This is a genomic window from Streptomyces sp. NPDC048338 (genome assembly GCF_043201055.1).
GTDB lineage: Bacteria > Actinomycetota > Actinomycetes > Streptomycetales > Streptomycetaceae > Streptomyces.
In genome coordinates, this window is record NZ_JBICYQ010000001.1 from 229,957 (window position 1) to 285,924 (window position 55,968).

At 73.6% G+C, this 55,968-nt stretch carries 49 protein-coding genes (2 of these 49 cut by a window edge); 23 read left to right on the plus strand and 26 right to left on the minus strand.

Annotated elements, in window-relative coordinates; translation table 11 throughout:
• A protein-coding gene (locus ACGFZF_RS01080) for a 5'-nucleotidase C-terminal domain-containing protein (protein WP_393550349.1) crosses the window boundary here: on the plus strand, positions 1–1,501 show its 3' portion. It extends 296 nt beyond the left edge of the window; the window shows 1,501 of its 1,797 coding nt (coding positions 297–1,797); the start codon falls outside the window, past its left edge; the stop codon is at positions 1,499–1,501.
• Positions 1,502–1,548: 47 nt separating this feature from the next.
• On the opposite strand, the gene ACGFZF_RS01085 is transcribed toward ACGFZF_RS01080, so the two are convergent.
• From ACGFZF_RS01085 to ACGFZF_RS01110, 6 genes are all read right to left on the minus strand, one after another.
• On the minus strand, positions 1,549–2,967 hold the full coding sequence (locus tag ACGFZF_RS01085) for a lysine N(6)-hydroxylase/L-ornithine N(5)-oxygenase family protein (protein ID WP_393550351.1): 1,419 nt from the start codon (positions 2,965–2,967) through the stop codon (positions 1,549–1,551).
• A complete protein-coding gene (locus ACGFZF_RS01090) occupies positions 2,964–4,352 on the minus strand; it encodes a pyridoxal phosphate-dependent decarboxylase family protein (protein WP_393550353.1) in 1,389 nt (462 codons plus the stop codon). Before ACGFZF_RS01090 ends, ACGFZF_RS01085 begins: the two co-directional genes overlap by 4 nt.
• Before the next feature lie 268 nt (positions 4,353–4,620).
• Positions 4,621–7,116, minus strand: a complete 2,496-nt coding sequence (gene pepN / locus ACGFZF_RS01095; RefSeq protein ID WP_393550355.1) for an aminopeptidase N — start codon at positions 7,114–7,116, stop codon at positions 4,621–4,623.
• 54 nt (positions 7,117–7,170) lie between these two features.
• Complete coding sequence (locus ACGFZF_RS01100; protein ID WP_393550357.1) at positions 7,171–8,160, minus strand: asparaginase; 990 nt, start codon at positions 8,158–8,160, stop codon at positions 7,171–7,173.
• Positions 8,160–8,465, minus strand: coding sequence for a chorismate mutase (locus ACGFZF_RS01105; RefSeq protein WP_356603414.1), 306 nt, complete (start codon positions 8,463–8,465; stop codon positions 8,160–8,162). Before ACGFZF_RS01105 ends, ACGFZF_RS01100 begins: the two co-directional genes overlap by 1 nt.
• Positions 8,466–8,476: 11 nt before the next feature.
• Entirely contained in the window at positions 8,477–9,364 is an 888-nt protein-coding gene (locus tag ACGFZF_RS01110) for an AraC family transcriptional regulator (protein ID WP_356603464.1), read from the minus strand.
• 95 nt (positions 9,365–9,459) lie between these two features.
• Between ACGFZF_RS01110 and ACGFZF_RS01115 the strand changes: the two genes are divergently transcribed.
• Positions 9,460–11,214, plus strand: coding sequence for a beta-galactosidase family protein (locus tag ACGFZF_RS01115; RefSeq protein ID WP_393550360.1), 1,755 nt, complete (start codon positions 9,460–9,462; stop codon positions 11,212–11,214).
• A gap of 119 nt (positions 11,215–11,333) precedes the next feature.
• On the opposite strand, the gene ACGFZF_RS01120 is transcribed toward ACGFZF_RS01115, so the two are convergent.
• The gene (locus ACGFZF_RS01120; protein WP_147977526.1) at positions 11,334–12,131 is read right to left on the minus strand and encodes a trypsin-like serine protease; all 798 of its coding nucleotides are present in this window, start codon (positions 12,129–12,131) and stop codon (positions 11,334–11,336) included.
• 143 nt (positions 12,132–12,274) lie between these two features.
• On the opposite strand from ACGFZF_RS01120, the gene ACGFZF_RS01125 reads away from it, so the two are divergent.
• Together ACGFZF_RS01125 and ACGFZF_RS01130 are read left to right on the plus strand one after the other, a co-directional pair.
• Positions 12,275–13,162 (plus strand): hypothetical protein, encoded by an 888-nt coding sequence (locus ACGFZF_RS01125; RefSeq protein WP_393550362.1) that lies wholly within the window; start codon positions 12,275–12,277, stop codon positions 13,160–13,162.
• 140 nt (positions 13,163–13,302) lie between these two features.
• Positions 13,303–14,880 (plus strand): ankyrin repeat domain-containing protein, encoded by a 1,578-nt coding sequence (locus tag ACGFZF_RS01130; protein ID WP_393550364.1) that lies wholly within the window; start codon positions 13,303–13,305, stop codon positions 14,878–14,880.
• Between the two features lie 90 nt (positions 14,881–14,970).
• Here ACGFZF_RS01130 and ACGFZF_RS01135 read toward each other — a convergent pair whose 3' ends face one another.
• Positions 14,971–16,359, minus strand: a complete 1,389-nt coding sequence (locus ACGFZF_RS01135) for an MFS transporter (protein ID WP_393550366.1) — start codon at positions 16,357–16,359, stop codon at positions 14,971–14,973.
• A 111-nt stretch (positions 16,360–16,470) separates the two neighbouring features.
• Here ACGFZF_RS01135 and ACGFZF_RS01140 point away from each other — a divergent pair, with 111 nt between their 5' ends.
• Positions 16,471–16,959: a MarR family transcriptional regulator gene (locus tag ACGFZF_RS01140; protein ID WP_393550368.1), complete on the plus strand. Its 489-nt coding sequence runs from the start codon at positions 16,471–16,473 to the stop codon at positions 16,957–16,959.
• 98 nt (positions 16,960–17,057) lie between these two features.
• Here the strand turns inward: ACGFZF_RS01140 and ACGFZF_RS01145 are convergent, their stop codons facing one another.
• Both ACGFZF_RS01145 and ACGFZF_RS01150 read right to left on the minus strand, forming a co-directional pair.
• Positions 17,058–17,942, minus strand: coding sequence for an SDR family oxidoreductase (locus tag ACGFZF_RS01145; protein WP_393550370.1), 885 nt, complete (start codon positions 17,940–17,942; stop codon positions 17,058–17,060).
• A 1-nt stretch (position 17,943) separates the two neighbouring features.
• The gene (locus ACGFZF_RS01150) at positions 17,944–18,708 is read right to left on the minus strand and encodes an SDR family oxidoreductase (protein ID WP_393550372.1); all 765 of its coding nucleotides are present in this window, start codon (positions 18,706–18,708) and stop codon (positions 17,944–17,946) included.
• A gap of 67 nt (positions 18,709–18,775) precedes the next feature.
• Here ACGFZF_RS01150 and ACGFZF_RS01155 point away from each other — a divergent pair, with 67 nt between their 5' ends.
• The 5 genes from ACGFZF_RS01155 to ACGFZF_RS01175 are packed head-to-tail and all read left to right on the plus strand — an operon-like array spanning position 18,776 to position 23,207.
• Positions 18,776–19,531, plus strand: a complete 756-nt coding sequence (locus tag ACGFZF_RS01155; protein WP_393550374.1) for an enoyl-CoA hydratase family protein — start codon at positions 18,776–18,778, stop codon at positions 19,529–19,531.
• Positions 19,532–19,554: 23 nt separating this feature from the next.
• Complete coding sequence (locus ACGFZF_RS01160) at positions 19,555–20,388, plus strand: CoA transferase subunit A (protein WP_393550993.1); 834 nt, start codon at positions 19,555–19,557, stop codon at positions 20,386–20,388.
• Positions 20,385–21,206, plus strand: coding sequence for a CoA-transferase subunit beta (locus ACGFZF_RS01165; protein ID WP_393550376.1), 822 nt, complete (start codon positions 20,385–20,387; stop codon positions 21,204–21,206). The genes ACGFZF_RS01160 and ACGFZF_RS01165 overlap by 4 nt, the downstream gene beginning before the upstream one ends.
• Positions 21,203–22,264 (plus strand): NAD(P)H-dependent flavin oxidoreductase, encoded by a 1,062-nt coding sequence (locus ACGFZF_RS01170; RefSeq protein WP_393550378.1) that lies wholly within the window; start codon positions 21,203–21,205, stop codon positions 22,262–22,264. The genes ACGFZF_RS01165 and ACGFZF_RS01170 overlap by 4 nt, the downstream gene beginning before the upstream one ends.
• Before the next feature lie 46 nt (positions 22,265–22,310).
• Entirely contained in the window at positions 22,311–23,207 is an 897-nt protein-coding gene (locus ACGFZF_RS01175) for a tyrosine-protein phosphatase (protein WP_393550380.1), read from the plus strand.
• A gap of 83 nt (positions 23,208–23,290) precedes the next feature.
• Here ACGFZF_RS01175 and ACGFZF_RS01180 read toward each other — a convergent pair whose 3' ends face one another.
• The 6 genes from ACGFZF_RS01180 to ACGFZF_RS01205 form a co-directional block, all read right to left on the minus strand.
• Entirely contained in the window at positions 23,291–25,018 is a 1,728-nt protein-coding gene (locus tag ACGFZF_RS01180; RefSeq protein WP_393550382.1) for a DEAD/DEAH box helicase, read from the minus strand.
• A 91-nt stretch (positions 25,019–25,109) separates the two neighbouring features.
• The gene (locus ACGFZF_RS01185; protein ID WP_005318814.1) at positions 25,110–25,313 is read right to left on the minus strand and encodes a cold-shock protein; all 204 of its coding nucleotides are present in this window, start codon (positions 25,311–25,313) and stop codon (positions 25,110–25,112) included.
• Between the two features lie 178 nt (positions 25,314–25,491).
• A complete protein-coding gene (locus tag ACGFZF_RS01190; protein WP_393550385.1) occupies positions 25,492–26,649 on the minus strand; it encodes an acetyl-CoA C-acetyltransferase in 1,158 nt (385 codons plus the stop codon).
• 19 nt (positions 26,650–26,668) lie between these two features.
• Positions 26,669–27,283: a TetR/AcrR family transcriptional regulator gene (locus ACGFZF_RS01195; protein WP_393550387.1), complete on the minus strand. Its 615-nt coding sequence runs from the start codon at positions 27,281–27,283 to the stop codon at positions 26,669–26,671.
• Between the two features lie 270 nt (positions 27,284–27,553).
• A complete protein-coding gene (locus tag ACGFZF_RS01200; RefSeq protein ID WP_393550389.1) occupies positions 27,554–28,348 on the minus strand; it encodes an SDR family oxidoreductase in 795 nt (264 codons plus the stop codon).
• A complete protein-coding gene (locus tag ACGFZF_RS01205; RefSeq protein WP_393550392.1) occupies positions 28,345–29,493 on the minus strand; it encodes an acyl-CoA dehydrogenase family protein in 1,149 nt (382 codons plus the stop codon). The genes ACGFZF_RS01200 and ACGFZF_RS01205 overlap by 4 nt, the downstream gene beginning before the upstream one ends.
• Before the next feature lie 50 nt (positions 29,494–29,543).
• Between ACGFZF_RS01205 and ACGFZF_RS01210 the strand changes: the two genes are divergently transcribed.
• From ACGFZF_RS01210 to ACGFZF_RS01220, 3 genes are read left to right on the plus strand one after another with little or no spacing between them, the layout of a single operon-like run.
• Positions 29,544–30,686 (plus strand): acyl-CoA dehydrogenase family protein, encoded by a 1,143-nt coding sequence (locus ACGFZF_RS01210; RefSeq protein WP_393550394.1) that lies wholly within the window; start codon positions 29,544–29,546, stop codon positions 30,684–30,686.
• Positions 30,686–31,771, plus strand: coding sequence for an acyl-CoA dehydrogenase family protein (locus ACGFZF_RS01215; protein ID WP_393550396.1), 1,086 nt, complete (start codon positions 30,686–30,688; stop codon positions 31,769–31,771). The genes ACGFZF_RS01210 and ACGFZF_RS01215 overlap by 1 nt, the downstream gene beginning before the upstream one ends.
• 36 nt (positions 31,772–31,807) lie before the next feature.
• Positions 31,808–31,981, plus strand: coding sequence for a hypothetical protein (locus ACGFZF_RS01220; RefSeq protein WP_393550399.1), 174 nt, complete (start codon positions 31,808–31,810; stop codon positions 31,979–31,981).
• Positions 31,982–32,177: 196 nt separating this feature from the next.
• Here the strand turns inward: ACGFZF_RS01220 and ACGFZF_RS01225 are convergent, their stop codons facing one another.
• Genes ACGFZF_RS01225 through ACGFZF_RS01235 form a run of 3 tightly spaced genes read right to left on the minus strand, consistent with a single transcriptional unit; the run spans position 32,178 to position 33,871 of the window.
• A complete protein-coding gene (locus ACGFZF_RS01225; RefSeq protein ID WP_393550401.1) occupies positions 32,178–32,690 on the minus strand; it encodes a pyridoxamine 5'-phosphate oxidase family protein in 513 nt (170 codons plus the stop codon).
• A 41-nt stretch (positions 32,691–32,731) separates the two neighbouring features.
• Positions 32,732–33,106, minus strand: a complete 375-nt coding sequence (locus ACGFZF_RS01230) for a VOC family protein (protein WP_393550403.1) — start codon at positions 33,104–33,106, stop codon at positions 32,732–32,734.
• A gap of 45 nt (positions 33,107–33,151) precedes the next feature.
• Positions 33,152–33,871 (minus strand): vWA domain-containing protein, encoded by a 720-nt coding sequence (locus ACGFZF_RS01235; RefSeq protein WP_393550405.1) that lies wholly within the window; start codon positions 33,869–33,871, stop codon positions 33,152–33,154.
• 152 nt (positions 33,872–34,023) lie between these two features.
• Here ACGFZF_RS01235 and ACGFZF_RS01240 point away from each other — a divergent pair, with 152 nt between their 5' ends.
• The 3 genes from ACGFZF_RS01240 to ACGFZF_RS01250 all read left to right on the plus strand — a co-directional run bounded on the left by ACGFZF_RS01240 (position 34,024) and on the right by ACGFZF_RS01250 (position 36,093).
• Positions 34,024–34,359 carry a hypothetical protein gene (locus ACGFZF_RS01240; RefSeq protein ID WP_393550407.1) on the plus strand — a complete coding sequence of 112 codons (336 nt, stop codon included), beginning with the start codon at positions 34,024–34,026 and terminating at the stop codon, positions 34,357–34,359.
• Positions 34,356–34,808 carry a hypothetical protein gene (locus ACGFZF_RS01245; RefSeq protein WP_393550409.1) on the plus strand — a complete coding sequence of 151 codons (453 nt, stop codon included), beginning with the start codon at positions 34,356–34,358 and terminating at the stop codon, positions 34,806–34,808. Before ACGFZF_RS01240 ends, ACGFZF_RS01245 begins: the two co-directional genes overlap by 4 nt.
• Before the next feature lie 94 nt (positions 34,809–34,902).
• The gene (locus ACGFZF_RS01250) at positions 34,903–36,093 is read left to right on the plus strand and encodes an SLC13 family permease (RefSeq protein WP_393550411.1); all 1,191 of its coding nucleotides are present in this window, start codon (positions 34,903–34,905) and stop codon (positions 36,091–36,093) included.
• Between the two features lie 179 nt (positions 36,094–36,272).
• On the opposite strand, the gene ACGFZF_RS01255 is transcribed toward ACGFZF_RS01250, so the two are convergent.
• From ACGFZF_RS01255 to ACGFZF_RS01265, 3 genes are all read right to left on the minus strand, one after another.
• Positions 36,273–37,733, minus strand: coding sequence for a glutamate synthase subunit beta (locus tag ACGFZF_RS01255; RefSeq protein WP_393550413.1), 1,461 nt, complete (start codon positions 37,731–37,733; stop codon positions 36,273–36,275).
• Positions 37,726–42,285: a glutamate synthase large subunit gene (gene gltB / locus ACGFZF_RS01260; RefSeq protein WP_393550415.1), complete on the minus strand. Its 4,560-nt coding sequence runs from the start codon at positions 42,283–42,285 to the stop codon at positions 37,726–37,728. Before gltB ends, ACGFZF_RS01255 begins: the two co-directional genes overlap by 8 nt.
• A gap of 712 nt (positions 42,286–42,997) precedes the next feature.
• Positions 42,998–43,726: a VIT1/CCC1 transporter family protein gene (locus ACGFZF_RS01265; protein WP_356609727.1), complete on the minus strand. Its 729-nt coding sequence runs from the start codon at positions 43,724–43,726 to the stop codon at positions 42,998–43,000.
• A 283-nt stretch (positions 43,727–44,009) separates the two neighbouring features.
• Here ACGFZF_RS01265 and ACGFZF_RS01270 point away from each other — a divergent pair, with 283 nt between their 5' ends.
• From ACGFZF_RS01270 to ACGFZF_RS01300, 7 genes are read left to right on the plus strand one after another with little or no spacing between them, the layout of a single operon-like run.
• Positions 44,010–45,032: an ADP-ribosylglycohydrolase family protein gene (locus ACGFZF_RS01270; RefSeq protein WP_393550417.1), complete on the plus strand. Its 1,023-nt coding sequence runs from the start codon at positions 44,010–44,012 to the stop codon at positions 45,030–45,032.
• Positions 44,921–46,363: an ADP-ribosylglycohydrolase family protein gene (locus tag ACGFZF_RS01275; protein WP_393550419.1), complete on the plus strand. Its 1,443-nt coding sequence runs from the start codon at positions 44,921–44,923 to the stop codon at positions 46,361–46,363. The genes ACGFZF_RS01270 and ACGFZF_RS01275 overlap by 112 nt, the downstream gene beginning before the upstream one ends.
• Positions 46,344–47,495 (plus strand): ADP-ribosylglycohydrolase family protein, encoded by a 1,152-nt coding sequence (locus ACGFZF_RS01280; protein ID WP_356609721.1) that lies wholly within the window; start codon positions 46,344–46,346, stop codon positions 47,493–47,495. Before ACGFZF_RS01275 ends, ACGFZF_RS01280 begins: the two co-directional genes overlap by 20 nt.
• On the plus strand, positions 47,492–48,937 hold the full coding sequence (locus ACGFZF_RS01285; protein WP_393550422.1) for an ADP-ribosylglycohydrolase family protein: 1,446 nt from the start codon (positions 47,492–47,494) through the stop codon (positions 48,935–48,937). The genes ACGFZF_RS01280 and ACGFZF_RS01285 overlap by 4 nt, the downstream gene beginning before the upstream one ends.
• Positions 48,934–49,854 (plus strand): ribokinase, encoded by a 921-nt coding sequence (rbsK, locus tag ACGFZF_RS01290; RefSeq protein WP_393550424.1) that lies wholly within the window; start codon positions 48,934–48,936, stop codon positions 49,852–49,854. The genes ACGFZF_RS01285 and rbsK overlap by 4 nt, the downstream gene beginning before the upstream one ends.
• Entirely contained in the window at positions 49,851–51,059 is a 1,209-nt protein-coding gene (locus ACGFZF_RS01295) for a CaiB/BaiF CoA transferase family protein (protein WP_393550426.1), read from the plus strand. The genes rbsK and ACGFZF_RS01295 overlap by 4 nt, the downstream gene beginning before the upstream one ends.
• On the plus strand, positions 51,056–51,850 hold the full coding sequence (locus tag ACGFZF_RS01300) for an HpcH/HpaI aldolase/citrate lyase family protein (RefSeq protein WP_393550428.1): 795 nt from the start codon (positions 51,056–51,058) through the stop codon (positions 51,848–51,850). Before ACGFZF_RS01295 ends, ACGFZF_RS01300 begins: the two co-directional genes overlap by 4 nt.
• A 90-nt stretch (positions 51,851–51,940) precedes the next feature.
• On the opposite strand, the gene lgt is transcribed toward ACGFZF_RS01300, so the two are convergent.
• The 4 genes from lgt to trpB form a co-directional block, all read right to left on the minus strand.
• Positions 51,941–52,942 (minus strand): prolipoprotein diacylglyceryl transferase, encoded by a 1,002-nt coding sequence (lgt, locus tag ACGFZF_RS01305; RefSeq protein WP_393550430.1) that lies wholly within the window; start codon positions 52,940–52,942, stop codon positions 51,941–51,943.
• Positions 52,943–53,026: 84 nt separating this feature from the next.
• Positions 53,027–53,848: a DsbA family protein gene (locus tag ACGFZF_RS01310; RefSeq protein ID WP_393550432.1), complete on the minus strand. Its 822-nt coding sequence runs from the start codon at positions 53,846–53,848 to the stop codon at positions 53,027–53,029.
• A gap of 64 nt (positions 53,849–53,912) precedes the next feature.
• Positions 53,913–54,737 (minus strand): tryptophan synthase subunit alpha, encoded by an 825-nt coding sequence (gene trpA / locus ACGFZF_RS01315; protein ID WP_393550434.1) that lies wholly within the window; start codon positions 54,735–54,737, stop codon positions 53,913–53,915.
• Positions 54,734–55,968, minus strand: partial view of a tryptophan synthase subunit beta gene (gene trpB, locus ACGFZF_RS01320; protein ID WP_393550436.1) — the 3' portion only. The gene runs 4 nt beyond the window's last position; the window shows 1,235 of its 1,239 coding nt (coding positions 5–1,239); the start codon falls outside the window, past its right edge; the stop codon is at positions 54,734–54,736. The genes trpA and trpB overlap by 4 nt, the downstream gene beginning before the upstream one ends.

Here is a 55,968-nt window from a genome sequence, read left to right on the forward strand (position 1 = left end):
CGACGCGGGTGACACGATCCAGGGCACCCAGCTGTCGTACTACTACGCCAAGGTCGACCCGATCACGCGCAAGGGCGGGCCGGTCCACCCGATGGCGCAGGCCATGAACGCCATCGGCTACGACGCCGCGGCCCTGGGCAACCACGAGTTCAACTACGGCATCCCGGTGCTGCGCAAGTTCGAGGAGCAGTGCGACTTCCCGCTGCTGGGGGCCAACGCGCTGGACGCGAAGACGCTCCGGCCGGCGTTCCCGCCGTACAGCATGCACCGTCTGTGCACCCCGCACGGCCGGGATGTGAAGGTGGCGATACTCGGCCTGACCAACCCCGGTATCGCGATCTGGGACAAGGCCAACGTCACCGGGAAGATGGTGTTCCCGGGGCTGGAGGAGCAGGCGGCGAAGTGGGTGCCGAAGCTGCGTTCGATGGGTGCGGACGTGGTCGTGGTGTCGGCGCACTCCGGTTCCAGCGGGACGTCCTCGTACGGTGACCAGCTCCCGCACATCGAGAACGCGGCCGGGCTCGTGGCCGAGCAGGTGCCGGGCATCGACGCGATCCTCGTCGGGCACGCGCACACCGAGATCCCGGAGTACCGGGTGAAGAACAAGGAGACCGGCAAGGACGTCGTGCTGTCCGAGCCGCTGAAGTGGGGGCAGCGGCTGACGCTGTTCGACTTCGACCTGGTGTGGGAGAAGGGCCGCTGGACGGTCGAGAAGGTGGCGGCGCAGGTCCTGAACTCCAACACGGTGGCGGAGGACCCGGAGATCACGGGGCTGCTGGCGGACGAGCACAAGAAGGTCGTCGCGTACGTCAACCAGGTCATCGGCGCGTCGACCGCTGCCATGGCCACGGTCGAGGCTCCGTGGAAGGACGAGCCGATCATCGACCTGATCAACCACGTCCAGGCGGAGACGGTGAAGGAGGCGCTGGCGGGTGGCGCGTACGCCGGGCTGCCGGTGCTGTCCCAGGCGTCGTGCTTCTCCCGTACGGCGGCCATCCCGGCCGGTCAGGTGACGATCCGGGACGCGGCGGGGCTGTACGTCTTCGAGAACACCCTGGAGGCGCGTCTGATGACGGGCGCCCAGGTGAAGGACTACCTGGAGTTCTCGGCGCGCTACTACGTCCGGACGCCGGCCGGCGCGCCGGTGGACACGGCGAAGCTGACGAACGCCGACGGCACGCCGGACTACAACTACGACGCCGTGTACGGGGTGACGTACGAGATCGACATCGCGAAGCCGGCGGGTTCGCGGATCGTGAACCTGTCCTTCGGCGGGAAGCCGATCGACCCGGCGGCGGAGTTCGTGCTGGCGGTGAACAACTACCGGGCGAGTGGTGGCGGCGCGTTCCCGCATGTGGCGAACGCGAAGCAGCTGTGGGCGAACTCGGACGAGATCCGCAACACGATCATCCAGTGGGTGAAGGCGAAGGGGACGGTCGACCCGGGCCAGTTCGCCTCGGTGGACTGGAAGCTGACCCGGGACGGTGTGCCGGTCTTCTAGGGAGTCTTGCCGATCGGCGGGCGCGGCGCGGTGCGGCGCGCCCCCGGTCAGTTCTGTGTGAGAGGCGTCAGCGCCTGGCCCTGGGCCGGGATGCGTGGCGCCTCTCGCCGTTCGAGGCCGAAGCTGGTGAAGGCGGTGCGGCGCGGGAGCGGGTAGGGGTCCTTGCCGGTGAGGGAGTTGAGGATGGTCGCGCTGCGCCAGGCGGCGAGTCCGAGGTCGGGGGCGCCGACTCCGTGGGTGTGCTTCTCGGCGTTCTGTACGTAGACGGAGCCGGTGACGGAGTCGTCGAGGACGAGCCGGTACTGCTCGTCGATCCTGGCGCGTCCGGCCGAGTCGTGGCGCAGGTAGGGGTCGAGTCCGGCGAGCATGCGGTCGACGGGGCGTTCGCGGTAGCCGGTGGCGAGGACGACGGCGTCGGTGGTGAGGCGGGAGCGGGCGGACTGGTGCAGGTGCTCGAGGTGGAGTTCGACCTTGGTGGTGGCGACGCGGCCGGCGGTGCGGACCCGGACGCCGGGGGTGAGGACGGCGTCGGGCCAGCCGCCGTCGAGGGTGCGGCGGTAGAGCTCGTCGTGGATGGCGGCGATGGTCTCGGCGTCGATGCCCTTGTGGAGCTGCCACTGGCGGGGGACGAGTTCGTTGCGGACGGGCTCGGGGAGGGCGTGGAAGTAGCGGGTGTAGTCGGGGGTGAAGTGTTCGAGGCCGAGCTTGGAGTACTCCATGGGTGCGAAGGCCTCGGTGCGGGTGATCCAGTGGATCTTCTCGGCGCCGGCGGGGCGGGCGCGCAGCAGGTCGAGGAAGATCTCGGCGCCGGACTGGCCGGAGCCGATGACGGTGACGTGTTCGGCGGCGAGGAGCCGGGTGCGGTGGTCGAGGTAGTCGGCCGAGTGGATGACGGGGACGCCGGGTGCGTCGGCGAGGGGCTTGAGGGGTTCGGGGACGTAGGGCTGGGTGCCGACGCCGAGGGCGATGTGCCGGGTGTAGGCGCGGCCGAGCGCCTCGGCCTCGCCGTCGCCGTCGAGTTGGGTGAAGTCGACTTCGAAGAGGGCGCGTTCGGGGTTCCAGCGGACGGCGTCGACCTGGTGTCCGAAGTGGAGGCCGGGGAGCTGGCCGCTGACCCAGCGGCAGTAGGCGTCGTACTCGGCGCGCTGGATGTGGAACTTCTCGGCGAAGTAGAAGGGGAAGAGCCGGTCGCGGGAGCGGAGGTAGCTGAGGAACGACCAGGGGCTGGCGGGGTCGGCGAGGGTGACCAGGTCGGCGAGGAAGGGGACCTGGAGGGTGGCTCCTTCGATGAGGAGGCCGGGGTGCCAGTGGAAGGCGGGGTTCTGCTCGAAGAAGGTGGTCGCGAGGCCGTCGGGGATGCCGTGGGCGAGGGCGGCGAGGGAGAGGTTGAACGGGCCGATGCCGATGCCCACCAGGTCGTAGGGCCGGTCGAGGTCGTGCTGCGGGTGGGGGGTGCTGCCGGTCATCGGTCGGTGCTGCCTTCCACGAGGGTGAGGATCTGTTCCAGGTCGCCGGAGGTGGCGTGCGGGTTGAGGAGGGTGGCCTTGAGCCAGAGCCGGCCGTCCTCGTGGGCCCGGCCGAGGACGGCGCGGCCTTCGGTGAGGAGGGTGCGGCGGATGGCGGCGACCGTGTCGTCGTCGGCGTCCCGGGGCCGGAACAGGACGGTGGTCAGGGTGGGGCGCTCGTAGAGCTCCAGGCCGGGTGTCTTGTCGACGAGGTCGGCGAGTTCCCTGGCCAGGGCGCAGCAGGTGTCGACGAGGTCGCCGAGGCCGGTGCGGCCGAGGCTGCGGAGGGTGACGGCGATCTTGAGGATGTCGGGGCGTCGGGTGGTGCGCAGGGAGCGGCCGAGGAGGCTGGGGAGGCCGGCTTCGGTGTCGTCTTCGGCGTTGAGGTAGTCGGCGGTGTGGCTCAGTGCGGCCAGGTCGGCGGTGTCGCGGACGGCGAGGAGTCCGGCGGCGGCCGGCTGCCAGCCGAGTTTGTGCAGGTCGAGGGCGACGGACCGGGCGCGGTCGAGGCCGGCGAGCAGGGGGCGGTGGGTGGCGCTGAAGAGGGCGGCGCCGCCGTAGGCCGCGTCGACGTGGAGTTCTGCGCCGTGGGCTTCGCAGAGGTCGGCGATCTGGGGCAGGGGGTCGATGCGGCCGGTGTCGGTGGTGCCGGCGGTCGCGGCGACGAGGAGGGGGCCGTGGAGGTCGGTGAGGGCCTCGTCGAGGGCGACGGGGTCGATGGTGCCGTTGGGGGTGGGGACGGTGACGGGCTCGGGCAGGCCGAGGAGCCAGGCGGCGCGGTGGAAGGAGTGGTGGGCGGCCGCGCCGACGACGGTCTGGACGGATCCGTGGCGTTCCCGGGCGAGGAGCAGCGCGAGCTGGTTGGACTCGGTGCCGCCGGTGGTGACGAGGGCGTCGGGGTGCGGGGCGCGGGGGTAGACCTCGGCGGCGAGGGCGCGGGTGACGAGGTCTTCGAGGGCGGAGGCGGCGGGTGCCTGGTCCCAGGAGTCCATGGAGGGGTTGAGCGCGGAGGCGGCGAGGTCGGCGGCGACGGCCAGGGCCAGGGGCGGGGTGTGGAGGTGGGCGGCGCAGAGCGGGTCAGCGGGGTCGGCGGCGCCTTCGGCGAGGGCGGTGACGAGGGTGCGGAGGGCGGCCTCGGGGGTGGTGCCGGTGTCGGGGAGGGCTTCTCCGAGTGTGTCGCGGATCCGGGCGGCGAGCGTGTCGGGGCCGCCGGCGGGGATCGGGCCGCCGCGGGTCGCGGCTCCGTCGTGGAGCGCTGCGAGGACGGTGGAGAGGAGGGGGCGCAGGGCTTCGGGGCCGGATTCGCCTCCGGCGAGGGCCGGGGGTGGGACGGGCGGAGTGGGCACGGCACACATGGGCCCACACTGGCGGGGGTTTTCGGGGTTTGTCCGGTGAGCACGGGTGTGTAACCCGAACGAGGGACATGGCCTGGACAAGGCCGTGTCCCTCGTGGTGGGGCGCGGGGCGTGGGTGAGGTGGCCGGGGGCGAGGCGCACCGGCCGGCGGTGCGGTCACGCGTCCGCCGGTCCCCGGTGCGCCGTCGTACGGTCCCGGTGACCGGGTCCCGCGGCCCCGATCACCCCCGTCGTACGGGCCCGCGGCGCCCGGCCGCGGTCACTCGTTGGTGCGGACCCGCAGCGCCCGGCGGAGGTCGTCGAGCTGGTCGGCGAGCTTGCGGTGCAGCGCGGGCGTCATCGTGTCCTCCCGGAGGTGGGTCTCGCCCAGGGCCAGGGCGGCGTCGTCGATGGTGTGGGCGGGGAAGGCGCGGGAGCCCGCCGCCTCGGACATGGCGGCGCCGCGCCGGTCGCCGAGCGCGACGGCGGCCGGGTAGAAACGGGGGACGTACTCCCCCACCAGCTCGGCCTGTTCGGGCTGCCAGAAGCCCTGGGCGGTGGCGGCGAAGAGGTAGTTGGACAGGTCGTCGGAGTCGAAGAGCCGGGACCACGCGGCCGCCTTGGCCTCCGGGGTCGGCAGGGCCGCGCGGCACCGGGCCGCGCCCTGCTGTCCGGTGGCGCTGGGGTCGCGGGCCAGCTCCGCGTCGATGGTGGCCTCGTCGAGGGCGCCGAGGACGGCGAGCCGGGCGAGGACGAGCCAGCGCAGCTCGGGGTCGATCTCGGGGCCGCCGGGGACGGTTCCGTCGGCGAGCCAGGCGGCGATGGTGTCGGGCTGGGTGGCGCTGCCGATGAAGGTACGGACGGCGGTCAGGCGCAGTCCGGGTGCCTCGCCGTCCTCGGTGCGGCGGATGAGGTCGCGGGCGAGGGAGGTGAGCAGGGCCAGGGCGGCGGGCCGCTCGTCGGCGGGGAGGTAGCGGTCGGCGATCTGGACGCGGGCGAAGGCGAGGACGCCCTGCACGATCGCGAGGTCGGTCTCCTCGGGGAGGTGGGTGTGGGCGGCCTCCAGGTAGGCCTCGGGGGCGAGTTCGCCGTCGCGGACCATGTCGCGCAGGGTGTTCCAGAGCAGCGCCCGGGTGAGGTCGTCGGGGACGCCGGAGAGGGTGCGGCGCACGGTCTCCAGGGAGGTCTGGTCCAGCCGCACCTTGGCGTAGCTGAGGTCGCCGTCGTTGAGGACGACGAGGGCGGGGCGGGGGCCGGGGAGCTGGACGGGGGTGGTGTGGGGGATGTCGATCTCGAGGCGTTCGCGCAGGACGAGCCGCTTGCTGTCGAGGAGGTCGCGGTCGTAGACGCCGACGGCGACGCGGTGCGGGCGGCTGCCGTCGCGGCGCACGGTGAGGGTGGTGTGGTGGGCGTCGCCGCCGAGTTCGGGGGTGAGGGCGTCGATGCCGGTGGTGCGGAGCCACTGCTCGGCCCAGCCGTGGACGTCGCGGTCGGTGGCGGAGGCGAGGTTGTCGATGAAGTCGGCGAGGGTGGCGTTGCCGAACCGGTGGCGCTCGAAGTGGGTGTTGATGCCGGCGAGGAAGTCCTTCTCGCCCATCCAGGTCACCAGCTGGCGCAGGGCGGCGGCGCCCTTGGCGTAGGAGATGCCGTCGAAGTTGAGCAGGGCGGAGGCGGTGTCGGGGACGGCCTCGGGGTCGGGGGCGACGGCGTGGGTGGAGGGCCGCTGGTCGGCGTCGGAGCCCCAGGCCTTGCGTCCGATGCCGAACTCGGTCCAGGTGTCGGGGAAGAGGTCGGAACACGCTTCGTTGACGGTCTGGTAGCCCATGTACTCGGCGAAGGACTCGTTCAGCCAGATGTCGTCCCACCAGCGCAGGGTGACGAGGTCGCCGAACCACATGTGGGCCATCTCGTGGGCGATGACGTTGGCGCGGGTCTGCCGTTCGGTGACGGTGACGGCGGAGCGGAAGACGTACTCCTCGCGGAAGGTGACGAGGCCGGGGTTCTCCATCGCGCCGGCATTGAACTCGGGGACGAAGGCCTGGTCGTAGGAGTCGAAGGGGTAGGGCTCCGTGAACTTCTCGTGGTAGCGGGCGAAGCAGGCCTTGGTGACGGCGAGGATCTCGTCGGCGTCGGCGTCGAGGTGGGGGGCGAGGGAGCGGCGGCAGTGCAGGCCGAAGGGGAGGCCGGCGTGCTCGGTGCGCAGGGAGTGCCAGGGGCCGGCGGCGACGCAGACGAAGTACGTGGAGAGCAGGGGGGTGGTGGCGGCCGTCCAGCGGCCGTCGGGGCCCTGGGCGGTGATGCCGTTGGACAGGACGGTCCAGCCCTGGGGGGCCTGGACGGAGATGTCGAAGACGGCCTTGAGGTCGGGCTGGTCGAAGGCGGCGAAGACCCGCTGGACGTCTTCCATGAAGAGCTGGGTGTAGACGTAGGACTCGCCGTCGGCGGGGTCGGTGAAGCGGTGCATGCCCTCGCCGGTGCGCGAGTACCGCATGGTGGCCGCGATCTCCAGCGTGTGCTCGCCCTCGGCGAGGTCCAGGGGGAGCCGGTTGCCGTCGAGGGCGGCGGGGTCGAGGGGCGTGCCGTCGAGCAGGGCGGAGTGGAGGGTCTCGGGCTTCAGCTCGACGAAGGTGTCCCCGGCCGTGCGGGCGGAGAACCGGATGGTGCTGCTCGACCGGAAGGTGTCGTCACCGGTGGTCAGGTCGAGCTCGACCTCGTAGTGGTGGACGTCGAGGAGCCGGGCACGGGTCTGCGCTTCGTCGCGCGTCAGTACGGACATGGGCTCCATGCTGCCTGATGGGGGCGGGGCGGGGAACGGGGTTCCGCCCTCGGCTCACGCCAGGCCGGTGCCGGTGAGGTGGGTGAAGGCCGCGGTGATGCGGGGGCGGTCGTATCCGGCCTCGCCGGCCGCTCCGCTGGAGAGCAGGGTGTGCAGGAGGAGACGGGCCTTGACCGGGTCGAGGGGCCCGGCGGGGATGAGGCCGCGGTGCAGGACGTCGTGCTCGGAGCCGGGGCCGCGGTAGGTGTGGGACAGGGTGGTGCCGGCGCCGGTGCGGGAGGCGAGGACGACCGGGATGCGGCGCGCGAGCTCTTCGAGGGGTTCGACCAGCCAGGTCGGGACGTGGCCGGCGCCGAAGGCGGCGACGACGAGGCCGTCGTGGCGGGAGTCGACGGCGTCGAGGAGTTCGCCGCGGTCGCCGAGGGAGAGGGTGAGCAGGGCGACGCGGATCCCGGGGTCGAGTCGCAGGGAGCAGGCCGCCGAGGGGGTGGCCGGGCGGAGCAGGATCCGCGCCTCGCCCTCGACGACCGAGCCGATCGGGCCGGCGCCGGGCGAGGCGAAGGTGGCCACGGAGGTGGTGTGGGTCTTGCGGACGTGGCGGGCGGCGTGGATCTCGTCGGCGAGGACGACGAGGACGCCGAGGTCGCGGCAGGCCGGGTCGGTGGCGACCGCGACGGCGGCGGCGAGGTTGGCGGGGCCGTCGGCGCCGGGCAGGTCGGGGCGCCGCATGGCGCCGGTGACGACGACCGGCTCGGTGGTCGGGCAGAGCAGGTCGAGGAGGAAGGCGGTCTCCTCCAGGGTGTCGGTGCCCTGGACGACGACGACGCCGGAGCCGGCCGCGACCGTCGCGCGCACCTCGTCGGCGAGGGCGGCGACGTCCTCCAGGGACAGCGAGGAGCTCGGCAGCCGGCGGAAGTCGCGGAGCTCCGCCTCGGTGCCGACGGCACCGAGCCCGGCGAGGACCTCGGTGCCCGTCAGGCGCGCCGCGTCCCCTCCCCGTGCGGAGATCGTCCCTCCCAGGGTGAAGACCGTGACGCGGCCCATCAGCGTGCTCCGTCCGCAATCGTCTCGTGGTGCCGGATGACCTCCGCGATGATGAAGTTCAGCAGCTTCTCCGCGAACGCCGGGTCCAGTTTCGCGCTCTCGGCCAGTTCCCGCAGCCGGGCGATCTGGCGGGACTCGCGCGCGGGGTCGGCGGGCGGGAGGTGGTGCTTGGCCTTGAGGACGCCGACCTGCTGGGTGCATTTGAAGCGTTCGGCGAGCATGTGGACGACCGCCGCGTCGATGTTGTCGATGCTTTCGCGCAGCCGGGACAGTTCCTCTTGTACGGACTCGTCGATGTCGCTCATGAGCAGCGAGCTTAGACGGAGCGCCCGACGATCGTCGGAGGGTGTTCGGGATCCGGAACGCGGTCGCTCCAGCCGCCGGGTACGGCACGTCCTTGCTGGTCGCGGAAGCGGACGGGTGCGGTGCCGACGCGGCGCGTGAACAGCCGGGAGAAGTAGGCCGGGTCGTCGTAGCCGACGCGGCGGGCGACCGCGGCGACGGGCAGTTCGGTCGCGGCGAGGAGTTCCTTGGCGCGTCCGAGGCGGATGGAGAGGAGGTAGTCCTTGGGGCTGCAGCCGGCGGCGCGGCGGACGGCGGTGCGCAGCTCGGCCGGGCTCATGCCGTGCCGGGCGGCGTGCTCGGCGACGGACAGCGGCTGGAAGGCGTCGCGGGCGAGCGCGGACAGGACGGGGTCGCCGTCGGCGTTGGTGTCGGCGCGGGCGCGGCGCAGGGCGACGAGGAGTTCGTGGACGGCGGCGCCGGTCTCGACCTCCAGGAGGGGGTTGCCGCGGCGGGCGGCGCGGGCGATGCGGCCGATGGCGGCGCGGGGGCCGGCGGCGTCGGAGAGCGGGACGACGGGCCGGTCGGGCTCGATGTAGCCGAGTTCGGTGTAGGTGGCGGTGGCGGGGCCGCCGAAGTCGACGAAGCTCTCGTCCCAGCCGGTGGCGGGGTCGGCGGCGTAGTGGTGGGGCACGCCGGGGGTGAGCCAGATGAGGGCGGGGGCGGTGACGGTGGTGCGCCGGCCGTCCGGGCCGAGGTACCAGCCGCTGCCGGCGTTGATGACGACGGCCACGTGGTGGTCGAGGGTGCGCGGCCCGACGGTGGGCAGGGTGCCGTGCTGGAGTCCGACGCCGAGGCAGACCAGGCCGAGGCGGTGGTGGACGGGGCTGGGCGTGAAGTAGCGCATCCAGGTGTGGTACATCGTCGGCACGCGCCCTTCCGGTCGTCTCCTTACGTCCAAACAGCGACGATCTTTGTCCATGGACCGGCCCTCCGCCAGAGGGCGAGGGTGAGCGCATGAGCACGTTCGCTGTGGGTGACGAGGACTTCCTCCTGGACGGGCGGCCGGTGCGGCTGCTGTCGGGGGCGCTGCACTACTTCCGGGTGCACGAGGAGCAGTGGGAGCACCGTCTGGGGATGCTGCGGGCGATGGGGCTCAACTGTGTGGAGACCTACGTCCCGTGGAACCTGTACGAGCCGGAGCCGGGGCGGTACGGGGACGTGGCCGCGCTGGGCCGGTTCCTGGACGCGGTGGGGCGGGCCGGGATGTGGGCGATCGTGCGGCCGGGTCCGTACATCTGCGCCGAGTGGGAGAACGGGGGGCTGCCGCACTGGCTGACGGGTCCGCTGGGGCGGCGGGTGCGGACGGACGACGACGCGTTCCTGGCTCCGGTGGACCGCTGGTTCCGTGTACTGCTGCCGCAGGTCGTGGCGCGGCAGATCGACCGGGGCGGGCCGGTGGTCATGGTGCAGCTGGAGAACGAGTACGGCAGCTACGGCTCGGACCTGGGCTATCTGCGGCGGATCGAGGAGCTGCTGCGGGACTGCGGGGTGGGGGTGCCGCTGTTCACCTCGGACGGGCCGGAGGACCACATGCTGACGGGCGGGTCGGTGCCGGGGGTGCTCGCGACGGCGAACTTCGGGTCGGGGGCGCGGGAGGCGTTCGAGGTGATGCGGCGGCACCGGCCTGCCGGCCCTCTGATGTGCATGGAGTTCTGGTGCGGCTGGTTCGACCACTGGGGCACGGAGCACACGGTGCGGGACGCGGCGGACGCGGCGGCGACGCTGCGGGAGATCCTGGAGTGCGGGGCGTCGGTGAACCTGTACATGGCGCACGGCGGGACGAACTTCGCCGGCTGGGCGGGGGCGAACCGGGCCGGTGACCTGCACGAGGGCGAGCTGCGGCCGACGGTGACCTCGTACGACTACGACGCGCCGGTGGACGAGGCGGGGCTGCCGACGGAGAAGTTCTGGCGTTTCCGTGAGGTGCTGGGCGCGTTCACGGAGGGGCCGCTGCCGGAGGTGCCGGAGCCGCCGCGGCGGATCGCCGGGCCGGCGGCCGCGGAGCCGGTGGCGTGGGCGCCGCTCGGGGAGGTCCTGGAGGTCCTCGGGGACGCGGAGGCGGTCGCGCCGGTGCCGCCGACGTTCGAGGAGCTGGGGGTGGACCGGGGGCTGGTGCGCTACCGGCTGGAGATCCCCGGGCCGCGGCGGCCGTATCCGCTGTCGGTGTCGGGGCTGCGCGACCGCGCGGTGGTGTACGTGGACGGGGTGCGGGCGGGGGTGCTGGCGTCGGAGGACGCGGTGCTGCCGGAGCCGGTGGCGGGGCCCGCGGTGGTGGAGCTGTGGGTGGAGTCCCTGGGCCGGGTGAACTACGGCCCGCGGCAGGCCGAGGCGAAGGGGATCACGGGCGGTGTCCGGCACGAGCGGCAGTACGTGCACGGGGTACGGGCCCGGGGTCTGCGGCTGGCCGCCTTCGGGACGGAGGCGGTGCGGAGGCTGCCGCTGCGGCCGGTGGGTGGGGCGGAGGCGGCGGGGCCGGGGCTGTACCGCGCGGTGGTGACGGTCTCGGGGGAGCCCGGGGACGCGGCCCTGTCGCTGCCGGGGTGGACCCGCGGCTTCGTCTGGGTCAACGGCTTCTGCCTGGGCCGGTACTGGGCGGCCGGGCCGCAGGAGTCCCTGTTCGTGCCGGGTCCGGTGCTGCGCGTGGGCGGGAACGAGGTGTGGGTCCTGGAGCTGGAGGGCGGGGCCGGCACCGGGGTCGTTCTGGCGTAGGACGATGCCGGGGGCGGTCCGTGGACGGGGGCGGGGCCCCGGCCCCGTCCACGGACCGGTGGATCGGTGGATCGGTGGATCGGTGGATCAGTGGATCAGTCGTTCGGCGGAGCCGGGGGTCACAGGGTGGCCGCGGCCGACTTGATGGCGGCGGCGAACGTCGAGACCTCGGTGTAGACGCCCGGGTAGCCGGGCCGTGCGCAGCCCTCGCCCCAGCTCACGATGCCGACCTGGATCCAGGCGCCGGCGTTGTCCTTGCGGAACATCGGGCCGCCCGAGTCGCCCTGGCAGGTGTCGACGCCGCCTTCGTTGAACCCGGCGCAGATCTCCTCGCCGGGCACCAGGCTGGAGCCGTAGGCCGCCTGGCAGGCGGAGTCGGAGACGAACGGCACGGTCGCCTTGCGGAGGTAGCGCTGCTGGGCGCCGCCCTCACGCGTGGCGCCCCAGCCGGCGACGGTGAACGTGCCGCTGTTGTACGCGGTGGTGTCCGCGATCTTGAGCGTGGGCAGCGAGTTGATCGGCGAGGCCAGCTTGATCAGGGCCCAGTCCTTGCCGGTGCCGTTGTAGCCCGGGGCCTGGAGGACCTTGGTCGAGCGGACCTTGATGGCGCTGCCGCTCTGGAGGTCGACGACGCCGGCGGTGGCGGTGATGCTGGTGTTGTTGCCGGAGCCGTTCACGCAGTGGGCGGCGGTGAGGACGATCTGCGGGGTCAGCAGCGAGCCGCCACAGCCCATGGAGAGCCTGACCATCCAGGGGAACTCGCCCTGGGCCGCCCGGGTGCCGCCCACGACGGGCGTGGGCGCGGCGGAGGCGGTGGAGGGCTGGAGGCTGACGGCGGCGAGCACGACGGCGCCGGCGGCGGCGATTCTCTGAAGGGCGCGGACGAACCTGTTCTTCTTCAAGTGTCTGCCTTTCATGGGGGGTTGAGCCCTGATGGCATGTATCCGTCAAGGCTTGGTCCGGATTATGGACAGGGCTCACAGGGGGTCACAAGACAGCGTTTTCGGCCAGGGCACAGCGCCCGAACGCGGTCGTACAGTGGAGGGAAGGGGGTTCCGGCGTGCCGAACGGAAGTGCAGGAGACGCGGTCGTCCACGGGTTCCCGCACCTCGAAACGGTCCGGGCCTCGCTCACCGCGCTGTACCGGAGACTGTCCGCCGACGGCGTACGGCGGTACGACACGAGCGTGCGCGCGACCGACGTGGCCTTCACCGACGAGGACGAACTCCACCTCGGCGCCCAGCGGGTGGCCGGTGCGCTCGTCCGGCACCTGCGACTGCCGCAGGCCCGGATGATCGTGAGTTTCCGGGCTATGACCCACGCGGCGAGCGTGGAGCTGGCCGCGGGACCCGAGTACTTCATCGAGCTGAACGACCGCTTCCGTCGGCATCGCAGGGACGTGGGGGCGGCGCTGGCCCACGAGATCACCCATGTACTGCTCCACCGTCTCGACCTCGGGTTCCCGGACACCGGGGACAACGAGATCCTCACGGATGTGGTGACCGCCTATCTGGGGGCGGGCTGGCTGCTGCTCGACGCCTACCGGGAGGACGCCGTGTCGAGCCAGAAGCTCGGGTACCTGACCCCCGAGGAGTTCGGATACGTGCTGGCCAAGCGGGCGGAGGTGTTCGGGGAGGACCCGTCGCCGTGGTTCACCAGCCCCCAGGCGTACGACGCCTGGGTGCGGGGCCGGGCGGAGGCGGCACGCGACGGGCTGCGGCCACCGCTGGCCGGCGCGGGCTGGGCGGCCCGGCACCGGTACACGAAGGACCGCCGGCAGGGGCGCGCGGCGTACGGCGCGCCGTACGCCTTCGAGGGAGCGGGCCCGTCCCTGCGGGTCTCCTTCCCCTGCCCGGTCTGCCACCAGCGCCTGCGGGTGCCGGCGGCGGCCCGGCGGCTGAAGGCGCGCTGCGGGGTGTGCGAGTCGGTCCTGGAGTGCGAGGGCTGAACAACTCCCGGGGGTCGTGTCCGCAGTGCGAGGGCCGAACTCGTCGCGTCCGGGGCGCCGGCCGGGTCCCGTCGGGGCTCGCGGGGTGCGAACCGACAAGTGATTTGCGCCGGTTGCGGTCGTCGGGCGATGGTCGACGGATGAGCACGTTGTTCGAGGACATTCTGGGCGGGGACGACGACGCCGTCGTCCGCGCCCTGCGGGCCGGCGAGTCCCCCGAGGCGACCGACGAGGGTGAGACCGCGCTGTACCGGGCCGCCGTCGCGAACGAGACCGGAATCGTCCGGGTGCTGCTGGCCGCCGGCGCCGACCCCGGGCGGGGCAGCGGCGAGGAGGCGGGCGACCTGCCGCTGTGCGGAGCCGCGTGCGGCGGGCACGGCGAGGTGGTCCGGGCCCTGCTCAAGGCGGGGGCGAGGCCGGACCAGGAGGAGTCCTACGGCTTCACGGCGATGGACTGGGCGGTGCGGCTGGGCCACGCCGAGACCGTACGGATCCTGCTCGAACACGGCGCGGACCCGCGGCGCCCCGGTCCCGACGGCCTGGTGCCCCTCGTCGCGGCGGCCCGGCGCGGCTCGACCCCGAGCGTGCGGGCGCTCCTGGAGTTCGGTGCCGGACCGCTTCCCGACGCGCTGGCCGAGGCCCGCCGGTGGGTCGGCGTGGACATCGCGGCGGAGCTGCGGCGCGGGCTGCTCGACGGGTCCGAGGGCGGCGGGACGTACGAGTGCGTCGTCCGCCGGGTCCCCGAGGACGGCGGAGTGACCGTCGTCGTCGAACTGCTGCGGGAGGACGGCGCGCCCGGTCGCGGGAACGAGCGGCAGACCGGTCATGCGGCGATCGTCACCCTGCTGGAGGGCGAACTCGGCGTGCGGACCCCGCACGAGGAGCTCGCGGGGCGGGCCCTGCGCTGCGGGGACCGCGACCAGGACGACTGGAGGGAGGCGGTCGCGGCCCTCGCCCGGTACGCCGACGAGGAGACCTTCCGTACGGCCGCGGCCTGGTGCGCGAGCGACGAGCCCCTGCGGCGGGCGCTCGGCGCCCAGGTCCTGGGGGGTGTCCTGTCGACCGGGCCGGATCGGCGAGAGCGCGGGCCGGGGCGGCGCTCCCCGGGCGTCGACGGGGACCTCGCGGCCGAGGGCGTCGCGATCCTGCGGCGCCTGGCGGCCGACACCCGGCGGGGCGGAGTGGCGCCGGCGGCGCCGGACGGGGATCCGGGCCGCCCGGGCGCGGACCGGGAGCCCGCGCTCTCCGTGGTCACCGCGCTCGGGGCCGTGGGCGACGCGTCGGCGCTGCCCGAACTGCTGCCGTTCGCCTCGCACCCCGACGCCGAGGTGCGGCGGGCCCTCGGATGCGCGCTCACGGGGCTGGTGCCGGCCGGGCGTCCGCAGGCCGTCGACGTCCTGGTGCGGCTGAGCCGGGACCACGACGCGGGGGTGCGGGACTGGGCGACGCTGGCCCTCGCCGAGCTTCCCGAGGACACCCCCCTGCTTCGCGAGGCGCTCGCCGCCCGGCTGAGGGACACCGATCCGGACGCCGTCGCCGAGGCGGCCCGCGGTCTGGCGATGCGTCAGGATCCGCGCGCCACCGAGGTGCTGGCGTCGATCCTGGCGGACGGGGACCCGGAGGGATCGGCCCGCGACACGGCCCTGGCGGCGTTGGAGCACATCGGGAACGAGCGGGTCAGGACGCGTCTGGAGTGGACGAGTCCGCGCTGCCGTTGAGCCGCGCCAGGCCGGCTTCGGGGCGGTCGCCCAGGACGCCGGCGAGGTCCGGGTCCCGTCCGGGGCGGACCCGGCCCGTGCGGCCGACCGTCAGCCGGAGACGGACCGCGCCGGCAGCCGCAGGCTCAGGAGCGCGGCCGCCCCGTAGGCGGCGATCACCCACGGCATGGCCGCGTCGATCGAGAGGTCCGCGAAGAAGGCCGTGCCGACGACCGCGGCGCCCAGGGCCCCGCCGAACTGCTGGGCCGTGGAGAAGACGCCCGAGGCCCCGCCCGCCAGCTCGTCCGGGACCGCGGACAGGACGATGTTGACGAGCGGCACCACCAGGAGCCCGAGGCCGGCGCCGGCGACGACCAGCCCGGGGACCAGCGGCCAGGCGCCGGTGTGCGCGGGGGCGGCCTGGCCCATCGCGTGCCAGACCCAGGCGTAGCCGGTCGCCATCAGCACCGCGCCCGTCGCCGGGACCAGGCGGCCGAGCCTGACGGCGAGCGGGTCGGCCGCCGGCGCGGTGAGGAAGCCGCCGGCCGAGAAGGCGACCATCAGGACGCCCGCCTGCATGGGCGCGTAGCCCTGACCGCCCTGCAGCCAGAGGGCGAAGACCAGGAAGAAGCCCTGCATCCCGAGGGCGAAGAGCAGTTGCACGGCGAGGCCGTAGGAGAAGGCCGGGACACGGAAGGTCCGCCCCGGCAGGACCGAGCCGCGGACGCCGAGGCCGGCCACCGCCAGGACGCCGCCGCCGAGCAGCACCCAGCCCCAGGCGGGCCAGCCGTTGCCCTGGCCCTGGACGAGCGGCAGCACGATGGCGACGAGGCCGGCCGCCAGGACGAGGCTGCCGAGCACGGGCGGGCTGGCCGCCGCGTGCTCCCGGGTGGCGGGGACGAGGACGACGGCGGCCGCCAGGGTCAGCACGGCGATCGGCACGTTGACCAGGAAGACGCTGCGCCAGCCGAGACCGAAGAGGTCCGCGTCGGTGAGCACGCCGCCGAGCAGCAGGCCGGTCGCGGAGGCGAAGCCGGCCACCGCCCCGTACATCCCGAAGACCTTGCCCCGGTCCTTGCCCTGGAAGAGGCTGTGGAAGGAGCCGAGGACCTGGGGCATCAGCACGGCCGCCGTCACGCCCTGCACGGCGCGGGCCGCGATCAACTGCCCCGGCGTCTGGGCGATGCCGCAGGCGAGACCGGCGAGGCCGAAGCCGGCGGTCCCGACGAGGAAGAGCGTCTTGCGGCCGTACCGGTCGCCGAGCCGTCCGGCGACGATCAGAGTGGCCGCGAAGCCCAGCAGGTACGCCGAGACGATCCACTGCAGGGCGCTCTCCGAGGCGCCCAGCCCGTGCCCGATGGAGGGCAGGGCGACGTTGACGATGGTGACGTCGACGAGGTCCATCAGGGCGGCGACCATCATCACGACGGCGGCGGCCCAGCGGCGCGGGTGGACGGCGGTGGGCGAGGCCCCGCCGGTGCTGGTGAGGGTGGTGGTCATGCCGGCTCCCAATTTATTTCGTTCGACCTAACGAAATAAAAAGTGGCACGAGGCGGCCGCGATCGCAAGTCTTTCGTTCGACCGAACTAAATATTTTGCTAGGCTGCCCCCATGAGCACGAGCGAGCGGCCGGCGCGGGACGAGGGGGCGCGGCGCGCCGAGGTGATCGCCGCCCTCACCGCCGCCGGCCGTGACTCCAGCGCCGCCTCGGTGGCCTTCCACACGGCGGTCGCGGCCCGGCAGGACCTGGGGGCGACCGAGACCAAGACGCTCGACCTGCTGGAACGCCACGGCGCCCTGACGGCCAAGGAGCTCGCCGAGCGCTCCGGGCTCGCGCCGGCCTCCGTGACCGGCCTCGTCGACCGCCTGGAACGCAAGGGGTTCGTACGCCGGGTGAAGCACCCGACCGACAAGCGCCGGGTGCTCGTCGAGCCCCGCCCCGAGAAGCTGGCCGAGATCGCCCCGCTCTTCGACGACTGGGCGCGTGAAGTGCACGAGCTCTACGAGGAGTTCAGCACCGAGGAGCTGCTCGTGATCACCCGCTTCCTCACCGGCTCGACCACCCGCCAGCGCGACGCGACCCGACGCCTGACCAGCTGAGGGCTGTCCCGGCGTGTCTGGTTCCGCACCAGCCGCCGGGCCCCACCGCGTCCGGCCGGATCCCGCCGGCCTGTCAGGTCCCGCCGGGCCCCGCCCCGTCAGGTGCCGTACACCGGTCGCGGCTCCTCCGCGTCCGCGAGCAGCTTCCGCGCGGCCTCGCCCGCCTCGGCCGGGGTCCAGCGCGCCCCCTTGTCCGCCGTCGGGCCGGGCCGCCAGCCCTCCATGACGGTGATGCGGCCGCCCTCGGTCTCGAAGACGCGGCCGGTCACGCCCTCCGACGCCGCCGAGCCGAGCCACACCACCAGCGGCGAGACGTCCTCCGGCAGACCCTCCAGGCCGGCGAAGGTCCGCTCGGTCATGCGGGTCCTGGCCGCCGGGGCGATCGCGTTGACCTGGACCCCGTAGCGCGCCGCCTCCGCCGCCGCGACCAGCGTCAGACCCACGATCCCCGCTTTCGCCGCCGCGTAGTTGCCCTGACCCACGCTGCCCAGCAGCCCCGCACCCGAGGTGGTGTTCACGACCCGCGCCGCCACCGGGCGCCCCGCCTTGACCTCGGCCCGCCAGTGCGCCGCCGCATGCCGCAGGGGCAGGAAGTGGCCCTTCACGTGCACCCGCATGACGGCGTCCCAGTCGTCCTCGCCGAGGTTGACGAGCATCCGGTCGCGCAGGAACCCCGCGTTGTTGACCAGGGTGTCGAGCCGCCCGTACGTGTCGAGCGCGGCGGCCACCAGGGAGGCGGCGCCGTCCTCCGTGGCGACGTCGCCGCCGTGCGCGACGGCCGTACCGCCCGCCTCCCGGATCTCCCGCACGACCTGCCGCGCCGGAGACTCCGCCGAGGCGGCCCCGTCGAGCCCGACACCCAGGTCGTTGACCACGACCCGGGCGCCCTCGGCGGCGAAGGCCAGCGCGTGGGCCCGGCCCAGCCCCCGTCCACCGCCCGTCACGATCACGACCCGGCCCTCACACAGTCCCGTCGGGGTCATCTCAGCTCTCCTTGTCGGCATTCGCGGCATCGAGGAAGGCGGGGCGTTCCCCGCCCCCGTGCACCAGGAGCGAGGCTCCCGTGACGTATCCGGCGCGCTCGGAGGCGAGGAACACCGCCGCCTCCCCGGCCTCCTCGGGTTCGGCGAGCCGGCCGAGCGGGACGGTCCGGCCGACGGCCGCGATCCCGTCCGCGTCCCCGTAGTGGAGGTGGGACAGCTCGGTGCGGACCATGCCGAGGACGAGGGTGTTCACCCGGACGTGCGGGGCCCACTCCACGGCCATCGACCGGGCCAGGTTCTCCAGACCGGCCTTCGCCGCGCCGTAGGCGGCCGTGCCCGGCGAGGGCCGGGTGCCGCTGACGCTGCCGATCATCACGACCGAGCCGCGCGCCGCGCGCAGCGACTCGTACGCGGCGAGGGAGACGGTGAGCGGCACGGTCAGGTTCAGCGCGACGACCCGGGCGTGCCGTTCCGCGTCACCCTCGCCGAGCAGCCGGTACGGCGTCCCTCCCGCGTTGTTGACGAGGACGTCGAGCCGCCCGCGCGTCCGCGCGACGTCCGCGAAGAACGCCTCGACGGCCGCGGGGTCGCGCAGGTCGAGGGGGATGAACGCGGCCGCCCGGCCCGCCTCTTCCAGCGGCGCGTCCGGCGGCCGGCGGGCACAGACGATCACGTGCGCGCCGGCCCGCAGAAAGGCCCGGGTGATGCCCGCGCCCACGCCCCGCGTGCCGCCGGTGACGACGGCGACCCTCCCGTCCTGCTCCATCGGCTGCTACCTTCCTCACCAAGCAGTCGCCTAACAAACGTTTGGTGGAAAGGTAGCTGATCCGTTCATGGGTGTCTCCACCTCACGCCCGGACAAGGGCGTCGCCCTCGTCACCGTCGACTTCCCACCCGTCAACGCCCTGCCCGTACAAGGCTGGTACGACCTCGCCGACGCGGTCCGCGCGGCCGGCCGGGACCAGGAGGTCCACTGCGTCGTCCTGGCCGCCGAGGGCCGCGGCTTCAACGCGGGCGTCGACATCAAGGAGATGCAGCGCGAGCACGGCACAGGGCACCGGGCACTCATCGGCGCCAACCACGGGTGCGCGGAGGCCTTCTCCGCGGTGTACACGTGCGAGGTGCCGGTGGTGGCAGCCGTCGCCGGCTTCTGCCTGGGCGGCGGCATCGGCCTCGTGGGCAACGCCGACGTGATCGTCGCGTCGGAGGACGCCGTCTTCGGACTGCCCGAACTGGACCGCGGCGCGCTCGGCGCCGCCACCCATCTCGCCCGGCTCGTCCCGCAGCACCTGATGCGAGCCCTGTACTACACCTCCCGGACCGTCACCGCCGACGAACTGCACGCCCACGGCTCGGTCTGGAAGGTCGTCCCGCGCGCCGGACTGCACGACGCGGCGCTCGCCGTGGCCCGCGAGATCGCCGCCAAGGACGGCTCGCTGATCCGGCTCGCCAAGGCCGCCATCAACGGCATCGACCCCGTCGACGTGCACCGCAGCTACCGCTTCGAGCAGGGCTTCACCTTCGAGGCCAACCTCAGCGGCGTCGCCGACCGCGTCCGCGACGGTTTCGGCAGGAAGGGCTCCTCGTGACCGCACACCCGCACGACAAGACGATGACCCCCGACGAGGCCGTCGGCCGCCTCCGCAGCGGCATGACGATCGGCATCGGCGGCTGGGGGTCGCGCCGCAAGCCGATGGCGCTGGTCCGCGCGCTGCTCCGGTCCGAGGTCACCGATCTCACCGTGATCTCCTACGGCGGCCCCGACGTCGGGCTGCTCGCCGCGGCCGGCCGGATCCGCCGACTCGTCGCCGCCTTCGCCACGCTCGACTCCATCCCGCTCGAACCCCATTTCCGCGCCGCCCGCGAGCGTGGCGCCTTCGAGCTGACGGAACTCGACGAGGCCATGTTCATGTGGGGGCTGCACGCCGCCGCCAACCGGCTGCCGTTCCTGCCGGTCCGGGCCGGTCTCGGCTCCGACGTGATGCGGGTCAACCCCGGGCTGCGGACGATCCGCTCCCCCTACGAGGACGGCGAGGAACTGGTCGCCGTGCCCGCGCTGCGGATGGACGCCGCCCTCGTCCACCTCAACCGCGCCGACCGGACCGGCAACGGCCAGTACCTCGGCCCCGACCCCTACTTCGACGACCTGTTCTGCGAGGCCGCCGACACGGCGTACATCTCCTGCGAACGCCTCGTCGACACCGCCGGCCTCGGCGCGGCACCCCCGCAGACCCTCCTCGTCGGACGGCACAGCGTCACCGGGGTCGTCGAGGCGCCGAACGGCGCCCACTTCACCTCCTGCGCGCCCGACTACGAGCGGGACGAGGCCTTCCAGCGGCTGTACGCGACCACGCCCTGGGCCGAGTTCGCGCAGCGCTTCCTGTCCGGCAAGAGCGAGGACGACTACCAGCAGGCCGTACGCACCTGGCACGAGGAGCAGAGTTGAGCACCCACGCGCCCCAGCCCCCGCCCACCCCCGCCCCTCAGCTCCCGCCCACCCGCACACCTCAGCCCCCGCCCACCCGCACACCTCAGCCCCCGCCCACCCGCGCCGAGTACTGCGTCGTCGCCTGCGCCGAGGCCTGGCGCGACGCCGGCGAGGTGCTCGCCGCCGCGATGGCCCCGGTCTCCTCGTTCGGCGCGCGGCTCGCCCGGCGCACCTTCGCCCCCGAACTGCTGCTGACCGACGGCGAGGCGATGCTGGTCGGCGTCGACGGGGAGGTCGAGGGCTGGCTGCCGTACCGGCGGCACCTGACGATGGTCACCGGCGGCAGACGGCACGTGATGATGGGCGCCGGCCAGATCGACCGGTACGGCAACCAGAACATCTCCTGCGTCGGCGACTGGTCCCGGCCCACCCGCCAGCTCCTCGGCGTCCGCGGCGCCCCCGTCAACACGCTGAACAACCCGGTGAGTTACTGGATCCCCCGGCATTCGCCCCGGGTCTTCGTCGAGCGCGTGGACATGGTCAGCGGGGTCGGCTACGACCGGGCCGCCGAGGCCGGGGTCACCCGCTTCCACCGGATCCCCCGGGTCGTGTCCGACCTCGGCGTCTTCGACTTCGAGACCCCCGACCGCTCGATGCGGCTGGCCTCCCTGCACCCGGGCGTGACCGTGGCGCAGGTCCGGGAGGCCACCGGCTTCGCCCTGCCGGCCGGTGACGACGTCCCGTACACCCGTGAGCCGACCACCGAGGAACTCCGGCTGATCCGGGAGGTCATCGACCCGCGGGGGCTGCGCGACCGCGAGGTGCCGGCCCGGTGACCGCCTCCTTCGACACCGCGCTCACGAGGCTCACCGGCGTCCGGTACCCGATCGTGCAGACCGGCATGGGCTGGGTCGCCGGACCCCGGCTGGTCACCGCCTCCGCGGAGGCCGGCGCGCTCGGCATCCTCGCCTCGGCGACGATGAGCACGGAGCAGCTCCGCTCGGCGGTCCGCGAGGTGCGGTCCCGTACGGACCGGCCGTTCGGGGTGAACCTGCGCGCCGACGCGGGCGACGCCCGCGAACGGGTGCGGATCATCATCGACGAGGGAGTGCGGGTCGCCTCCTTCGCCCTGGCGCCCTCGCGGGACCTGATCGCGGAACTGAAGGACGCGGGAGTGGTCGTGATCCCCTCGATCGGGGCCCGGCGGCACGCCGAGAAGGTGGCGGCCTGGGGCGCGGACGCGGTGATCGTGCAGGGCGGCGAGGGCGGCGGGCACACCGGCGAGGTGGCGACGACCGTGCTGCTGCCACAGGTCGTGGACGCGGTCGACATCCCGGTCGTCGCGGCCGGCGGCTTCCACGACGGCCGCGGCCTGGTCGCCGCGCTCGCGTACGGCGCCGCGGGGATCGCCATGGGGACCCGCTTCCTCCTCACCTCCGACTCGACCGTGCCCGACGCGGTGAAGGCGCGGTACCTGGCGGCATCGGTCAAGGACGTCACGGTCACCACGGCCGTCGACGGGCTGCCGCACCGGATGCTGCGTACGGAGATGGTCGCCGCGCTGGAACGGGCGGGCCGGGTCCGGGCGCTGGCACAGACCGTGCGCCGCGCGGCCGGGTTCCGGAAGCTGTCGGGCCTGTCGTGGCCGCGGATGGTCCGCGACGGGCTCGCGATGCGCCACGGCAAGGACCTGTCCTGGAGCCAGGTCCTGCTCGCCGCGAACACCCCTGTGCTCCTGCGGGCTTCCATGGTCGAGGGACGCACCGACCTCGGCGTCATGGCCTCCGGACAGGTCGCCGGACTGATCGAGGACCTCCCGAGCTGCGAGGAACTCGTGCGGCGCATCCTGTCCGAGGCCGCGCAAGCGCTCCACGCCCTGCCCTCACCAGGGTGACCCCCCCCGCTCCCCCCAGGGGAGTCCGGCCAAGGGAGTCCGGCCCGTGCCTCTTTCCCGACGCGCACTGCTGAGCACCGCCGCGGCCACCGGCGCGGTGGGCCTTCTGGCCCCCGCGACGGCCGTCGCGGCACACCGCCCGCGGGCGGCCGTCCCGCGGCAGATCCCGCTCCAGGGCGCGGTCAACGTCCGCGACCTCGGCGGGTACGTCACCCACGGAGCGGGCCGGGTCCGCAAGGGCCTGGTCTACCGGGCCGACGCCCTGGTGAAGCTCACCGACGCCGACCTGACGACGCTGGCCGGGCTGCGGCTGGGCCGGGTCGTGGACTTCCGGATCCCGCTGGAGGTCCGTCACGACGGGGCGGACCGACTGCCCGCACCGCTCACGGCGCTGTCCCGCCCGATCACCGACAACGGTCTGTACGGGCAGCTGCTGGCCGCGATCGGCTCGCGCGACCCCGTCCGGCAGGAGGAGATGCTCGGCGGCGGACGGGCCGCCGGCTTCATGCGCGAGGTGTACCGCACCTTCGTCACGAGCCCGGACAACCGGGCGGGGTTCGCGGCGACGCTCCGCGACCTGGCGGAGCCGGGCGGCGGGCCCCTGCTCTACCACTGCACCTCGGGCAAGGACCGTACGGGCTGGACGAGTCACCTGCTGCTGACGGTCCTGGGCGTGCCGGAGAGCACGGCCGTGGGCGACTACCTGGCGTCCAACACGCTGCGGGCGGCGTACGACGCGCGGGTGCGGGAGGGGCTCAGGCAGGGCGGTCTCATGCAGAACCCGGAACTGATCGTCCCGCTCCAGGAGGTGCGGACGGAGTACCTCGACGCGGCACTGGCCGAGGTCCGCTCCGGGTACGGCGGCCTGTTCCGCTACCTGACGGTCGGCCTGGGCCTGGAACTGCGCACGCTGGCGGCGCTCCGGGCCCGGCTGGTCGACTGAGTCGTGGTCCGGGCGGCTTCCGCCAGGACAGGACCCACGCCCTGTCCTGGCGGTCTTCCGTCGGCACGCGACCCTGACAGGACCTAGGAGGCCCGGCGACCGCGGCCGGCACCTGCGGTGCCGCCGCTGCGGCCGCGGGAGCGCGGGGCGCCCGTGCCGGTCCCGGCGCCGGTGCGGGTGGCGGAGCCGTTGCCTCCCGTCCGGGCGGACGAGCCGCTGCCGGCCGCGCGGCCGGTGGTGCCGTTGCCGGCGGTGCGGTTCCCGGAGCCGCCCGCCGAGCCGGCCGTGGCCGTACGGGCGGAGCCTGCCGCGCCGCGGGCACGACCGCCGCCGGAGCCGCCGCGGCGCGAGCGTCGGCCGCCGCCCGCCGACGGGGCGGGCTGGGCCGGCTGCGGGACCTCGATGACGACCGGTATGCCGGAAGGCTCCCGGGCGCCGGTGAGGCGGGTCAGCTCGTCGTCGCTGGACTTGATCTGCGCGGTGCGGGGCGCGATGCCCGCGTTCGCCATCAGCCGGCTCATGTCCCGCTTCTGCTCGGGCAGGACGAGGGTGACGACCGAGCCGGACTCGCCGGCGCGGGCCGTGCGGCCGCCCCGGTGCAGGTAGTCCTTGTGGTCGATCGGCGGGTCGACGTTGACGACCAGGTCGAGGTCGTCGACGTGGATGCCGCGGGCCGCCACGTTCGTCGCGACCAGCACGTTGACCTGGCCGGTCTTGAACTGGTCCAGGGTGCGGTTGCGCTGCGGCTGGGAACGGCCGCCGTGCAGGCCGGAGGCCCGGACACCGCTCGCGAGGAGCCGCTTGACGAGCCGGTCCACCGCCCGCTTGGTGTCGAGGAAGAGGATCGTCCGGCCGTCGCGGGCCGCGATCTTCAGCGTGACGGCCTTCTTGTCGGTCTCGTCGGCGATGTGGAGCAGGTGGTGCTCCATCGTGGTGACCGCGCCGGCCGAGGGGTCGACGGAGTGCACGACCGGGTCGGTGAGGAACATCTTCACCAGACGGTCGATGTTCTGGTCGAGCGTGGCGGAGAACAGCATCCGCTGCCCGTCCGGCTCGACCTGCTTGAGCAGCGCCGTGACCTGCGGCATGAAGCCCATGTCGGCCATCTGGTCGGCCTCGTCGAGGACCGTGATCGCGACCTGGTCGAGCCGGCAGTCGCCGCGCTCGATGAGGTCCTTGAGCCGGCCGGGCGTGGCGACGAGCACCTCGGCGCCGCGGCGCAGCGCGTTCGCCTGCTTGGTGATCGACAGGCCGCCGACGACGGTGGCGAGCCGCAGCTGCACGGAGGTGGCGTACGGCGCGAGGGCGTCCGTCACCTGCTGGGCGAGCTCGCGGGTGGGCACGAGGACCATGGCGAGCGGCGCCTGGGGCTCGGCGCGGCGGCCGGCGGTGCGGGCGAGCAGCGCGAGGCCGAAGGCGAGCGTCTTGCCGGAGCCGGTACGGCCGCGGCCGAGGATGTCCCGGCCGGCGAGCGAGTTCGGCAGGGTGGCGCCCTGGATGGGGAACGGCTCGATCACGCCCTGGGCGGCGAGCGTCTTGACGAGCGCCGCGGGCATGTCGAGGGCGTCGAAGGACTCGACGGAGGGCAGCGCGGGCGTCAGCGTCTCGGGCAGCGTGAACTCACGCGGCGGCGGGGGCGAGGCCGGGGTGCGCCCGGCGCCCTTGCCGCGGCCACGGGCCGAGCCGGTGGCGCCGGAGCCCGAGCCGCGTCGCTGGCCGGAGCCGCGCGCGGGACGGCCCGAGGCATTTCCGGACGGGGTTCCGGAGGTGGAGTCCGCGGCCCGACGGGGCCGCTTTTCGGAGCGAGTCATGGGGAAATGCCTTCCTGGCCTGAGCACAGCGCGAGCCGGGACCCGCACCTGCGCGGTGCGGGTCCCGGCTGCGAGAAACGCGGTACGGCGATCAGGCGGGGAGGATGTTCTCCGCCTGCGGGCCCTTCTGGCCCTGCGTGACGTCGAAGGTGACCTTCTGGCCTTCCTGCAGCTCACGGAAGCCGGAGGTCGCGATGTTGGAGTAGTGGGCGAAGACGTCGGCGCCGCCGCCGTCCTGCTCGATGAAGCCGAAGCCCTTTTCCGAGTTGAACCACTTCACGGTTCCAGTAGCCATGTGAATTCTCCTGAACAGGTAAGGGCCCCATCCGGAGAATGCCGGGAAAACAAAATTGCGCCTGAAGGAACATTCCCGTCAGGCGCACATAAAGTTCATGGGTACCAAAACTAGCAACACGGAGACACTAGCACGCCGTCCCGCCGGAAAGGCGGGACAGCGACGAGTGTCACACCTCCTACAGCCGTTCGATGATCGTCACGTTGGCCTGGCCGCCGCCCTCGCACATCGTCTGGAGGCCGAACCGGCCCCCGGTGCGCTCCAGTTCGTGCAGCAGGGTCGTCATCAGCCGCACTCCGGTCGCGCCCAGCGGGTGGCCGAGGGCGATCGCCCCGCCGTTGACGTTGACGCGCTCCGGGTCGGCGCCCGTCTCCTTGAGCCAGGCCAGCACGACCGGCGCGAAGGCCTCGTTGATCTCGATCAGGTCCATGTCGTCGATGGACAGGCCGGTCTTCCGCAGGGCGTACGCGGTCGCCGGGATCGGGGCGGAGAGCATCCGGATCGGGTCCTCGCCGCGGACCGAGAGGTGGTGGATCCGGGCGCGCGGGGTCAGGCCGTGGTCGCGTACGGCGCGCTCGCCGGCCAGCAGCATCGCCGCGGCGCCGTCGGAGACCTGGGAGGAGCAGGCCGCGGTGATGGTGCCGCCCTCGACGACCGGTTTCAGTCCGGCCATCTTCTCCAGGGTGGTGTCCCGGCGCGGACCCTCGTCCGCGGTGACGTCCCCGTACGGCACGGTCTCGCGCGCGAAACGGCCCCCGTCGAGCGCCCGCAGCGCCCGCTGGTGCGAGCGCAGGGCGTACTCCTCCTGGTCGCGGCGGGTGATGTGCCACTTCGCGGCGATCAGCTCGGCGCCGTGGAACTGGTTGACGGGCGCGTCGCCGTACCGGGCGCGCCAGCCCTCCGAGCCGGCGTAGGGCCCCTCGGTCAGGCCCAGCGGTTCGGCCGCCTGCCGGGAGGCGAAGGCGATGGGGATCATCGACATGTTCTGCGTGCCGCCCGCGACCACCAGGTCCTGGGTGCCGGACAGGACGCCCTGGGCCGCGAAGTGGACGGCCTGCTGGGACGAGCCGCACTGGCGGTCGACGGTGACGCCGGGGACCTCCTCGGGCAGGCCGGCCGCGAGCCAGGCCGTACGGGCGATGTCGCCGGCCTGCGGTCCGACGGTGTCGAGGCAGCCGAAGACGACGTCCTCGACCGCGGCCGGGTCGATGCCGGAGCGCCGGACGAGGGCCTTCAGCACATGGGCGCCGAGGTCCGCCGGGTGGACGGCGGCGAGACCGCCCCGGCGGCGGCCCACCGGGGTGCGTACCGCTTCGACGATGTAGGCCTCGGCCATGGCGACTCCTCCAGCTGGGTCAGGTGCGTACGGCGATCCCGTCCAGGACCATCGACAGGTACTGACGGGCGATCTCGTCCGGGCTGTGCTGTCCGCCCGGGCGGTACCAGGACGCGGCGACCCAGACGGTGTCGCGCACGAACCGGTAGGTGAGCCTGATGTCGAGGTCGGCGCGGAACACGCGGGCCTCGACCCCGCGCTCCAGCGTGCCGAGCCACGCCTTCTCGAACTTCTGCTGCGAGTCGGAGAGGTAGTGGAAGCGGGGCTGGGCGGTCAGGTGCCGGGACTCCTTCTGGTAGATGGCGACGGCGGCGTGGTGCCGGTCGATCTCCCGGAAGGACTCGGTGACGAGGGCCTCGATGGTCTCCCTGGGGCCGAGCCCGGCGGCGAGGACGGCGTCGTAGCCCTCCCACAGTTCGGTCAGGAAGGTGGAGAGGATCTCGTCGAGCATCGACTCCTTGGAATCGAAGTGGTAGTAGAGGCTGCCGGCGAGCATGCCGGCGGCGTCCGCGATCTTGCGGACGGTGGTGGCGTTGTACCCCTGGGCGGCGAACACCTCGGCCGCGGTGTCGAGGAGTTCACGGCGCCGCTCGGGAGTCGCGGTCACCTGGGTCTTCTTCTTCGTGGTCGGCACCCGTCCATTGTGGTCCCCGGCCCCGGACCGCCGTTCACCGCGGTGCGGGGCGGCCCGGAGGCCGCGATCCCGGCAAGATCGACAGGACGCCCGCCAGGACAGGAGCTAGGTCCTGTCCGGGCGATCTTCGAGGACCGGCCCGCGGCGTCGGATGTGGTGTATCGCAAGGCGGAGGATCGCCCTCGTACCGGGCGTACTCGGGCGACTCCGACAACGCCGCGAGACGCCGCAGCCGTCGTCGCGGGCCCGAGAAGATCGCCCGGACAGGACCTAGGCATGCTGGCTGCTGACGGCCACGACCTCGCCCGTCATGTAGGAGGAGTAGCCGCTGGCGAGGAAGACGATCACGTTGGCGACCTCCCAGGGCTCGGCGTACCGGCCGAACGCCTCGCGGGCGGTGAGTTCCTCCAGGAGTTCCGCCGAGGTGACCTTGACCAGGTGCGGGTGCATGGCGAGGGAGGGCGCGACCGCGTTGACGCGGACGCCGTACGGCGCCGCCTCGACGGCCGCGCAGCGGGTGAGCGCCATGACACCGGCCTTGGCGGCGGCGTAGTGGGCCTGGCCGGCCTGGGCGCGCCAGCCCACGACGGAGGCGTTGTTGACGATGACGCCGGGGCGGCCGGCGTCCCGGAAGCGGCGCAGGGCGGCGCGGGTGCAGCGGAAGGTGCCGTTCAGGGTGACGTCGAGGACGCGGTTCCACTGCTCGTCGGTCATCTCGGCGAGGGTGGCGGTGCCGCCGAGACCGGCGTTGTTGACGACGACGTCGAGTCCGCCGTGCAGCTGTTCGGCGGTGTCGAGGAGTGCCTGCACCTGGCTCTCGTCGGTGACGTCGCAGGGCCGGGCGGCGACGGCGTCGGCGCCGAACTCGGCGGCGAGGGCGGCCTCGGTCTCCTTGAGGCGGCGGGTGTGGGCGTCGCTGACCAGGACCCGCGCACCCTCCTCCAGGAGGCGGCGGGCGGTGGCTCCGCCGATGCCCGCCCCGGCGGCGGCGGTCACGACGGCGGTGCGGCCGGCGAGCAGGCCGTGTCCGGGGACGTAGTCGGGGGTCGCGGCGGGAGGTGTCACGGGCGCGGCTCCTTGGGGAGGCCGAGCACCCGCTCGGCGATGATGTTCCGCTGGATCTCGCTGGATCCGGCGTAGACGGTGTCGGCGCGGGAGAAGAGGAAGAGCCGCTGCCAGGGGTCGAGCCCGTGGGGCTCGCCGGCGGTGACGGTGGCGGCGGGGCCTCGGACGGCCATGGCGAGTTCGCCGAGGTCGCGGTGCCAGTGGGACCAGTGGAGCTTGGCGGCCGAGGGTTCCGTGCCGCGCAGGGCGCCTGCCCGCATGGCCTCCAGTCCGCTCCAGGCGCGGATCAGCCGGTCGCGGATCAGCGGGTCAGCGAGTGCTCCGTTGCTCCGGGCGAGGCCGATCAGCGCCTCCAGTTCGCGGCGGAACCCGACCTGCTGGCCGAGGGTCGAGACGCCGCGCTCGAAGCCGAGGGTGGCCATCGCGATCCGCCAGCCGTCGCCGGGTGCGCCGACGACGTGCGCGGCGTCGGTGCGCGCTCCGTCGAAGAAGACCTCGTTGAACTCGCTGGTGCCGGTCAGCTGGGTGATCGGCCGGACGTCGACGCCCTCCTGGTCCATCGGGACCAGCAGGTAGGAGAGTCCCGCGTGGCGCCGGGAGCCGGGTTCGGTGCGGGCGAGGACGAAGCACCACTGGGACGCGTGGGCGAGGGAGGTCCAGGTCTTCTGCCCGTGCACGACCCAGGCGTCGCCGTCGAGGGTCGCGCGGGTGCGGACGCCCGCGAGGTCGGAGCCGGCGCCGGGTTCGCTGTAGCCCTGGCACCAGAGTTCCGTCACGGCGCGGATCGGGGGCAGGAAGCGGGCTTGCTGCTCGGGGGTGCCGTGGGCGACGAGGGTGGGGCCGAGGAGTTGTTCGCCGATGTGGTTGACGCGGGCGGGGGCGTCGGCGAGGGCGTACTCCTCGTGGAAGGCGATCTGCTCCTCGATGCTCGCGCCGCGGCCGCCGAACTCCTTCGGCCAGCCGACGCAGGTCCAGCCGTGGGCGGCCATGTGGCGTTCCCAGGCGAGGCGTTCGGCGAAGGCCTCGTGTTCCCGGCCGGGGCCGCCCAGGCCCCTCAGCCCGGCGAACGTGCCGCCGAGGTGCTCCTCCAGCCAGTCGCGTACCTCGGTGCGGAAGACCTCGACGCTGCTCGTGGCGCTGCCCATGGCCGTACGTTAACCTACCAAACACTTGTTAGGGAAGGAGCGGGTGTCCGATGGACCTCTCGTACACGGCCGACGAGGAGAACTTCCGGGCGGAGGCGCGCGCGTGGCTCCGCGCCCATGTGCCCGAGACTCCCCTGCCGTCCCTGGAGACCGAGGACGGCTTCGCCGCCCACCGCGCCTGGGAGGCCGAACTCGCGGCCGCCCGCTGGTCGGTGGTCTCCTGGCCGGAGCGGTACGGCGGCCGGGACGCCGGCATCTTCCGCTGGCTGGCCTTCGAGGAGGAGTACTACGCGGCCGGGGCGCCCGGCCGGGTCTCGCAGAACGGCATCAACCTGCTCGCCCCCACGCTCTTCGACCACGGCACCGAGGAGCAACGGGCCCGCGTCCTGCCCTCGATGGCGACGGGCGAGACGGTCTGGGCCCAGGCGTGGTCCGAACCGGAGGCAGGCTCGGACCTGGCCTCGCTGACCTCACGGGCGGTGCGGACCGACGGGGGCTGGCTGCTCTCCGGGCAGAAGACCTGGTCCTCACGCGCCGCCTTCGCGGACCGGGCCTTCGGCATCTTCCGCACCGACCCGGCGGCCGACCGGCCGCACCGCGGGCTCACCTGTCTGATGTTCGACCTGCGCGCGCCGGGCGTCACCGTCCGGCCCATCGGCCGCCTCGACGGGAAGCCGGCCTTCGCCGAACTCTTCCTCGACGAGGTCTTCGTGCCCGACGCCGACGTGATCGGGGAGCCCGGCCAGGGCTGGCGGATCGCGATGTCGACGACCGGCAACGAGCGGGGCCTGATGCTGCGCTCCCCCGGCCGCTTCCTGGCGGCCGCCGACCGGCTCGTGCGGCTGTGGCGGGCGACGGGCGAGGACCCGGCCGTCCGCGACCGGGTCGCCGATGCGGTGATCGGGGCGCGGGCCTACCAGCTGTTCACGGCGGGCGGGGCGGCGCGCTTCGCGGCCGGCGGGACGATCGGGGCCGAGTCGAGCCTGAACAAGGTCTTCTGGTCGCGGTACGACATCGCGCTGCACGAGACCGCGCTCGACCTGCTGGGCGCCGAGGGCGAGCTCGACGGGGACGGGGAGTGGGGCGAGGGGTACGTCTTCTCGCTCGCGGGGCCGATCTACGCCGGGACCAACGAGATCCAGCGCGACATCGTCGCCGAGCGGCTGCTCGGCCTTCCGAAAGGACGCCGCTGATGCCGTTCCTGCCGACCGAGGAGCAACGGGACTTCGGGCGCGCGCTGGACGCGCTGCTGACCGCCGCGGACACCCCCGCGGTGATCCGCGCCTGGGCCGCCGGCGAACCGGCCCCCGGGCTCGCCCTGTGGACCCGGCTGGCCGCGTCCGGGGTGTTCGCCCTCGCGGTCCCGGAAGCCTACGAGGGCGTGGGGCCGCTGCCCGTCGAACTGGCCCTGGCCTGTGTGGAGCTGGGCCGGCACGGCGTCCCCGGCCCGCTCGTGGAGACGGTGGCGGCAGCGGCGCTGCTGGCGGAACTGGCCCGGCGCGGCGAGGACGGCCCGGCGAAACGGCTGCTGCCAGGGCTGGCCTCGGGCGAGACGGTGGCGACGCTGGCGATGGTGCCGCGCGGCGGCGACGGCGACGGCGACGAGGGTGTCTCCGGCGACGGCAGCGCGCTGCCGCGCCCGTCCCCGTACGCCCTCGACGCGGACACCGCCGGCGTCACGCTGGTCGTGCGGGGCGACGAACTGCGGCTCGCGGCCGGGCACGGGCCGGTCAGGGTGTCCGCCGATCCCGCGCGCCGGCTCGCGCCGCCCCTGCCGGGCGGGGAGCTGCTGGCCGCCGGTCCGGCGGTGACGGCCGCCGCCGGACGGGCGGCGGAGTGGGCGCTGCTGGCGACGGCCGCGCAGTCGCTGGGCGTCGGGCTCACCCTGCTCGACCGGACGGTCGCGTACGCGCGGCAACGCACCCAGTTCGGCGCCGCGATCGGCTCCTTCCAGGCGGTGAAGCACCGCCTGGCGGACACGCTGATCGGGCTGGAGTTCGCCCGGCCGCTGGTCTTCGGGGCGGCGCTCACCTTCGCCGGTGCCGACCTCGCCGCGGCGAAGGCGGCGGCCGGCGAGGCGGCGTACAGCGCCGCCCGCAGCGCCCTGCAGATCCACGGCGCCGTCGGCTACACCGAGGAACTGGACCTCTCCCTCTGGCTGCGCAAGGCCCGGCCGCTCCGGGACGCCTGGGGCTCACCGGCCTGGTGCCGCGCCCGGGTCCTGGCGACCACGCGGGCGGGAACGGCCCTGACCCCCCTGCCTCCGACGCTAGATTGACGCGAGTCGATCACTACGCACCAGGGGAGAGCTCGCGTGGACGAGGACGAGATCAGGCGTGCGGTGGCCCGGGGGATCAGGGACCACCAGAGGGCGCAGCCCAGGCCCAAGGGCCTCGTCGACGAGGCGTCCGGCGCCGCGTGCGGCTGCGTCGTGATGTTCGTGGTGGCCCTGGTCGTGATCGGGATCGTCGTGGCGTTCAACAGCTAGGTCCTGTCCGGGCGATCTTCGAGGACCGGCCCGCGGCGTCGGATGTGGTGTATCGCAAGGCGGAGGATCGCCCTCGTACCGGGCGTACTCGGGCGACTCCGACAACGCCGCGAGACGCCGCAGCCGTCGTCGCGGGCCCGAGCAGGTCGCCCGGGCAGGACCTAGGTCCTGTCCGGGCGACCTGCTCGGACAGGACCTAGCGGGCGTCCTCGGTCGGCGGCGCGTCGTCGTTGCCCCGCCGGATCGTGCGGACCGGCCGCCCCGGCGACCAGGTGCGGATCACCAGCTCGTCGTCCTCCACGGTGGTGCGGACGACCTCGGCCGGCTCCACCAGGAAGAGGTGGAACGGCAGCGGCGCCCCGGCCTCCGCCGCGAACCGGTCGACCGTCTCCGGGTCGGTGACCTCGGTCGCCCGCCCGGAGATCCGGACGTCGCCGCCGTCCATGTCCGTGCCGGCGCCCGGGTTGGCGAGCAGCGAGAAGCGCGGGTCGCGGCGCAGGTCGAGCGCCTTGCGCGAGTTCGGCATCATCGCGAGCCACAGCTCGTCGAGGCGGAAGTTCACCTCCAGTCCGGTCAGGCGCGGCGAGCCGTCCCTCCGTACGGTCGCGAGGACGTGGTGGGTGTGGCGGCCGAAGCGCTCCCGCACGGTGCCGGCGAGTTCGGGCTCGGCGGCGGCGAAGGCGGACCAGGTGCATCCGGTGTTTCCCATGACTCCAGGGAACACCGGATACCCGACACCTTCTGTCCGGATTACTCCGTGCGCTCGGCGGCGGAGCGCTCGACGCAGAACTCGTTGCCCTCCGGGTCGGCCAGCGTCACCCAGCCCTTGCCGTCCTCCCGCCGGTGGTCGCCGACCAGCGTCGCGCCCAGTTCCAGGAGGCGCTCGACCTCCTGGTCGCGGGTGCGGTCCTGCGGCTGGAGGTCGAGGTGGACCCGGTTCTTGACCGACTTCCGCTCGGGCACGGTCACGAAGAGGAGGGCCGTCCCGGCCGTCTCGACCAGGGCCTCGGGATCGCCCGGCTCGTCGTCGTCGCCGATCTTGGAGTCCAGTACCGCGGCCCAGAACGTGGCCAGCGTGTACGCGTCCGAGCAGTCGACCGTCACATGTCTCACCAAAGATGCCATGCGCTCACTCTTTCGCAGGAACACGCCCCGCGGCCAACCGAATTCTCAGGTGTGCACGATCCGCTGGGCGCGGGCCGCCGCGAGCCAGGACGGGAACTCGGCGACGAGCCGGTCGTACAGCTCCGCGTCCGCGACCGTGCGCGGATCCCTCCCCGCGTGGAAGAAACCGGCGTTGTCCACCGGCCGCTTCGCCGGGACCGCCAGCTCGTCGAGCTTGCGCAGGAAATCGAACTGCCGGCTGTCCGGGTCGCCGAAGCCGATGAACTGCCAGAAGATCGGCAGCCTGGCCGCCTTGCAGAGGTAGCGCTCGGCGGCGAGCTTGTTGATCGGGCCGCCGTCCGTCTGGAAGACCACGAGCGCCGGGGCGGTGGCCCCGCTGTCCAGGTAGTGGTCGATGACCGCGTCCATGGCCAGGTGGTAGCTGGTCTTGCCCATGTGCCCGAGCCCGGCCACGATCCGGTCGATCCTGCCCTGGTGGTCGGCGAGCTCGATGTCGGTCTCGGCGTCGATGTCGGTGGAGAAGAAGACCACCGGCACCCGTCCGTCGTCGTCCAGGTGGGCCGAGAGTCCCAGCACCCGGTCGGCCAGGGCCTGGACGGTGCCGTCGCGGTAGTACGGCTTCATCGAGCCGGAGTAGTCCACGACCAGGTAGACCGCCACGCGCTGGCCGTGCAGCCCGTGCTTCTCCAGTGAGTTCCCCGCCGACTTGTAGAGGCTCACCAGCGCGGGCGCGGCCTCCTCGACCTTGCGCAGACTCAGGGCCATGGACGGCCCCCCTCCCTCGTCCCGTCACGGACTGCCGAGCGTACGGGATCACCACCGCGAAGCGCCCTCGGCGGCTGCCCGCCGACGACCCCGGTGGGCCCGAACGGTCTGTCATCATGGGGCTGTTCATGCCGAGGGGGAGGTCGGGAACGATGAGTGCCGGTGGCCCGTACGACGAGAACGTCACCTATGCGATCACCGCGCCGGCCACGGACTTCCTGTGGGAGTTCCGTCCGGAGGGCGAGGGGCGGTACGAGGCGACCGGCACGTGCCCCCGGTGCCGGTGCGCGATGACCAAGGTGTGGCCGCTCGGCCAGTACGGCGCGGTCAAGGGGCCGCTCCGGCCGCGCCGGAGGCCCGCGGACGACGGGCCGTGGTTCACCCGGTGCACGTGCGCCTCCGCGCACGCCGACCGCCCGGCCGCGGAGAGCCACGGCTGCGGGGCCGGTCTGTGGATCGCCTTCCCGCCGAACGGGCTTCCCTCGTGAGCGAGTTCAGCACCGAGGAGCTGCGCGACGCCGACCGCCGGGCCGCCCGGATGGCCTCGCCGCCGCAGCAGCTCCAGGCCGCGGTCCAGCAGGCCGAGGGGTACCGGAACTTCCTGACGACGCTGACCGGGCTGCTCACCACGGTCTTCGTGCTCAAGGGCCAGGAGAACCTGGCCAAGCTGCCCGACGGCGCGAAGTGGACGGTGATCGGGTTGCTGAGCGGTGCGTTCCTGCTGCTCATCACGGCCTCGTGGATGACGGTCTCGGCCGTCCACGGCCGGCCGGGCGGGACGCTTCCGCTGGGCGCGGTCCAGATCCTGCGCCACGAGCGGGCCCGCGCCCGGACGATCTGGCGGCTGACGGGCTGGGCCCGCTGGCTCGGCCTGGTGGGCGTGCTGGCCGTGACGGCGGCGGTCCTGGTCACCTGGCTGGCCCCGGCCGCCCCCTGACGGCCGCCCCCATCGGGGGCGCCGCCGGGACCGCGCGCCGGGACTCCGCTCCCGCCGTCGGGCCACCGCGCGCGGGTGTGCGAATCTGTTCGCCGTGTCTCTCCTCAGGCGTCTGCATCCACTGGACCTGCTGGCGGCCGGGCTCCTCGTCCTGGGTGTGCTCTGCGTCGCCACGGGTCTGCTGCCCGCCGGGCCGGCCGGGGAGGTGATGGAGCGCATCGGCCCCCTGGTGGCGTTCCTCGCCACGGTCATCGTCCTCGCGGAGCTGACCGGCAAGGCGGAGGTGTTCGACATGGTCGCCACCTGGGTGGCCCGCACCGGGCGCGGCAGCTACCCCCTCCTCTTCCTCCTGTGCGTCCTGTTCGCCTCGGTCACCACGATCACGCTCAACCTGGACACCACGGCGGTGCTGCTCACCCCCGTGATGCTGGCGCTGGCGGGCCGGGTGGGGATCGCGGCCGTGCCGCTGGCGATGACGACCGTCTGGCTGGCGAACACGGCGAGCCTGCTGCTCCCGGTGTCGAACCTGACGAACCTGCTGGCGGCGGACCGGGTGGCGCTGACGCCCTCGGAGATGGCCGCGACGATGTGGGCGCCGCAGCTGGCCGCCATCGCCGTCACGATGGCCTGCCTGTGGGGCTTCTACTGGCGCAGGGGACGGCGCGGGGCGCTGCGCTACGAGCCTCCGGTGCCCTCGCGCCCGGCGGACCCGGTGCTGTTCCGGGTGTGCGCGGTGGCCTGCGCGGGCTTCCTGCTGGCTCTGCTGCTCGCGGACGTGCCGCTGTGGTCGGCGTCGGCGGTGGCCGCCCTGGTCGTGGTGGCGGCCTTCGCGGTACGCCGCCGGGAGGCGCTCCGCCTCTCGCTGGTGCCGTGGCGGCTGCTCGTCCTGGTGCCGGGCATGTTCCTGGTCGTGGAGACCGTCGACGCGCGCGGGCTGCACGACGTGCTGACGGCGGCGATGGGGTCCGACGACGGTCTCGTCGGGATGCTGCGGTCCGCCGCCGTGGGGGCGGGCGTCTCCAACGCGCTGAACAACCTCCCGGTCTATCTGGCGGGCGAGGCGGCGATCCCGGTGGAGAACAGCGACCAGCTGCTCGCGCTGCTCGTCGGCGTGAACGTGGGTCCGGTGGTCACGCCGTGGGCGTCGCTGGCCACCCTGCTGTGGTTCGAGCGGTGCCGCTGGCACGGCACGAGGATCGGGATGGGCCGCTTCCTGGGGACGGGGCTCGTGCTGGCGGTGACGGGCACACTGGCGGCGACGCTGGCCCTGGCGGCCACCGTGTAGCGGTCGCCCTCGCGGCGCGCGCCGCGGTGCCGGGGGCGCGCTCGGCGCGCGGCGCCGCCGGGTCGGGGACGCGCCGCGGCGCCCGCCCAGTCGTCCGGTCGGGGACATTCGGGCAGGCGCCGCGCTCAGTTCCGCACTCCGTTGTACGGGACGTGTGGTGGGGGCGTCGGCCCCCGGGGTCAGACCGCCAGGGCGCGGTCCGTCGGGCGGATCGGGGCCGGCAGGTCGCTGGCTCCGGTCAGGAAGCGGTCCACGCCGCGCGCCGCGGAGCGGCCCTCGGCGATCGCCCAGACGATCAGCGACTGGCCGCGGCCGGCGTCGCCGGCGACGAAGACGCCGCCGACGTTCGTCGCGAAGTCCGCGTCCCGGGCGATGTTGCCGCGCTCGTCCAGGTCCAGGCCGAACTGCGCCACGAGGCCGTTCTCGACGTCCGTGCCGGTGAAGCCCATCGCGAGCGTGACGAGCTGGGCGGGGATCTTCCGCTCCGTGCCCGGCTTCTGGGTCAGCCGGCCCTCGACGAACTCGACCTCGACCAGGTGCAGGAACTGGACGTTGCCGTCCTCGTCGCCCTCGAAGTGGGTGGTGGAGACGGAGTAGACCCGCTCGCCGCCCTCCTCGTGCGCCGAGGTGACCTTGTAGAGCATCGGGAAGGTCGGCCAGGGCTGGCCGGCCGCCCGCTCGTCGCCCGGGCGCGGCATGATCTCCAGCTGCGTGACCGAGAGGGCGCCCTGGCGGTGGGCGGTGCCCACGCAGTCCGCGCCGGTGTCGCCGCCGCCGATGACGACGACGTGCTTGCCCTCCGCGGTGATCGGCGGGGCCACGAAGTCGCCCTCGACGACCTTGTTGGAGAGCGGCAGGTACTCCATGGCCTGGTGGATGCCGGCCAGCTCGCGGCCCGGGACGGGCAGGTCGCGGGCGGTGGTCGCGCCGGCGGCGATGACGACCGCGTCGTACCGCTTGCGCAGGTCCGTGGCGGTGATGTCGCGGCCGATCTCGACACCGGTGCGGAACTTGGTGCCCTCCGCGCGCATCTGCTCGATGCGGCGGTTGATGTGCCGCTTCTCCATCTTGAACTCGGGGATGCCGTAGCGCAGCAGGCCGCCGATGCGGTCCGCGCGCTCGAACACCGCGACCGTGTGGCCGGCCCGCGTCAGCTGCTGGGCGGCGGCGAGACCCGCCGGGCCGGAGCCGATGACGGCGACGGTCTTGCCGGACAGCCGCTCGGGCGCCTGCGGCCGGACGTCGTTGGCGTCCCACGCCTTGTCGATGATGGAGACTTCGACGTTCTTGATGGTGACGGCCGGCTGGTTGATGCCGAGCACGCACGCCGCCTCGCACGGAGCCGGGCACAGGCGGCCGGTGAACTCCGGGAAGTTGTTGGTCGCGTGCAGCCGCTCCGACGCCGCCGCCCAGTCCTCGCGGTAGGCGTAGTCGTTCCACTCGGGGATGAGGTTCCCGAGCGGGCAGCCGTTGTGGCAGAACGGGATGCCGCAGTCCATGCAGCGGCCGGCCTGCTTGCTGATGATCGGCAGCAGGGAGCCGGGGACGTAGACCTCGTTGAAGTCCTTGACTCGCTCGCCCACCGGGCGGGTCTTGGCGACCTCGCGCCCGGTGGTCAGGAAGCCCTTGGGGTCAGCCATGGGTCGCCGCCTCCATCATCTTCTCGGTGGTCTCCTGCTCGGAGAGACCGGCGAGCTCAGCGGCGTCCTTGGCGGCGAGCACTGCCTTGTACGTGGTCGGGATGATCTTGCTGAAGCGGTTCACGTTCACGGACCAGTGGGCGAGGAGCTTCTCCGCGACGGTCGAGCCGGTCTCCTCCTGGTGGCGGCGCACGACATCGTGCAGCCACATCCGGTCGGCGTCCGACAGGGTCTCGACCGCTCCCAGGTTGCCGGAGTTGACGTTGTTCCGGTCGAGGTCGACGACGTAGGCGACACCGCCCGACATGCCGGCCGCGAAGTTGCGGCCGGTCTCGCCGAGGACGACCGCCGTGCCGCCGGTCATGTACTCGCAGCCGTGGTCGCCCACGCCCTCGGAGACGACCAGGGCGCCGGAGTTGCGGACGCAGAAGCGCTCGCCGGTGCGGCCCCGCAGGAACAGCTCGCCGCCCGTCGCGCCGTACGCGATGGTGTTGCCGGCGATGGTCGAGTACTCGGCGAGGTGGTCGGCGCCGCGGTCCGGGCGGACGACGATCCGGCCGCCGGAGAGGCCCTTGCCGACGTAGTCGTTGGCGTCGCCCTCCAGGCGGAGGGTGACACCGCTCGGCAGGAAGGCGCCGAAGGACTGGCCGGCGGAACCGGTGAAGGTGATGTCGACGGTGTCGGCGGGCAGGCCCGCGCCGCCGAACTTCTTCGTCACCTGGTGGCCGAGCATGGTGCCGACCGTGCGGTTGATGTTGCGGATCGCGACCTGGGCGCGGACCGGCTGGGCCTCCTCGGCGGTGGCCGCGTTCAGTGCCTCGGCGGCGAGCTCGATCAGCTCGTTGTCGAGGGCCTTCTCCAGTCCGTGGTCCTGCTCGATCAGGGCGTGGCGGACCGCGCCCTCGGGCAGCTCCGGCACGAAGAAGAGCGGGGCCAGGTCCAGGCCCTGCGCCTTCCAGTGCGTCACGGCGCGGCTGGTGTCCAGCAGCTCCGCGTGGCCGACGGCCTCCTCGACGGTGCGGAAGCCCAGCTCGGCGAGGATCTCGCGGACCTCCTCGGCGATGAACTCGAAGAAGTTGACGACGAACTCGGCCTTGCCGGAGAAGCGGTCGCGCAGGACCGGGTTCTGGGTGGCGATGCCGACCGGGCAGGTGTCCAGGTGGCAGACGCGCATCATGACGCAGCCGGAGACGACGAGCGGCGCGGTCGCGAAACCGAACTCCTCGGCGCCCAGGAGGGCGGCGATGACGACGTCGCGGCCGGTCTTGAGCTGGCCGTCCGTCTGGACGACGATCCGGTCGCGCAGGCCGTTGAGCAGCAGGGTCTGCTGGGTCTCGGCGAGGCCGAGCTCCCAGGGACCACCGGCGTGCTTCAGCGAGGTGAGCGGCGAGGCGCCCGTTCCGCCGTCGTGGCCGGAGATGAGGACGACGTCCGCGTGGGCCTTGGAGACACCGGCGGCGACCGTGCCGACACCGACCTCGGAGACCAGCTTCACGTGGATGCGGGCCGCCGGGTTGGCGTTCTTGAGGTCGTGGATCAGCTGAGCCAGGTCCTCGATGGAGTAGATGTCGTGGTGCGGCGGCGGGGAGATCAGGCCGACGCCCGGGGTGGAGTGCCGGGTCTTGGCGACCCACGGGTAGACCTTGTGGCCGGGCAGCTGGCCGCCCTCGCCGGGCTTGGCGCCCTGCGCCATCTTGATCTGGATGTCGTCCGCGTTGACCAGGTACTCCGAGGTCACGCCGAAGCGGCCGGAGGCGACCTGCTTGATGGACGAGCGGCGCGCCGGGTCGTACAGGCGGTCCGGGTCCTCGCCGCCCTCACCGGTGTTGGACTTGCCGCCCAGCTGGTTCATGGCGATGGCGAGCGTCTCGTGCGCCTCCCGGGAGATGGAGCCGTACGACATGGCGCCGGTGGAGAAGCGCTTGACGATCTCGGAGACCGGCTCGACCTCGTCGAGGGGGATCGACGGGCGCTCGGAGGTGAAGCCGAAGAGGCCGCGGAGCGTCATCAGCCGCTCGGACTGCTCGTTCACCCGCTCGGTGTACTTCTTGAAGATGTCGTACCGCTTGTTGCGCGTGGCGTGCTGCAGGCGGAAGACGGTCTCCGGGTCGAACAGGTGCGGCTCGCCCTCGCGGCGCCACTGGTACTCGCCGCCGATCTCCAGCGCGCGGTGCGCGGAGGGGACGCCGGAGGCGGGGTACGCCTTGGCGTGGCGGGCGGCCACCTCCTTGGCGACGACGTCCAGGCCGGCGCCGCCGATCTTGGTGGCGGTGCCGTTGAAGTACTTCTCGACGAAGGCGTCCTCCAGGCCGACGGCCTCGAAGACCTGGGCGCCGCGGTAGGAGGCGACGGTCGAGATGCCCATCTTCGACATGACCTTGAGGACGCCCTTGCCGAGCGCGTAGATCAGGTTGCGGATGGCCTGCTCGGGCTCCATGCCCTCGATGAAGGTGCCGGCGCGGACCAGGTCCTCGACCGACTCCATCGCGAGGTACGGGTTCACGGCGGCGGCGCCGTAGCCGATGAGGAGCGCGACGTGGTGGACCTCGCGGACGTCGCCGGCCTCGACCAGCAGACCCACCTGGGTGCGCTGCTTGGTGCGGATGAGGTGGTGGTGGACGGCGGCGGTGAGCAGCAGCGAGGGGATCGGCGCGTGCTCGGCGTCGGAGTGCCGGTCGGACAGCACGATCAGGCGGGCGCCGCCCTCGATCGCGGCGTCGGCCTCGGCGCAGATCGCCTCGATGCGGGCGGCGAGCGCGTCGCCGCCGCCGGAGACCCGGTAGAGGCCGGAGAGCGTCGCGGCCTTCATGCCGGGCATGTCGCCGTCGGCGTTGATGTGGACGAGCTTGGCCAGCTCGTCGTTGTCGATCACCGGGAAGGGCAGCGTGACGCTGCGACAGGAGGCCGAGGTCGGCTCCAGCAGGTTGCCCTGCGGGCCCAGCGAGGAGCGCAGCGAGGTGACGAGCTCCTCGCGGATGGCGTCCAGCGGAGGGTTGGTGACCTGCGCGAAGAGCTGGGTGAAGTAGTCGAAGAGCAGCCGGGGGCGCTCGGAGAGGGCCGCGATCGGCGAGTCCGTGCCCATGGAGCCGAGCGGCTCGCCGCCGGTGCGGGCCATCGGCGCGAGGATGACGCGGAGCTCTTCCTCGGTGTAGCCGAAGGTCTGCTGGCGGCGGGTGACCGACTTGTGCGTGTGCACGATGTGCTCGCGCTCGGGGAGGTCGGAGAGCTCGATCTCCCCGGTCTCCAGCCACTCCTGGTAGGGGTGCTCGGCGGCCAGGCCGGCCTTGATCTCGTCGTCCTCGATGATCCGGTGCTCGGCGGTGTCGACCAGGAACATCTTGCCGGGCTGCAGGCGGCCCTTGCGGACGACCTTGGCCGGGTCGATGTCGAGCACGCCGACCTCGGAGGACAGCACGACGAGGCCCTCGTCGGTGACCCAGTAGCGGCCGGGGCGCAGACCGTTGCGGTCGAGGACCGCGCCGACCTGGACGCCGTCGGTGAAGGTGACGCAGGCCGGGCCGTCCCAGGGCTCCATCATCGTGGAGTGGTACTGGTAGAAGGCGCGCCGGGCCGGGTCCATGGAGTCGTGGTTCTCCCACGCCTCCGGGACCATCATCAGGACCGAGTGCGGCAGCGAGCGGCCGCCGAGGTGGAGCAGCTCCAGGACCTCGTCGAAGGAGGCCGAGTCGGAGGCGTCCGGGGTGCAGACCGGGAAGATCCGGTCGATCGCGGCGTCGCCGAAGAGGTCGGAGGCGAGCTGGGACTCGCGGGCCACCATCCAGTTGCGGTTGCCCTTGACCGTGTTGATCTCGCCGTTGTGCGCGACGAAGCGGTACGGGTGGGCAAGCGGCCAGCTCGGGAAGGTGTTGGTGGAGAACCGGGAGTGGACCAGGGCCACGGCGGTGGCGCAGCGGCGGTCCGACAGGTCCGGGAAGAAGGGCTCCAGCTGGCCGGTGGTCAGCATGCCCTTGTAGACGATCGTGCGGGCGGACAGCGACGGGAAGTACGTCGCGGCCTGGCGCTCGGCGCGCTTGCGCAGCGCGAACGCCTTGCGGTCCAGGACGATGCCCGTGCTCTCGCCGTCGGCGACGAAGATCTGGCGGAAGACCGGCATCGTGGCGCGGGCCGAGGCGCCGAGGAGCTCGGGGGCGACGGGGACCTCGCGCCAGCCGAGGACGGTCAGGCCCTCTTCGGCGGCGATCGTCTCGATCTGCGAGACGGCCTGTGCGGAGCCGTCGGCAGGGAGGAAGGCGATGCCGACGGCGTACGCGCCGGCCTCGGGAAGCTCGAAGTCGGTCACCTCGCGCAGGAAGGCGTCGGGGACCTGGAGGAGGATGCCGGCGCCGTCTCCGGAGTCGGGCTCGGAGCCGGTGGCGCCTCGGTGCTCGAGGTTGCGCAGTACGGTCAGCGCCTGCTCGACCAGCGCATGGCTGGCAACACCGGTGAGGGTGGCCACGAACCCGACACCACAGGCGTCGTGTTCGTTACGGGGGTCGTACATTCCCTGCGGAGCAGGGCGACCGTCCATGGGCGACCAGGCGTCGGAACGCATCGGCTCTCCCGTCGTCGTCGTGGCATATGCAGCAGCCGAGGGACGACGTTGGCCCTCCGCGAAATTTCGTGCAGGTTACATGATGGCTGGCTTCTCGAAAAGTGGATAGCGCGTTCCAACATGCGGACACCGCGGATACGGAGCGGTGGCTTTGGTTCACCTGTGGGGCAGCGAGGACGACGGTCCTCGCGGGGGACGGATCGATGGGTCCGGGGGATCTCCGGCGACCCGTCGCAGAGCGGGCTTCGTTGCCCGCGGCGCTTACGCCTCATGCCCGGTGGTTAAGGGCTCGAAACCGCCGAGTAACGGCTAGGTATGTAGCGCTGTGCATAGTGTCTCACCGGTTCCCCGAATCCGCTCAGGGAGATACGTCACAGCACCTGCGCCGGGACCCCCGTCCCAGGTGGGACGGGGGTCCGGTGGCACACGGGGAGCCCGGCGGGCACGGCACGGGCCGGTGCCGCCCGGCACGGCCGGGGGCAGGGGCCCGCCGGCGCGTCGCAGGCGTTCCGGCGGGATCTAGGGGGCGTCTTGTCGATCAGGCCGGGTCGGTGAGCGGTGTCCTGGGGCTTCGGATCCAAGGCGGAGGAAGGGGGTCCCTCCCACGCCGAAGGCTGTGGGGGCGAGGCATGGCGGAGCCATGCCGACTGACGACAACGCGGGAGACGGAGTCGCAGGACACCGCGAGCCCGGCAAGATCGGCAAGAAGCCCCTAGAGCGCGGCGCCGAAGAGCATGCCGAGTCCGTACGTGAAGGCCGCCGCGGCCCCGCCCAGGACCAGCTGGCGCAGCCCGCTGAACCACCAGCTGCGGGCCGTCACCCGGGCCACCAGGGCGCCACAGGCGAAGAGCCCGAGGAGCGCGAGCAGCACGGCGGGCCACAGCGCGGTCGCGCCGAGCAGGTACGGCAGCACCGGCAGCAGCGCGCCGAGTGCGAAGGAGCCGAACGAGGAGACCGCGGCGACCGTCGGCGACGGCAGGTCGTCGGGGTCGATGCCCAGCTCCTCGCGGGCGTGGATCTCCAGCGCCTGCTCGGGGTCCCGGGAGAGCTGCATCGCGACCTCGCGCGCCAGCGCGGGCTCGACGCCCCGGGACACGTACAGCGCGGCCAGCTCCTCCATCTCGTCGATCGGGTGCTTGCGCAGCTGGCGTCGCTCGACGTCGAGCTCGGCCTGCACGAGCTCTCGCTGCGAGGCGACCGAGGTGTACTCGCCCGCCGCCATCGAGAAGGCGCCGGCCGCGAGTCCGGCGAGGCCGGTGATCACGATGGTCTGCTGCGAGACCGCGCCTCCCGCGACGCCGGTCATCAGGGCGAGGTTGGAGACCAGGCCGTCCATCGCCCCGAAGACCGCCGGACGCAGCCAGCCGCCGTTCACATCGCGGTGCGTGTGGTTGTCGCGGTGGGCCTCGTGGAGCGTCGCCTCGGTTTCGATGATGGACATGCCTCTCCCCTGTCTTCTCGGCGGGTCGGGCCGACCCCGCCGCCCCTCAACACCTCGAAAATACGCGCGATGTAAGGGTCCCGCCAGCAAGGCAGGCCGTACTTACTAAGGCTCACCTCAGTGTTCTCCGAACGGACTTCGGCGTCGGGACGGGACATGACGGAGCCCGCCCGGGTCTGCCGCAGGTGTTCACCGGTGGCGTCAGGCGGGTGACAGAGACGATTCACCGTCTCCTCCCGCCCCGTACGTGGCACAGATTCAGGAACCGTGAAAGGGGAGTGGGATGGCGAGCGAGACGACGGCGACGGCCGCGACAGCAGGGTGCGACGCGCGCGAGCGGGCCCGGGGCGCGCTGCTCGGCCTCGCGGTCGGCGACGCGCTCGGCGCGCCCGCCGAGAACATGCGCCCCTCGGAGATCCGCAGCCGCTGGGGCCGGATCGAGGGCTTCGTGACGGACCGTCCGGCCGGCACGGACGACACGGAGTACGCCATCTTCTCCGGTCTGCTGCTCGCCCGGCACGGCTCGGCCCTGACGGTCCGGCAGGCGGAGCACGCCTGGCACCAGTGGATCGCCGACCAGGACGAGGGGCCCTTCCGCGGTGCCGGCTTCAGCGAACGCGGCACGCTGGAGAACCTCCGGCGCGGGCTGGCCGCTCCGATCTCCGCACAGCACCGGCACGCCTGGTCGGACGGTCTGGCCATGCGCGCCGCCCCGTTCGGCGTCTTCGCGGCGGGCCGCCCGGCGGAGGCCGCCCGGCTCGTCGCCGTCGACGGCAGCGTCAGTCACGACGGCGAGGGCATCTACGGCGGCCAGGCCGTCGCGGCGGGCGTGGCGGCGGCGATGGGGGGCGCCTCGGTGACCTCGGTCATCGCGGCGGCGCTCTCGGTCGTCCCGATGGACTCCTGGACGGCCCGGTCGCTGCGCCGCGCGGTGGTCGCGGCGCAGCGCGTCCAGCCCGACGCGCTGACCCGGGAGCGCACGGTCCGCTCGGCGGTCGTGATCGGCGGCTACCCGTGGACCGACCTGGCGCCGGAGGCGGTGGGGCTGGCGTTCGGCGCGTTCGCCGCGGCCCGCGGCGACTTCCGCACCTCCGTCCTGACCGCGGTCAACATGGGCCGCGACGCGGACACCACGGCGGCCGTCGCCGGCGCCCTCGCCGGGGCCTCGGCGGGCGTGTCGGCCATCCCGGAGGAATGGGCGACGGCGATCGGCCCGGTGACGGGCAGCTGCCTGCCCTCGATGCGGGGCTACCACGTCCTCGACATCGCGGACCTGCTGACGACGGACGAGGAGGTCGCTCCGTGACCACTGTGGACAACCGCCCCGACCCGGCCGGCGCCGCGGGACCGGGGGACCTTCCGGTCCTCGGCTCCGAGGCGATCGGCCTGCTCACCGCGGAGCCGGGCACCCCGGACCCCGGCGGCACCCACCTCGCGCACGGCCTCCACCCCGCGCCCGACGCTCCGGCGACCCCCGCCGCGCCGTGCACCCCGGTGCCCCGGCACCGCATCGAGGGACTGCTCCTCGGCCTCGCCGCCGGTGACGCGGCGGGCTGGCCCGCGGCCCGCCACCGCGCCGCCCGCATGCCCGAGTGGACCCGCCGCCTCACCCGCGAGCTCGACACCTTCGCGGAGCAGAACGCCACCACCACGCTCCCCGTGCCCATCGCCCTGAACCAGCCCCCCGAGCCCTTGCGCCTCGGCCCCTCCGACGACGCCGAGTGGGCCGTCTTCACCGCCGAGGCCCTCCTCGCCTCCGCCGGTCCGCTCTTCGCCTCGCTCCCGCCCGGGCGGCGGATCCGCGCCGCCGTCGACCTCGCCTGGAACGCGCTGGCCTGCCAGATCGCCGCAGCGGCCGACCGCGCCCCCGAGGTCGAGTCCGCCGTGCTCCCGCTGCGCGCCCGGATCTCCGTACGCGCCGGACTCGGCAACCTCGCCACCGGACTGCGCCCGCCCGCCACCGGGCACGACAATCCGCACTACTTCGACGACGCCGCCTGCGTGCGCGCCACCGTGCTCGCCCTGGTCCACCCCGGCGACCCGGTGGCCGCCGCCGAACTGGCCGAGTTCGACGCCCGCTACACACAGGACGGCGACGGGGTCCACGGCGCCCGCGCGATGGCCGCGGCCGTCTCCGTCGCCCTCGCCGGGGCACCGGTCGGTGACGCCGTGGCCGCGGCGCTCGACCAGCTGCCCCCGGCCACCGAGATCGGCCGCAACGCCCGGCAGGCCGTGGCGATGGCCGAGGAGGCGACCAGCGCCTTCGCGCTCGTGCCGCTCCTGGAGCACCAGATCGTCGACCACGTCTACAGCTACGGCATCGCCGCCGCCGAGACGGTCCCCGTCGCCCTCGCCCTGGCCGCCGCCGCGCGCGGCGAAGCGGCCTCCGCCGTGCCGGCGGCGGCCTGCCTCTCCCGGGTCGCCGACTCCGCCCCCGCCCTGGCGGGCGCGCTCACCGGCGCGCTCGGCGGCGGCGCCTCGCTCCCCGCCAGCTGGCGCGACGCCTGCCGCACCCTGGCCGGCTGCGCGCTCCCCCGGCTCGCGGGCACCGACCTCGTCGAACTCGCCGGGTCGCTCGGAGACACGGAACTGGCCACCCCGGGTGGACAATTCCGACATGACACCCACACTGGATGACCGGATCACCGGAAGTCTCCTCGGTGCGGCCGTCGGCGACGCGCTCGGCGGCCCGGTCGAGGGCTACACCCCCGAACAGATCCTGGAGCGTCACGGCGGCCGGGTCACCGGCATCGTCGGCCCCTGGAACGGCGACGCCTGGCGCACGGCGCGGCCCATCGCCCCGTACCACAAGGGCGACGGGCACGTCACCGACGACACCCTGATGACGCACGCGCTGATCCGGGTGTACGAGAAGGTGCGCGACCACCTCGACGCGTACGCGGTCGCCGACCACCTCGTCCCGGACCTCGTCGGCACCCCCGTCTGGATCCCGGAGCTGGAGGCCGAGGCCCTCCCGCTGCAGCGGATCTTCCTCGCCGAGAAGTGGATCGTGGCCCGCATCCACTACGGCCACGTGGACCCGCGCGAGGCGGGCAGCGGGAACATCGTCAACTGCGGTGCGGCGATGTACATGGCTCCGGTCGGCCTGGTCAACGCGGCGCATCCGGCGCGGGCGTACGCGGAGGCGCTCGACGTCGCCGGCGCCCACCAGTCCTCGTACGGCAGGGAGGCGGCCGGGGTGTTCGCGGCGGCGGTGGCCGCCGCGTGCGCGCCGGGCGCCACACCGGAGTCGGTGGTCGACACCGCGCTCGCCCTGGCCAAGGACGGCACCCGGGCGGCGATCGAGGCCGTGTGCGAGGTCGCCGCCCGCCACGACGACGTCGAGTCCGCGCTGATCCCGCTGCGCGAGGCGGTGGCCCCCTTCGACACGGTGGGCCCGGACTACCGCGCCCCCTCGCTGGGCGCGCGCCGGCCGTCCCGGCTCCACGCGATCGAGGAACTCCCGGTCGCGCTCGGGATGCTGCTGGCCGGCGCGGGCGACTACCGCCGCACGGTGCTCGGCGCGGTCAACTACGGCCGTGACTGCGACTCGATCGCCACGATGGCCGGCGCGATCGTCGGCGCGCTCCGCGGCGAGCCGGCCGTGCCCTCCGACTGGGTGAAGCAGGTGGCGGAGGCGAGCCGGCTGGACCTGCACGCCCCGGCCACCGCCCTGGCGGCGGTCGCCCACGAGGTCTTCGCCCGCGACACGGCCCGGCGGCGCGAGCACGAGGCGGCGTACACGGCGCTGACGAGCGCGGCCCGATGAACCTGCGCGTCACCTGGGTCCAGCCGGAGGACCTGGTAGGCCACGAGCTCCGCCAGGCCGCGGAGGACGGGCGCGACGCCACCGCGATCGCCGCCCGCTGGACCGCCGCGGGCGGCCGCCCCGCGCCGACGGCGGCCGGCGCCTCCCCCGGCCCCCGTCCGGATCTGCGTCCCCTGGCGGAGTGCCTCCTCGACGAGCTGGCCGCCCTGCCCTCCCCGCTGTCCCCGGCGGAGCCCACCGCCCTCGCCGCCATCCGGGACCTGGGGGGTGCCCTGCCGATCAGGCCGGATCAGCCCCAGGACACCGCGAGCCCGGCAAGAACGGCAAGACACCCCCTGGCCCCCCGCTCGCCCGCCGTCCCCCGCCCCGGGGCGGACCCGCCCGACCGGCTGCGCGACGCCCTGCACGCCGCCTGGCTGGGCCGCGCCGCCGGATGCCTGCTCGGCAAGCCCGTCGAGAAGCTGCCGCTGGCCGCGATCCGCGCGCTCGCCCGGGCCACCGGCAACTGGCCCCTCTCCTCCTGGTTCACCGCCCGGGGCGTCCCGCCCGCGCTGCTGGCCGCCCACCCCTGGAACCGTCGCTCCGCGGCCACCTCCCTCGCCGAGAACATCGACGGGATGCCGGAGGACGACGACCTCAACTACCCCCTGCTGAACCTGCTCCTCCTCCAGCGGTACGGGCGCGACTTCACCACCGCCGACGTCGCCCGCCTCTGGCTCGACGAACTCCCCGCCGGCCGCACCTTCACCGCCGAGCGCGTCGCCTACCGCAACCTCCTCGACGGCGTCGAGCCGCCGCTGACCGCCGCCTACCGCAACCCCTTCCGCGAGTGGATCGGCGCCCAGATCCGGGCCGACGTGCACGGCTGGACCCACCCGGGCGACCCGGCCGCCGCCGCGGCCCAGGCGTACCGGGACGCGGCCCTCACCCACACCGGCAACGGGATCTACGGCGCCATGTTCGTCGCCGCCACCCTGGCCGCCGCCGCGACGGGCACCGCCGACGTCCACCGTTCCCTGGCCTGCGGGCTCGGCGTGATCCCGCCGCGCTCCCGGCTGGCCGCCGCCGTCCGCCTCGGCATCGAAAGCGCCCGTGCCACCCCCGACTTCGACGTGGTCGTGGACCGACTCCACGCCGCTCTCGGCGGGTACCACTGGGTCCATGCCGTGCCCAACGCCGCCGTGCTCGCCGCCGCGCTCACCCACGCCGACGGGGACTTCTCCCGCTCCGTCTGCGCGGCGGTCTCCGGCGGCTGGGACACCGACTCCAACGGCGCCACCGCCGGTTCCGTGGCCGGCCTGCTGGCCGGTCACCCCGACCGGCTGCCCGAGCGCTGGACCGCCCCCCTCAAGAACCGGCTCTCGACATCGGTCCCGTCCTTCGACGGCATCGGCTTCGACACCCTCGCCGCTATGACGCATCTGGAGGCAGTACGCCCATGACCAGCATCGTGGTGCTCGGCAGCACCAACATGGACCTCGTCGCCTTCGTCCCGCGGGCCCCCGCGCGCGGGGAGACCGTCACGGGACGGGAGTTCCGGACGATCCCCGGTGGCAAAGGGGCCAACCAGGCCGTCGCGGCCGCCCGGGCCGGGGCCGAGACGGCGATGATCGGCGCGGTCGGAGCCGACGAGTTCGGCCTGCGGCTGCGGGCCGCGCTGGACGCCTCCTCGGTCGACACCGACCTGCTGCGCACCGCCGAGGGCCCCTCCGGCACCGCGCACATCGTGGTCGACGACGACGGCGGCAACGCGATCGTCGTCGTCCCCGGCGCCAACGGCACCGTCGTCTCCCTCGACCACGGCGACGAGGCGCTGATCGCCACCGCCGACGCCCTCCTCCTCCAGCTCGAACTCCCCCTGTCCGCCGTGACCGAGGGCGCCGTGACCGCCCGCCGGCTGGGTGTCCGCACCATCCTCACACCGGCTCCCGCCCAGCCGCTGCCGCCCGAACTCCTCGCCGCCACCGACCTCCTGGTCCCCAACGAGCACGAGGCCGCCGCGCTCACCGGCATCGCCGACCCGCTCGGCGCCGCCGAGGCGCTGCTGCGGTCCGTGCCCGAGGTGGTCATCACCCTCGGCGCGGCCGGCTGCCTGCACGCGGCCCGGGGTTCCCACCCCCTCACCGTCGCCGCCCCCCGGGTGAAGGCCGTGGACACCACCGCCGCCGGCGACACGTTCGTCGGCGCGCTGGCCGTCGCCCTCGCCGAAGGCCGGCCCGTCCCCCGGGCGCTGGCCTGGGCGGCGACCGCAGCCGCGCTGTCGGTCCAGCGGGTGGGCGCCTCGTCCTCGATGCCGTACCGCGCCGAGATCGACGCGGCCCGCGACTCCCTCGACGGCCTGGAGGTCGACGCCGTATGACCCGTACCGGAAGCGAGACCGCCCCTCCCCTCCAGGGCCTGCGCGTCCTCGATCTCGCCACGCTCTTCGCCGGCCCGCTGGCGGCCATGATGCTCGGCGACTTCGGAGCCGACGTGGTCAAGATCGAGCACCCCCGCAGACCCGACCCGTCCCGCGGCCACGGCCCCGCCAAGGACGGGGTCGGACTGTGGTGGAAGGTCCTGGGCCGGAACAAGCGGACGATCACCCTCGACCTCTCCACCCACGGCGGCCGCGACACCCTGCTGCGGCTGGCCGCGGAGGCGGACGTGATCGTCGAGAACTTCCGCCCGGGCACCCTGGAACGCTGGGGTCTGGGCTGGGAGGAGCTGTCCGCCGCCAACCCCGGCCTGGTGCTGGCCCGGGTCACCGGCTTCGGCCAGTTCGGCCCGTACTCCCACCGCCCCGGCTTCGGCACCCTCGCCGAGGCGATGAGCGGCTTCGCCGCGATCACCGGCGAGCCGGACGGCCCGCCGACGCTCCCCCCGTTCGGCCTGGCCGACTCCATCGCCGCCCTGGCCACGGCGTACGCGGTGATGACCGCGCTCACCGCCAGGACCGCCACCGGCCGCGGTCAGGTCGTCGACATGGCGATCATCGAGCCGATGCTCTCCGTCATCGGGCCGCACGCCACCTGGTACGACCAGCTCGGCTACGTCCAGCCCCGGACCGGCAACCGCTCCCGGAACAACGCCCCCCGCAACACCTACCGGACCGCCGACGACTCCTGGGTGGCCGTCTCCACCTCGGCGCAGTCCATCGCCGAGCGCGTGCTGCGCCTGGTCGGCCGGCCCGAGCTGATCGACGAGCCGTGGTTCGCCGACGGCGCGGGCCGGGCGGCCCACGCGGACGTCCTCGACGAGGCGGTCGGCTCCTGGATCGCCCGGCACACCCGGGACGAGGCGATGGCGGCCTTCGAGAAGGCCGAGGCGGCCATCGCCCCCGTCTACGACGTCCGCGACGTGCTGGACGATCCGCAGTACCAGGCCCTGGACACCATCACCGAGGTCGCGGACCCCGAGCTGGGGCCGCTGCGGATGCAGAACGTCCTCTTCCGGCTCTCCGAGACGCCCGGCGCGATCCGCTGGGCCGGCCGGCCGCACGGAGCCGACACCGCGGAGGTCCTCGCCGAGCTCGGACTCACCCCCGGCGAGATCACCGCGCTGCGCGGCGAAGGAGCCGTATGAGCTTCCCCCTGACCTGGCTGTACGCCCCCGGGGACCGGCCGGCCGTCGTCCGGAAGGCCCTGGTCTCGGGCGCGGACGTGGTGATCGTCGACCTGGAGGACGCGGTGGCCCCGGACCGCAAGGCGTACGCCCTGGCCGCCACCGCGGACCTGCTCGCCGACCCGCACCCCGTCCCGGTCCACGTCCGCGTCCACGCGCCCCGCGACATCCCCCCGCTGGCCGCCCTTCCCGGCCTGCGGGGCTTCCGCCTCCCCAAGGTCACCCACGCCACCGACGTCCAGCGGATCGCCGACGAGTTCCCCGACATCCCGCTCTACCCGCTCCTGGAGAACGCCCTGGCCGTCGAGCACGCCTACGCGATCGCCTCCGCCCACCCGTCCGTGCACGGGGTCGGGCTCGGCGAGGCGGACCTCCGCGCGGATCTGGGGGTACGGGACGACCGCGGCCTGGACTGGGCGCGCGGGCGGATCGTGGTCGCCGCCCGGGCGGCGGCGCTGCCGCCCCCCGCCCAGTCGGTCCACCCCGACATCCGTGACCTGGACACGCTGGCGGCCAGCTGCGCCCGGGGCCGCCTGATGGGCTTCCTCGGCCGCGCCGCGATCCACCCGCGCCAGCTCCCGGTCATCGAGCAGGCGTACCTCCCCACTCCCGACGAGATCGCCGCCGCGGAGGAGGTCGTCAAGGCGGCCCAGACGGAGGAGGGCGCCCTGGCCCTCCCGGACGGCCGATTCGTCGACGCGGCGGTGGTGGAGGGCGCCCGGCGGATCCTGACGCTCTCGGCCCGCGCCTGACCGGCCGCCGGGGTCCGCGGACATACGGCAGGGGCCGCCCTCCGGACCTCTCGGTCCCGGGGGCGGCCCCTGGTCGTACGGTGTCGCCGGTCAGCCCTTGCCGGCCGCACCCGCTCCGTTGCCCGCGCCGTTCCCGGCGGGCTCGTCGTCGGGCGTCGGCGGGGCGTCCGCGGTCTCGGCGTCCCCGGTGCTCGCGGCATCCGTGTCCGTGGCCTCCGCGGCGTCCCCGTCCGATCCGGACGCCTTGTCGGCGGCCGCGCCGGCACCGGGCTTCGCCGGCCTCTCCGGCTCCACGATCTCCTCGCGGCCGGGGCGGACCCGGGCCGAGATCACGATGTAGGTCACGGCCAGGACGAAGACGACGATCGCGGTCCAGACGTTCAGCCGCAGGCCGAGGACGTGGTGGGCCTCGTCGACGCGCATGTACTCGATCCACCCGCGGCCCGCGCAGTAGGCGGCGACGTAGAGCGCGAAGGCGCGTCCGTGTCCGAGCTTGAAGCGGCGGTCGGCCCAGATGACGAGCAGCGCGACGCCGATGCACCACAGCGACTCGTACAGGAAGGTCGGGTGGTAGATCCCGGCCTCGCGGTTCGCGCCGGCGGTGATCTCCAGGCCCCACGGCAGGTCCGTCGGGCGGCCGTACAGCTCCTGGTTGAACCAGTTGCCCCAGCGGCCGATCGCCTGGGCGAGCGCGATGCCCGGCGCGATGGCGTCCGCGTAGGCCGGCAGCGGGATGCCGCGGCGGCGGCAGCCGATCCAGGCACCCACCGCGCCGAGCGCGATGGCGCCCCAGATGCCGAGCCCGCCCTCCCAGATCTTGAAGGCGTCGACCCAGTTCTCACCCTCGCTGAAGTACAGCTGGTAGTCGGTGATCACGTGGTAGAGCCGGCCGCCGACGAGGCCGAAGGGCACCGCCCAGACGGCGATGTCGGCCACGGTGCCGGCTTTGCCGCCCCGGGCGATCCAGCGCTTGTTGCCGAGCCAGACGGCGACGAAGACACCGATGATGATGCAGAAGGCATAGCCGCGCAGCGGAACCGGTCCGAGGTGGAGCACACCGGTCGACGGGCTGGGAATGTAGGCAAGGTCCATGGCAGGTCCGACGCTACCCTGCCGGGCGGGCAGGACGGCAGCCCGCCCGGCAACGTCTGAGTAACTAAGAGGCCGCTCGGGCGCTCACGGGGCGGACGGGGAGGCCGTGCCGGGCTTCTTGCCCTTGTTCGCCTCGGCGACCCACTTCTTCAGGTTCGCCGGGGAGATCTGCTCGCTGCCCTTGGTCGGGAAGATCGATTCTCCGTTCAGCAGCACCGACGGCGTGCCGCTGAAGTTGCCGCTCTTGAAGGCCGCGTGCGACTCGCCGATCCAGCTGTCGTGGGTCCCGCCCTCGACGCAGCTGCGGAACGCCGGCGTGTCGAGCCCCGGCACCTTCGCCGCGAGCTCCAGCAGCTTGGCGTTGTCCGCGAAGGCGTCGTCCGTCTCCTCGGGCTGGTTGACGTAGAGCACGTCGTGGTACGGCGTGAACTTCCCGGCGTCCTGGGCGCACGCGGCCGCGTTCGCCGCCCGCAGGGAGCCGCTGCCGCCCATGTTGCCGTCGATGAGGGTGGCCAGGTGGTACTCGGTCTTGAGCGCGCCCGCCGCCTCCAGCTCGTGGATCGTGTCCCGGAACGCGTTCTCGAAGGACGCGCACGCCGGGCAGCGGAAGTCCTCCCAGACCGTGAGCGTGGAGGGCGCGTCCGCCTTGCCCGTCGGGATCGCCGGCTGGTCGCCGTCGGTGGCCCCGGTCGGGGCGACGACCGGACCCGCCTTGTCGGAGCCGCTGTCCTTGTCGCCGCTGTTGGCCGCGATCACCCCGACGACCGCGGCCAGGGCGAGGACGCCGACGACCGCGGCCGACACGATCAGGACGCGTCGCTGCCTCTCCCGCGCCCGGTCTCGCTCGCGCTGCTGCTGGAGGCGCTCCCGGGCGCTCCGGTTCCCGTCACTGTTCTTCTCGCTCACGCTCCGGGCAACGAACCGGGGAGGCACTTCCGCGCCTCCCCGGTCCCAGATCCACCCAAACGGGCTACGAAGCCCGGCGCACGCCCTCGGCGAGTTCGGCCGCCAGTTCCCTTACGGCCACGAGGCCGGCCGCCTCGTCGTCGGCGTCGAGCATCCGCTTGACGAACGCCGAGCCGACGATGACGCCGTCGGCGAAGCCGGCGACCTCCTTCGCCTGCGCGGCGTTGGAGACGCCGAGGCCGACGCAGACCGGGAGCTCCCGGCCGTCCGTGGCGGCCCGGGTGCGGCCGACGAGGTCGGCGGCCTCCCGGCCGACGGACTCACGGGTTCCGGTGACGCCCATCAGCGAGGCGGCGTACACGAAGCCCGAGCCGACGGCCGTGATGGTGGCCAGGCGCTCGTCCCGGCTGCTCGGGGCGACGACGAAGACGGTCGCGAGACCGTGCTTGTCGGCGTGCTCCCGCCAGGTCGCCGACTCCTGGACCGGCAGGTCGGGCAGGATGCAGCCGGCGCCGCCGGCCGCGGCCAGCTCCTCGGTGAAGCGCTCGATGCCGTAGCGGTCGATCGGGTTCCAGTAGGTCATGACCAGCACCGGCTTGCCGGTGGCCGCGTGCGCCTCGCGGACCGTCCGCATCACGTCCGCGATCCGGACGCCGCCGCGCAGGGCGATGTCGTCGGCCGTCTGGATGACGGGGCCGTCCAGGACCGGGTCGCTGTGCGGCAGACCGACCTCGACGATGTCGGCACCGCCGTCGAAGACCGCCTTGATGGCCTCGATGCCGCCGTCCACGGTCGGGAAGCCCGCCGGGAGGTAGGCGATGAGGGCGGCGCGGTTCTCCGCCTTCGCCTCGGCCAGGGTGTCGCTCAGCAGCTGGATGTTCCCGCTCACCGCGAGCCCTCCCCGTCGTAGAGCCCGAAGTAGCGGGCCGCGGTGTCCATGTCCTTGTCGCCGCGCCCGGAGAGGTTGACGACGAGCAGTCCGTCCTTGCCGAGCTCCTTGCCGACCTCCAGCGCGCCGGCCAGGGCGTGCGCCGACTCGATGGCCGGGATGATGCCCTCCGTGCGGGAGAGCAGGCGCAGGGCCTGCATCGCCTCGTCGTCGGTGACGGCGCGGTACTCGCCGCGGCCGATGTCCTTGAGGTAGGAGTGCTCGGGGCCGATGCCGGGGTAGTCCAGGCCCGCCGAGATCGAGTAGGGCTCGGTGATCTGGCCCTCGTCGTCCTGCAGGACGTAGCTGCGCGAACCGTGCAGGATGCCGGGCTCGCCAGCCGTGAGGGTGGCCGCGTGCTCGCCGGTGGCCACGCCGTGGCCGGCCGGCTCGCAGCCGATCAGCCGGACGCCGGAGTCCGGGATGAAGGCGTGGAAGAGGCCGATCGCGTTGGATCCGCCGCCGACGCAGGCGACGGCCGCGTCGGGGAGGCGGCCGGCGCGCTCCAGGATCTGGCGCCGGGCCTCGACACCGATGACCCGGTGGAAGTCGCGGACCATGGCCGGGAAGGGGTGCGGTCCGGCGACGGTCCCGAAGAGGTAGTGCGTGCGGTCGACGTTGGCGACCCAGTCGCGGAACGCCTCGTTGATGGCGTCCTTGAGGGTGCGGCTGCCGGAGGTCACCGGGATGACCTCGGCACCGAGCATGCGCATCCGGGCGACGTTCAGCGCCTGGCGCTGGGTGTCGATCTCGCCCATGTAGATCGTGCACTCGAGGCCGAACAGGGCGCAGGCGGTCGCGGTGGCGACGCCGTGCTGGCCGGCGCCGGTCTCGGCGATCACCCGGGTCTTGCCCATGCGCTTGGTGAGCAGCGCCTGGCCGAGCACGTTGTTGATCTTGTGCGAGCCGGTGTGGTTGAGGTCCTCCCGCTTGAGGAAGACGCGCGCGCCGCCGGCGTGCTCGGCGAACCGCGGCACCTCGGTGAGGGCGCTGGGCCGGCCGGTGTAGTTGACCATCAGGTCGCCGAGCTCGCGGGCGAACTCGGGATCGGCCTTGGCCTTGTCGTACTCGACGGCGACCTCGTCCACGGCGGCCACGAGGGCCTCCGGGATGAACTTGCCGCCGTAGGGACCGAAGTAGCCCTCGGCGGAGGGAACCTGTCCGTCGGGGTCGGGAATGAAGAACTCGCTGG

What these genes read in the sequence shown, in the direction of transcription:
- ACGFZF_RS01145 (WP_393550370.1), bottom strand. Translation starts at nt 17,942, where the DNA reads ATGACCCCGACGGGACTGTGTGAGGGCCGGGTCGTGATCGTGACGGGC.
- ACGFZF_RS01085 (WP_393550351.1), bottom strand. Translation starts at nt 2,967, where the DNA reads ATGACCGGCAGCACCCCCCACCCGCAGCACGACCTCGACCGGCCCTAC.
- ACGFZF_RS01105 (WP_356603414.1), bottom strand. Translation starts at nt 8,465, where the DNA reads ATGAGCGACATCGACGAGTCCGTACAAGAGGAACTGTCCCGGCTGCGC.
- ACGFZF_RS01150 (WP_393550372.1), bottom strand. Translation starts at nt 18,708, where the DNA reads ATGGAGCAGGACGGGAGGGTCGCCGTCGTCACCGGCGGCACGCGGGGC.
- ACGFZF_RS01100 (WP_393550357.1), bottom strand. Translation starts at nt 8,160, where the DNA reads ATGGGCCGCGTCACGGTCTTCACCCTGGGAGGGACGATCTCCGCACGG.
- ACGFZF_RS01215 (WP_393550396.1), top strand. Translation starts at nt 30,686, where the DNA reads ATGCCGTTCCTGCCGACCGAGGAGCAACGGGACTTCGGGCGCGCGCTG.
- ACGFZF_RS01205 (WP_393550392.1), bottom strand. Translation starts at nt 29,493, where the DNA reads ATGGGCAGCGCCACGAGCAGCGTCGAGGTCTTCCGCACCGAGGTACGC.
- ACGFZF_RS01130 (WP_393550364.1), top strand. Translation starts at nt 13,303, where the DNA reads ATGAGCACGTTGTTCGAGGACATTCTGGGCGGGGACGACGACGCCGTC.
- ACGFZF_RS01285 (WP_393550422.1), top strand. Translation starts at nt 47,492, where the DNA reads ATGAACCTGCGCGTCACCTGGGTCCAGCCGGAGGACCTGGTAGGCCAC.
- ACGFZF_RS01155 (WP_393550374.1), top strand. Translation starts at nt 18,776, where the DNA reads ATGGGTGTCTCCACCTCACGCCCGGACAAGGGCGTCGCCCTCGTCACC.
- ACGFZF_RS01140 (WP_393550368.1), top strand. Translation starts at nt 16,471, where the DNA reads ATGAGCACGAGCGAGCGGCCGGCGCGGGACGAGGGGGCGCGGCGCGCC.
- ACGFZF_RS01235 (WP_393550405.1), bottom strand. Translation starts at nt 33,871, where the DNA reads ATGGCCCTGAGTCTGCGCAAGGTCGAGGAGGCCGCGCCCGCGCTGGTG.
- ACGFZF_RS01210 (WP_393550394.1), top strand. Translation starts at nt 29,544, where the DNA reads ATGGACCTCTCGTACACGGCCGACGAGGAGAACTTCCGGGCGGAGGCG.
- ACGFZF_RS01135 (WP_393550366.1), bottom strand. Translation starts at nt 16,359, where the DNA reads ATGACCACCACCCTCACCAGCACCGGCGGGGCCTCGCCCACCGCCGTC.
- ACGFZF_RS01300 (WP_393550428.1), top strand. Translation starts at nt 51,056, where the DNA reads ATGAGCTTCCCCCTGACCTGGCTGTACGCCCCCGGGGACCGGCCGGCC.
- ACGFZF_RS01110 (WP_356603464.1), bottom strand. Translation starts at nt 9,364, where the DNA reads ATGTACCACACCTGGATGCGCTACTTCACGCCCAGCCCCGTCCACCAC.
- ACGFZF_RS01275 (WP_393550419.1), top strand. Translation starts at nt 44,921, where the DNA reads ATGGGCGACGGCGATCGGCCCGGTGACGGGCAGCTGCCTGCCCTCGAT.
- ACGFZF_RS01240 (WP_393550407.1), top strand. Translation starts at nt 34,024, where the DNA reads ATGAGTGCCGGTGGCCCGTACGACGAGAACGTCACCTATGCGATCACC.
- ACGFZF_RS01120 (WP_147977526.1), bottom strand. Translation starts at nt 12,131, where the DNA reads ATGAAAGGCAGACACTTGAAGAAGAACAGGTTCGTCCGCGCCCTTCAG.
- ACGFZF_RS01295 (WP_393550426.1), top strand. Translation starts at nt 49,851, where the DNA reads ATGACCCGTACCGGAAGCGAGACCGCCCCTCCCCTCCAGGGCCTGCGC.
- ACGFZF_RS01280 (WP_356609721.1), top strand. Translation starts at nt 46,344, where the DNA reads ATGACACCCACACTGGATGACCGGATCACCGGAAGTCTCCTCGGTGCG.
- ACGFZF_RS01255 (WP_393550413.1), bottom strand. Translation starts at nt 37,733, where the DNA reads ATGGCTGACCCCAAGGGCTTCCTGACCACCGGGCGCGAGGTCGCCAAG.
- ACGFZF_RS01225 (WP_393550401.1), bottom strand. Translation starts at nt 32,690, where the DNA reads ATGGGAAACACCGGATGCACCTGGTCCGCCTTCGCCGCCGCCGAGCCC.
- rbsK (WP_393550424.1), top strand. Translation starts at nt 48,934, where the DNA reads ATGACCAGCATCGTGGTGCTCGGCAGCACCAACATGGACCTCGTCGCC.
- ACGFZF_RS01180 (WP_393550382.1), bottom strand. Translation starts at nt 25,018, where the DNA reads ATGACTCGCTCCGAAAAGCGGCCCCGTCGGGCCGCGGACTCCACCTCC.
- ACGFZF_RS01230 (WP_393550403.1), bottom strand. Translation starts at nt 33,106, where the DNA reads ATGGCATCTTTGGTGAGACATGTGACGGTCGACTGCTCGGACGCGTAC.
- ACGFZF_RS01115 (WP_393550360.1), top strand. Translation starts at nt 9,460, where the DNA reads ATGAGCACGTTCGCTGTGGGTGACGAGGACTTCCTCCTGGACGGGCGG.
- ACGFZF_RS01185 (WP_005318814.1), bottom strand. Translation starts at nt 25,313, where the DNA reads ATGGCTACTGGAACCGTGAAGTGGTTCAACTCGGAAAAGGGCTTCGGC.
- ACGFZF_RS01160 (WP_393550993.1), top strand. Translation starts at nt 19,555, where the DNA reads ATGACCCCCGACGAGGCCGTCGGCCGCCTCCGCAGCGGCATGACGATC.
- lgt (WP_393550430.1), bottom strand. Translation starts at nt 52,942, where the DNA reads ATGGACCTTGCCTACATTCCCAGCCCGTCGACCGGTGTGCTCCACCTC.
- ACGFZF_RS01265 (WP_356609727.1), bottom strand. Translation starts at nt 43,726, where the DNA reads ATGTCCATCATCGAAACCGAGGCGACGCTCCACGAGGCCCACCGCGAC.
- ACGFZF_RS01270 (WP_393550417.1), top strand. Translation starts at nt 44,010, where the DNA reads ATGGCGAGCGAGACGACGGCGACGGCCGCGACAGCAGGGTGCGACGCG.
- gltB (WP_393550415.1), bottom strand. Translation starts at nt 42,285, where the DNA reads ATGCGTTCCGACGCCTGGTCGCCCATGGACGGTCGCCCTGCTCCGCAG.
- pepN (WP_393550355.1), bottom strand. Translation starts at nt 7,116, where the DNA reads ATGTCCGTACTGACGCGCGACGAAGCGCAGACCCGTGCCCGGCTCCTC.
- ACGFZF_RS01190 (WP_393550385.1), bottom strand. Translation starts at nt 26,649, where the DNA reads ATGGCCGAGGCCTACATCGTCGAAGCGGTACGCACCCCGGTGGGCCGC.